Consider the following 57,671-nt stretch of genomic DNA (forward strand, 5'->3'; position numbering starts at 1 on the left):
CTGTTCCCAGTCGTGCAGACTCAGCTTCTGTTTCTTGATTTGCACATTGAGTGCCAGTTCAGACTGTCGTCTGAGAGACAGTTGCTGATTCATCCAGAAGAAAGTTCCCCCTTGTCCGACACTCAACAAAAATCCACCAAGAATAAGTCGTCCGTATAACAGATGCTTTCGTCGATATAACTGATTCTGACGCCAGTCCATGAGGTTCAGTTTATGCAGCATAACCGTTCTCCAGTGCGATCAATCCCCGTAAAGCACTTCCGGCAGCCAGTGGTATAACCCCCCAAAGATGATCAGCGACGGGGACAGACGTCTGAAAAACTGCAGCTGTTGTGAACCGTTCTATCGGCCCATCAAATAGTTTGCTCAACCCAGATGACAAAACCTGATAAACCCCAGAACTTCCTTTCACCCATATTCCGTTTGGCAAAGAAGATTGATGGAGAGAGAGAAAACGTTGCACTTCCTGTAGAATCCGTTCCAGAGTTGGATCTGATTTCTGGCCGGGAAACGGAAACTGGCGATAAAAATTCAGCTCAGTGGAGATAAAACCTACCACGACCATCTCCTCACCGACATCCAGTAATAACCATTCCCGTCGTTGAAAATGGCTCATAGCTTCCAGCAAAAATTGAAGAAATGCCTGTTTCTCCGTATCAACAAGTACCGGCTTTAAGCCAGCCTGACGAATCGCCTGTAAACGGCTTTCAATCACCTCCCGTTTCGCTGCATAGACCTGATAACCCTCATCGAGCACTACATAATCCAGACATACGGATTCTCTGGATAATGAGGTTTTCTCGCTAAAGGCCTGATAAACGAGCCAGGATTCCAGACTTTTATCATGATCGTGCAGAGATAACCGGAGTGTTCTTGTCATGACTGCCAGTTCAGGAACTGAAATCGCAGCCCGATGCTGAAAGAAAGGCAATCTCTTTCTGACTCCGGCAAGTTTATTGACAATTTTCTGATAACTGATGACCTCATTTTCGGAGAAAATATCATCAGTAACAGCAATAGATTCACAATTGAGCAGTGACAGTATGTTATGTTGACGTTTTAGCGTAACGGCAGTAACACGGTGACGACGAATATCGATTCCCGTAACGATGAATTTTCTCATACAGACTCCAGTCGTTCAGCACTGTTCAAATTGCTGATTGGTAGTACAATAAGCGCTCATTTCGGGATGACGTAAAAACTGAATAAAAAATTGAAATCATGCAGATGAATAAAAGTTTCTGAGCTCAAACGTTTCTGAGACCGGACGTTTGCGACATAAACTTTTCACTGCATATATTTTTGTGTCATGTAGACTATTTTCAGTGTGCGTCTATCTTGAAATAAAGCGTTAAGCGATCAGTTTCTTAGAGAAAATAACGAAAAGCAGATCGGATGGCATGCGTCCAATCCGACCAAACAGGGATTATCCGGTGAAGTTCATAAAGCGATTATTTTTATTTTCATTGATTTGCATTGTTCTTGGGGTGAGTACAATTTTTGGATTCTACTATTATGTGAAACCAGAATTGCCAGATGTTGCAACTCTGAGAGATGTTCAGCTCCAGACACCAATGCAGGTATTCAGCCAGGATGGAAAACTGATTGCTCAATTTGGAGAAAAACGCCGCATCCCACTCAAACTGAGTGATATTCCCCCAGAGTTGATTCATGCATTTCTGGCGACAGAAGACAGCCGTTTTTATGAACATTACGGATTTGACCCGATCGGAATCACCCGTGCAGCACTTGCGGTGCTGATTTCCGGCAGTGCTTCTCAGGGAGCCAGTACCATCACCCAGCAGCTTGCCCGGAACTTTTTCCTTTCTAATGAAAAGAAAATCATGCGCAAAGTAAAAGAAATTTTTATCGCCGTGCATATTGAGCAGCTTCTGACCAAAGACGAAATTCTTGAGCTGTATCTGAATAAGATTTATCTGGGTTACCGTTCTTACGGTGTCGGTGCGGCCGCACAAGTCTACTTTGGTAAAAACGTGCAAGACCTGACCTTAAGTGAAATGGCGATGATTGCCGGGTTGCCGAAAGCACCATCGACCATGAACCCAATCTATTCACTGACACGGGCAATCAAGCGACGTAATGTTGTTCTGATGCGGATGCTGGATGAACACTACATTACTCAGGAACAATATGATACAGCGAGAGCTGAACCTCTCAAAGCCAAATACCATGTTGCCGAGATAGAAGTCAGAGCACCCTACGTCGCAGAACTCGCCCGGGCCTGGATGGTCGATCACTATGGAGAAGACGCCTATACCTCAGGTATGAGGGTCACAACAACAATTCGATCCGACCTGCAAGAAGCCGCCAATGAGGCCGCGATTAACAACCTGATCGCCTATGATGAGCGTCATGGCTACCGGGGAGCAGAAAAAGTTTTATGGAAAGAAGGCCAGCCAGATTTCACTCAGGACGAAATGGCTGAATACCTGAAGGAACAGCCGATCTATGGTGAAATGTATCCGGCGATTGTCATGGATGTTACCCAGCAGTCAGCCACCGTATGGGTCAAAGATCAGGGGATACAGATTATTTCCTGGGATGGTATGAAGTGGGCCCGCAGATTTATCACCGATGACCGCCAGGGAGACGCTCCGACAAATGCACATGAGATTATGGCCGCCGGAGAACAGATATGGGTCAGACAACTGACTCAGGAAGGTCAGGAGCAACCTATCTGGCACCTCAGTCAGGTTCCGAACGCTAACACAGCTTTTGTTGCGATGAATCCCGAAAATGGTGCAGTTCTGGCTATGGTTGGTGGTTTTAACTTTATCCATAACAAATTCAACCGGGTGACCCAATCGATTCGTCAGGTTGGTTCCGGTATTAAACCATTTATCTATTCATCGGCCATTGATGATGGCATGACTCTGGCGTCGCTGGTCAATGATGCCCCTATCAACAAATGGGATCAGAGTCAGGGCACGGCATGGCGTCCGAAAAACTCGCCACCGACTTATGGAGGGCCGACACGTTTGCGAATCGGTCTGGCACAATCGAAAAACGTCATGGCAATCCGGGTTCTCAGAGAAGTTGGTCTGGAAAGGGTCAGACACTATCTGACCCGGTTCGGTTTTGATCCGGATAACCTGCCTCATTCGGAAACCATTGCTCTTGGAGCTGGCAGTCTGAGCCCGTTGAAACTGGTACAGGGATATTCGGTATTCGCTAACGGCGGTTATAGTGTCGATGCGTATTACATCGATCGGGTCGAAGATCCTTTCGGCAGTCTGGAATTTCAGGCTGAGCCGAAAATTGTCTGCCACTCTCAGTGTGCCGGACAGAACAGCAGTGCTCTCAACACCCCGGATAGCGACACCAGCGAATACGCCGCTAATGGTCCATCAGACACTACTCAGTCAAATGCTTCAGAACAGGCTGTGGATGACCAGAGAATGAATGGAAACACGCTTAGTGAAGGTACTGACGGACATCGGTTTAACGAAAATGATTTCAATGAACATCCCGCAACAGAGCAGTATGCTCCACAGGTTATTTCGGAACAGAATGCGTTTCTGGTCAGGGAAATGATGTATAGCAACATCTGGGGTGGAGGAAACTGGCGTGAAGGTACCGGATGGAATGGCACCGGATGGCGGGCACAGAAACTCAAACGCCGGGATATCGGCGGTAAAACCGGTACAACCAACGATTCGAAAGATGCCTGGTACAACGGCTTTGCTCCGGGAATTGTTGCAACGGCCTGGGTTGGATTTGATGATCATAACCGGGATTTAGGTCGTACAACCAATAATCCGAATCTGGACGATGTACCGATTAGCGGCGGGGAATCAGGTGCGAAAACGGCTCAGCCAGCCTGGATCGACTTTATGAGTCATGCGCTGAACGATGTTCCGCAACATGATAAAGTGATCCCTGAACATATTGTTCAGGCAAGGATTGATCGGGATTCCGGGCTGCTGACCACCAAAACAGACGGCAGTGCGATGTTCGAATACTTTATTCAGGGAACGGAACCGAAAGAGTATGTCCAGGATACGGTGACTAATAGTCTGTATACTTCACCCAACGGTGGCGAAGAGCTGTTCTGATTCAAGTCAGCATGTTCTGTTCACAAAGAAAAGCGGAGATAACAACTCCGCTTTTTTCATACTTTATATTTAGCTTCAATCTTTATATTTAGCTTCAATGACGCAAAGAGCCTGTCGTTCAGCAGACTCCCAGTCGATCTAGTCCAGCGAATCTAACCGTTGGCGAATCACTGTCGCCAGTTGCTCAAACCGCTGTCTGAGCGGTGAACCCGGCCGGTAAACAAGAGCAAGAGTCCGGCTTGGGACCGGATTCACCGCTTTCAGATAGCAGACACCATCTTTTTCCCGGCAATCGGGTAAAGAGAGTTCAGGCAGTAATGTTATCCCCGCACCAGCAGCAACCATATTGCGTAATGTTTCCAGACTGGTTGCCTTAAAGCGTTCATCATCTTTGGCTCCAGCGGCGAAACAGAAACCCAGCGCCTGATCCCGTAAGCAGTGACCGTCTCCCAGCATCAGCACTGTTTTTCCCTTGAGCTTAGACATATCCAGTTGCTCATTTTTAGCCCATGGATGATCAGCAGGTACAGCAAGGCTCATCGGCTCATTGTAGATTTCTATTTCTTTAAATGGCTTGGTTTCCTCTACGGATGCCAGAACCAGACAATCCAGTTTGCCCTCTTCCAGCTGACGGACCAATTGACTGGTCTGTGCTTCATGCAGATACAGTTCCAGATCGGGGAAATGGGTTTTCAGTGCAGGAACAATACGTGGCAACAGATAAGGACCGACAGTCGGAATAAAACCGATATGCATGGGACCACTCATATCTTCTCCCTGTCCGCTTGCCATATCTTTGAATGTTTTGATCTCTTTCAGGATATGTTTTGCCTGTTCGACTAACTGCAATCCGGCATCTGTAAATAATACCCGCCGACTGCTTCGTTCCAGTAACACTGTTCCCAGTTCATCTTCCAGCTTACGGATTTGCCCACTCAATGTCGGCTGACTGACAAAGCACGCTTCGGCAGCTTTACGAAAATGCCGGTGTTCCGCCAGAGATACCAAATATTCAAAATCACGGATATTCATTACATTTCCTAATAGAGTACATCTATCAAAACCATAGCATTAAACGATTAGAACTATCAAAGATTTTTTTGAATAATAGACTCATCAAAACAAAACAAGTGCCTGACACTTGACTATAACTCCCGAAAAAGAAAAGGACACACATTATGTTTGCATCAAAAAAAGGCCAGCAGGTTCCACAAGTCACCTTCCCGACACGTCAGGGAGATCAGTGGGTTAATGTCACGACCGACGAATTATTCAAAGATAAAACGGTTATCGTGTTTAGTCTTCCCGGTGCATTTACCCCCACATGTTCATCAAGCCATTTGCCCCGCTACAATGAGCTGTTCCCAGTCTTTCAGGAACATGGTGTCGATGACATCCTGTGTGTATCCGTCAACGATACGTTCGTCATGAATGCATGGAAAAACGATCAAGAAGCAGAAAATATTACTTTCATCCCGGACGGTAATGGTGAATTTACCGCAGGTATGGGAATGCTGGTTGATAAAAATGATCTGGGTTTTGGTCAACGCTCATGGCGTTACAGCATGCTGGTGAAAAATGGCATTGTTGAAGAAATGTTCATTGAACCCAATGAACCGGGCGACCCGTTCAAAGTTTCCGATGCCGATACCATGCTGAAATATATCTCACCGGGATATCAGATTCAGGAATCAATCACTGTCTTTACCAAACCCGGTTGTCCATTCTGTGCCAAAGCGAAACAGACACTGATTGACCGTGGTCTGCAATACGAAGAAGTTGTGTTAGGTAAAGATGCAACTACCGTGAGCCTGCGTGCTATTACCGGCCGTTCAACTGTGCCTCAGATTTATATCGGTGGAAAACATATTGGTGGCAGCGAAGAACTGGATATTCACTTCAGCTAATCACTTATAAAACAGAAATTTAAGTCTCCGGAAATCCGGAGGCTTCAAACAATTCAGTCTGCCTGAATTTCAGTATCTACTGTCCCCTGCTTCGGGAGTTGAGTCAGTGTTACCGTCCATCACATTGACTCTGTTTCGGTGAGTTTCTGCCTTCCGCTTGGCAGCGGCTTATTTATCCGGCCCTGGTTCTCTTTCCACCCTAGAAAAAGAACCAGGGAATTTTTTCTTGATTCCACCAACAGCCTCACCTACGCTTCCACTTCTTTAATCGATCAATAAACAAAACTAATGGCTTGCAAAGATTGTGAACAGGGCTGGTTCTGGAAAAAAATCGGTCGCTGTCAGCGCTGTATCCGCCAACTGACTGTTCTTTGTGTTTTGTTCTGGTGCGGGTGGATTTTCTGGGGATATCATCATGCCAAAACGGTAGAGGGTGTTGCACTGCTCTGTTTTGGTGTTGCATTTCACCTGTTACTAGGGCTTCACCTGTGGATGAAGTTTATTGTCCTGCCATTGAGAAAAGAGCATCACTGAATCCGGTATCTTGATGTCACCTGGGGGATCTCATGTTTCTTTTCCAAAAAGAAAAAGCCCCAAGACCAAATTCAGTCTCGGGGCCTCTTAGATTCATCTAAGAAAAAGCAGTGGTATTTTTATAGACCCTGCCTTTTTCAATTGGTTCAAAAAAAATCGATCTTTTTTTGATCATTTTTTCTGGCTTTAAAGCCGCTTTACTTTCAACACATTACACATAAAACGTCTTTGCAGCACAGCCGTAAAGCAACAAAAGACTCAATACAACTGCAACTTCGGCAAAGAATATATTAGTCTTTGTTATCCAGACGCTGCTGTGCCTGTTCAACTGCATGAGACACCTGAGCCGGTGAAACTCCGCCCAGAGCACAACGTTGTTTAAGGCACGACTCAATCGTCAGAACTTCATACACATCTTCGTCAATGACTGCGGAAAATTCGCGCAATTCATCAAGCGACAGCTCTTCCAGAGCACAGCCTTTTGCAATAGCGCCGACAACTGCAACACCAACAATATGGTGCGCTTCACGGAATGGAATTCCTTTAGCAACCAGATAATCGGCCAGTTCGGTCGCGTTCGCATACCCTTGTTTTGCCGCTTCCAGAGTCCGCTCACCATTAATTTGAATGCCTTCAAAGCAAAGTGCAGTCATCTCGATACAGTCATACCAGGTATCCAACGCATCAAACAGACCTTCTTTGTCTTCCTGCATATCTTTGTTATATGCCAGAGGCAATGCTTTCACAGTCATCATCATTCCGGCCAGAGCACCATAAACCCGGCCGGTTTTGCCCCGGATCAGCTCCAGAGCATCCGGGTTTTTCTTCTGTGGCATCAGAGAAGAGCCGGACGTCACGGTGTCGGCCAGTTCGATAAATCCGGCTTCACCTGAGTTATAGAAGATAAGATCTTCCGCCAGACGAGACAAATGCAGCATAGAGATCGATGCGACAGACATCAGCTCCATGACATGATCCCGATCGGAAACTGAATCCAGCGAGTTCCGGGTTGCACGACCGAAATCCAGAGACTGAGCCAGTTGTTCACGATCAATCGGATAAGCCGTTCCAGCCAAAGCTCCGGAGCCTAATGGACAGGTATTCAAACGCTGCAAAGCGTCTTTCAGGCGCGATTCATCCCGCTCGAACATTTCCAGATAAGCCAGACACCAGTGTGCAAATGTGACTGGCTGAGCACGTTGCAGATGCGTATATCCCGGCAGGACCGTCGCCTGATTTTCCCGTGCGACATCGACCATTTTATTCTGCAAACGCAACAACGCATCAAGCAGGAGTTCGCCCTGAGCCCGGCACCAGAGTTTTAAATCTGTCGCAACCTGATCATTTCTCGAACGTCCGGTATGCAGCTTTTTCCCCAAGTCGCCAACACGATTGATCAACTGCTGTTCAACCCATGAGTGGATATCTTCAGCATCTGAACTTAAGATCTGTTCCGGATCAGCAACCACTGATTCTTTAAGTTCGTTCAGTGCCGCTTCCAGATTCTGCTGTTCTTCTTTTGTCAGAACATTGACCGATAGCAATGCTTTCGACCAGGCAATCGACCCAACGATATCCTGTTCGGCCAGACGGTAGTCAAAACGAAGAGAATCGTTAAAGTCTTTAAATCTTGTATCTGCTGCCTGAGTAAACCGACCACCCCATAATGCCATTGTATCTCTCCTGCCATTTACATCTTTATCAAAGAGAAAAGGGATCCGGACCAAAGCCCGGATCCTCATCTTTATTGCACGCCAACGTTGCTAGTTATTTTTGATTCGCTTTATTCAACGATCTGATGCGACTTGACAGAGAGTATAGACGGATAAAGCCGCCAGCATGGCTCTGATCATAAACATCATCAGCACCAAACGTTGCAAACTCTTCTGAATACAGACTGTTCGGAGAACGTTTCTGAATCGCGGTTGCGTGACCTTTGTAAAGCTCGATCACCACTTCGCCGTTCACATCTTTTGCCAGAGATTCTGCGGCAGCAAAGACCGACTCACGCAATGGAGTAAACCAGCGGCCATCATAAATCAGATGTGATGCTTTGATACCGATCTCTTCACGGAATTCAAACGCAGTTTTGTCCAGAACCAGTTGCTCTACAGCACGCAGAGCTTCCATCATAATGGTGCCTCCCGGAGTTTCATAACAACCGCGGGATTTCATACCAACCAGACGGTTTTCGACGATATCGATCCGGCCAACACCATGTTTCACCCCTTTCTCGTTCAGGCAAATCAGAACTTCATAAGGAGACATCGCCTGACCATCAACCGCTACAACTTCGCCGTTTTCAATCTTCAGCGTAACGGTTTCAGCTTCATCAGGTGCTTTCTTCGGATCAACGGTCCATGCCCAGCAATCATCATTCGGAGCATTCCAGGTACTTTCCAGTACACCGCCTTCAGTAGAGATATGCCATGCATTTGCGTCACGAGAATAGATTTTTGTCAGGGATGCAGCACAAGGAATGTTACGCTCGGCCAGATAATCCAGACACTCTTCACGGCTTTCCAGATCCCATTCACGCCATGGCGCAATCACATGCAGATCCGGAGCCAGTGCAGAGAAAGCACCTTCAAAACGAACCTGATCATTCCCTTTCCCGGTACAACCGTGTGCCAGAGCATCAGCGCCGACTTTACGGGCAACTTCAACCTGTGCTTTGGCAATCACCGGACGGGCCATTGATGTACCCAGCAGGTACTTCCCTTCATAGTAAGCACCGGTTTTCAGGCTTGGGTAAATATAGTCGGCAACAAATTCGTCTTTCAGATCAACCACGTGGCATTCAGAAGCACCGGAAGCAATTGCTTTCTCTTCAATACCAACCAGTTCATCTGCGCCCTGACCAACATCGGCAACAAATGCGACAACTTCACAGCCATAGTTTTCTTTCAACCATGGAATAATCACTGACGTATCCAGACCGCCAGAGTATGCAACAACAACTTTGTTTACTTGAACCTTACTCATTTTCTATTCTCCAATGTCCCGGCTCTGCGGTCAGCGCCAAGAATTTTCTCTACTTAAGCAAAAAATCTATTGAAACAAAACAGTCTGTTAAATGAAACTATTTTGTTGTGGGATAAAAACCTGTTCCGATACTGTGTTCATCCCCGGCAAATACATGAGCCAGAAGTTCCGGCGTTCTCCAGCCAGCCACAATGATTGCCCGACCTAAATCATCTGCCGCTTCCAGCGCTGCTTTGACTTTAACAATCATGCCATCGGTAATCACGCCATCAGCAATCAGTTGATTTGCCTTTTCTTCGTTCAGTTCAGGAATCAACTGCTTGTTCTCATCCAGAACACCACTGACATCGGAAAGCAGTACTAACTCAGCATTCAGTGTCTTAGCGACAGCCACTGCGGCATCATCCGCATTCACATTCATCATCTGTCCGTCATCGGTCAGACCAATGGAACTGATGATCGGAAGACCACCAGCCTGCATAATCGCATTCACTACAGTCGGATCTCCTGCTGACGGGCGGCCGACAGCCCCCAGCTCAGGATCCAGCTCTTCAACATGACAGAGACCGGCATCCCCTAAACATAGTCCGACCGCTTTCAAACCGTTTTTGATCCCTTCTCCTTGCAACAGCTTATTTGCTGTGCCCGCCAGAGCTCCGGCAATGAAAGGAATCTGATCATAAGGTGTCACCCGAAGACCATGCTTCTTGACGGTATCAAACTGAAGTTTGCTCATCAGTTCATCTACAAGGTATCCGCCACCATGAACAATCGCAATCGGACGACTCGACTGATACTGCGCAATTGTCTGAAAAAGCGTTGCCAGTGTTTCAGTACTGCTGAGTACCGCACCGCCAAGTTTAATCACAACCGGATGAGAAGACTGTTCCATTATATGCCTCAAAAATGTCTTAGATTAAAGCGGTCAGCTCTGGGTAGCCATAATGAATATTCAGGCACTGCATGGCCTGACTGGAAGCGCCTTTCAGTAAATTATCGATTGCCGAAACAACGATAACGTGCTCACCCTGAACCTTCCAGCCAATATCACAAAACGGTGTATGAACGACATTTTGCAAACGGGGAAGCTCCTCTCCGGATAAACGGACCGCCGGTTTTCCGTGATATGCCTGAGTAAATGCTTCCGTGACTTCAGTTGCTGTCACACCCGGTTTCAGCTTCATAGTGATTGTCGCCAGAATGCCACGCTTAAAATTCCCCAGATGCGGTGTAAAAATAACATCGCATCCCAGATGAGCTACGATTTCAGGCTGATGCCGGTGAGTGAATACGCCATAAGCCTGCAAACTGACTTCACAAAAACTATTGGTCATCGTTGCTTTTCTGCCGGCACCGGAGACACCACTGGTTGCATTAATCACCGGCCACTGCTGAGTGTCAATCAAATCAGAAACCAGCAGCGGTTTAATTCCTAACTGAGCAGCCGTCGTATAACATCCGGCCACAGCAATCAGTTGGCTGGACTGTATCGCTTCCCCATTCCATTCCGCCAGACCATATACAGCCTGATCCAGATAGTTCTGGTGCTGATGCTCAAAACCATAAAAATCGGTATAAAATGATGGGCTGTTCACACGGTATGCGCCTGACAAATCAAAAACCTGGCACTGATGTGCTAAAAAAACAGGGGCAAGGTCATGACTGACTTCATGTGCAGTCGCCAGAAAGATGACATCGGATTCCCGGGCAACCTGCTCCGGATCAACCAACGGCTGAACCGGCATGTCAATGAGACCAGCCAGTTGTCCGTGCAACTGAGCAATAGACTTTCCTGCATCAACACTATTGGCGGAAACATACAAACCTGATAGCGTAAGTTCTGGATGTTTATGCACCATCAGGGCAAGTTCTGCACCTGTGTAGCCACTGGCTCCGATAATGGTTGTTTTTAACATATCCCTGCACCCGATTTTTTGGCTATATTTTTTGATTAAGTATTAGACGAAAAATTGATTATTAATATTCATTTTTTCGTCTGTTTGTGGTTTTTTATTCAAAAAAAATGATTTAATATGCTTTTTACCTTCTCAGCCTAACTCTGTCAATAGCAGGAGCAAAGATTCTATGCAATTCCCTAAATTTAAGGAGGTTTATCAAGACCTCATTTCAACCTCTTCCATCAGCTCGACAGAACCTAGCTGGGATGAAGGAAATGAAGCCGTGATAGCCAAACTTTCAGACTGGCTGACTTCATTAGGTTTCACGGTTCAGATCGATACCGTTGCTCCCGGAAAACACAACCTGATCGCAAAAAAAGGAGAAGGTGAAGGCGGCCTGCTTCTCTCCGGCCACAGCGATACTGTCCCTTTCGATGAAGGCCAGTGGAACTTCAATCCGCATGCTCTGACTGAATCCAATCAGCGTTTTTACGGTCTGGGAACGGCTGACATGAAGGGATTCTTTGCTTTCATTATAGAGGCAATCAAAAAAGTCGACTGGCAGAAACAGAGTAAACCACTTTACGTGCTTGCGACCTGTGATGAAGAAACTACCATGATCGGAGCCCGCCACTTTACCGAGAACTCTCCGTTTAAGCCTGACTACTGTATTATCGGCGAGCCGACGAGCCTCATTCCGGTCTATGCCCATAAAGGCCATGTTGCCAATGCAATCCGGGTGACCGGGAAATCAGGACATTCATCCAATCCGGCACTAGGTGTTAATGCAATTGAAATCATGCATGAGGTTCTGTTTACCCTGATGCAGGTTCGTGAACGACTAATCAAAACTTATCGCCATCCGGGATTTGAAGTCCCGACACCAACGCTCAATCTGGGACATATTCATGGCGGAGACAGCGCCAACCGGATCTGTGGCTGCTGTGAGCTACACTATGATGTAAGGCCGCTCCCGGGCATGAGCCTCGAAGGTCTGGATCAACTGTTGCGGGAGTCGCTTCAGGAACTGGAAGCCAAATGGCCGGGGCGTATTGAAATGAAGCCATTACATGATTCCGTTCCGGGATATGAGTGCCAAAAAGATCATCCGTTTGTCGAACAGATTCACCAGCTCAGCGGGCGCGAAGCAGAAACTGTCAATTATTGTACAGAAGCACCTTACCTGCAGCAGCTCTGTCCGACACTGGTTATGGGGCCAGGCTCAATTGATCAGGCGCATCAGCCGGATGAGTTTCTCGCTTTCGAGTATATCGATCCAACCATTGATCTACTCACCAAAGCCATTTATAAATACTGTTTTATATAACTTTGAAGCACATGAATGGCTTGGGACAGGATTGACTACGCAAGCCATTCTGAAAGAAACTTTCATAAAATCACTCTAAAATTCCAGTTATTATTTAATCTATTCGTATAGACAACAAACAGAATATTGTTAATCTATATCAGGCTTAACCGGATAAAATCCGTGACATAGCCAAATCTAACAAAAACATTGGATGTAGTTTTTTTTCAAGGCAGGACGACAATGAACGAAAAATATGCAGCGCTCAAGAGTAACGTAAGCATGCTCGGAAGATTGCTCGGTAAGACAATCCTCGATGCAGATGGCAGCGTTATTTTAGAGAAGGTAGAAACGATTCGGAAACTATCTAAATCCCTTAAAGACGGCAATCAGTCGGATCGGGATGCTCTCGTCGAGGAGATCAAAAATCTCTCCGATGATCAGATTACTCCGGTAGCCAGAGCTTTTAACCAGTTTCTTAACTTAACCAACATTGCCGAGCAGTATCACACGATCTCTCGTCATTGTGATGCGCATATTTGTACCCCTGATGCAATTAATGAGCTGTTTGACAAACTCACACAAAACAAAGTCAGCCGTCTCGATACCGCTCAGGCAATTCGTGATTTAAATATCGAACTGGTTCTGACAGCCCACCCGACAGAAATTACCCGTCGGACAATGATCAACAAACTGGTGAAAATCAATCAGTGTCTGTCCAGCCTGGAACTCAGCGAGCTGGCTCCTAAAGAAAGACACAAAGCAGAACGCCGTCTTGAACAGCTGATCGCTCAGTTCTGGCACTCAGATGTCATTCGTAAACAACGTCCAACTCCGATGGATGAAGCAAAGTGGGGCTTTGCTGTTGTTGAAAATTCACTCTGGGAAGCCGTTCCTGAATTTCTGCGTGATTTCGACGAGCGTCTGAAAAACTATCTGGGTGAAGGACTGCCGATCGATGCCCGTCCGGTGCACTTCTCTTCCTGGATGGGCGGCGACCGGGACGGAAACCCATTTGTCACTCACAAAATCACTCGTGAAGTACTATTGCTTTCCCGCTGGAAAGCAGCCGATTTATATCTGCGTGATATCAATGAACTCATCAGCGAACTGTCCATGACGAAATGTAATGAGCAGGTTCGTAGCCTTGCCGGTGAAGATGAGCACGAACCCTATCGTGCAATTCTGAAAGATATTCGCCAGTTACTGACTGAAACCATCGATATTCTCGGTGAGAAAATCCAGGGCCAGCAACTCTTAGTGAAAGCCCCGCTGAAAGATATCAGTCAGCTTTGGGAACCACTTTATGCCTGCTATCAGTCACTGCATGAATGTGGCATGGGCTCAATCGCTGATGGTTCACTGCTTGATACACTGCGCCGTATCAAAGCTTTTGGTGTCCATCTGGTTCGTCTGGATATCCGTCAGGAAAGTACCCGCCATTCCGATGTTTTGTCTGAGCTGACCCGTTATCTGGGACTGGGAGACTACGACCAGTGGAGCGAACAGGATAAAATCGCATTTCTGACTAATGAGTTAAGCTCTAAACGTCCGTTGATTCCACGCGACTGGGCACCTTCGGAAGCAGTTCAGGAAGTACTGGATACTTGCCGGATTATTGCTGCCAACCCGAAAGATGCATTTGGCGCTTATGTCATTTCTATGGCCAGAACAGCTTCTGATGTACTGGCGGTTCACTTACTGCTTCAGGAAGCAGGATGCCCTTACCGCATGGATGTCTGCCCGTTATTCGAAACACTGGACGACCTGAACCGCTCCGAGTCGGTGATGCGCCAGTTAATGGGAATCGATATCTATCGCGGCTTTATCCAGAATCATCAGATGATCATGATCGGCTACTCAGATTCGGCAAAAGATGCCGGTGTTATGGCGGCTGGCTGGGCACAGTATAGTGCGATGGAATCATTGGTTCAGGTGAGCGAAGACGAAGGATTTGAGCTCACGTTGTTCCACGGTCGTGGCGGAACATTAGGACGCGGCGGTGCTCCGGCACATGCTGCGTTGCTATCGCAACCCCCGAAAAGTCTGAAAGGCGGACTGCGGGTTACCGAACAAGGCGAAATGATTCGCTTCAAGCTTGGTCTGCCTGAGGTCGCTATCAATAGCTTCAACCTTTACGCCAGTGCAATCCTGGAGGCAAATCTGCTGCCACCACCGGAGCCAAAGCAGGAATGGCGGGATTTGATGGAAGTCTTATCAGAAGTATCATGTGAAGCTTACCGTAAAGTTGTCCGGGGCGAACCCGATTTCGTGCCTTATTTCCGTCAGGCAACTCCGGAGCTGGAACTGGGTAAACTTCCTCTGGGTTCCCGTCCGGCAAAACGCAACCCGAATGGCGGAGTGGAAAGTTTACGGGCAATCCCATGGATTTTCTCATGGAGTCAGAACCGTCTTGTTCTTCCGGCCTGGCTCGGAGCCGGAGAAGCCATCCAGTATTCTATCGATAAAGGTCATCAGGCTCTGCTGGAAGAGATGTGTCGTGAATGGCCGTTCTTCTCTACTCGTCTGGGTATGCTGGAAATGGTGTATTCAAAATGTAATCTGGAAATTGCCCAGTATTATGATGAACGGCTTGTTGATGAACCGTTGAGAAAACTGGGACAGAAATTGCGGAGCCAACTCCAGCAGGACATTCAGACCGTACTGAATGTGGAGAACAACGAAAACCTGATGCAAAGCGATCCGTGGGGACAGGAATCCATCCGTCTGAGAAACATTTATGTGGAACCACTAAATATGCTACAGGCCGAATTACTGTACCGGACTCGTCAATATGAAGAATCACCGGCAGAGCTTGAAGAGGCATTAATGGTGACAATTGCGGGAATAGCAGCAGGTATGCGTAATACCGGTTAAAGCGGCAGAATATTAATCTAAAATAGAATCAAAAGGTCGCAATGTTGCGGCCTTTTATTCTGACAAATTTGTTAATTGAGAATTTTATCAGTTTTTTGCATTTTTCCACACCTTTATTCTACTCCTTGCTTATTATTTAGATATACTACTCAACCGCTGCAACATTCTCACAAAATAACGAAGTTGCAGTCAGTAAGTTGCATTAACTTACTATAATAACACTTAGGTGATGAACGGCTTTTAAGGTGACATATCCGGCAACTATTTTTAGGCCGGTAGTGTTTGGATGATTTTAAGATTGAGCCAAAGAAAGCTCGGCAATATCCAGACCCATTGTGTTTATTAACCATTTGGATTGAAGACATGTCATTACCACACGTTATTCTTACTGTTTTAAGTACACGCGACGCTACGGGATACGATATTACAAAAGAGTTCTCTTCAAGCATCGGTTACTTTTGGAAAGCAAGTCACCAACAAGTTTATCGCGAATTGAATAAAATGGGGCAGCAAGGTCTTGTGACCTGTGTGCTGGAACCTCAGGAAGGCAAACCAGACCGTAAAGTCTATTCGATTACGGATTCGGGACGCCAGGCTCTGAGTGAATGGTTTGACCAACCAACAGCCCATCCAACTGTTCGTGATGAATTCAGTGCAAAACTGATGGCTTGTTCTGTTCAGGCAGCGAAACCTTACCGTGATCAACTGGTTGAGCTAATTGAGGAGTCGAAAAAGTTTGTTGCGCATTATCAGGAAGTCGAAGCTGCTTATTATGCAAATCCGGCCTCTTTAGATAAGCAACAGAAACTGGAACGTTTAACACTTCGCCGTAACCTTCTGGCTCGTCAGGCATGGCTTGACTGGGCAGAAGAAACACTGGAAACATTAAACGATATCGTTTAATTGACAGTGACAAGGGATGCCAATGGCATCCCTTGTTGGTTTCTACGTCAGATTCAGCAGAACAGTATTCGTCTAAATACCGTCACCGCCGACAAACATCTGTGAATGGCCGTTAAACTGTTGGTCCATATCCAGAGAAGGTTTATCACTTTGCGGACGTCCGACAATTTTAGCCGGTACACCGGCAACCGTGGTATGAGGCGGAACAGCTTGCAAAACAACCGAGCCTGAGCCAATTTTAGCCCCTTCTCCAATCTCAATGTTTCCTAAAACTTTAGCGCCGGCGCCAATCATCACTCCTTCACGAATTTTCGGATGACGATCGCCGCACTCTTTCCCGGTTCCGCCCAGAGTAACATCCTGCAAAATGGAGACATCATTTTCAATGACTGCGGTTTCACCCACGACGATTCCGGTGGCATGGTCCAGCATGATTGCCCGCCCAATCCGGGCTGCGGGATGGATATCAACCTGACAGGTCACTGAAATCTGATTCTGTAAATAACTGGCAAGTGTTGTCCGGCCCTGCTTCCATAACCAGTTTGCTACCCGGTAGCCCTGCAATGCGTGGAAACCTTTCAGGTACAACAATGGGATAGAATATTTATCAACTGCCGGGTCACGGGTAACCGTTGCACAAATATCACAGGCAGCCGATTCGGTAATGCCGGGGTCAGACTGAAATGCTTCTTCAACAACTTCTCTGACTGCCATTGCCGGCATAGAAACGGTGTGCAGCTTATTCGCAAGGATATAGCTCAGCGCAGCAGAGAGACTATCATGCTTAATAATGGTCGCATGATAGAAACTGGCTAGCATCGGTTCCTGCTCTGTCAGCTCCCGGGCTTCCCGGACGATGGTTTGCCACACAACGTTATGTTTTGCACATTGCTTCATGATTTGAGCTCTCTGTTCCATGTTCATTCTATATCAGAACGTCTGCCTGCTCTGATTAATGCTCGGCCTTCTTATCTCTGGCTAATAAATCTTTTGCTGCAATCCGGGCATCTTTATCCTGATAAAGTACTTGGTATATCTGATCGACAATCGGCATCTCAACACCCATACGATTGGCCAGTAACCAGACTTCCTTGGTATTTCTGTACCCTTCAACAACCTGACCAATCTCATTCTGAGCAACATCAACGGCTTTTCCCTGCCCGAGCGCCAGACCAAAACGCCGGTTTCTCGACTGGTTATCTGTGCAGGTTAACACTAAATCCCCTAAACCTGCCATTCCCATAAAAGTTTCAGGAGCAGCACCCAGCGTGACACCCAAGCGGCTCATCTCCGCCAGTCCCCGGGTAATTAATGCTGTTCTGGCATTCGCACCAAAACCCATACCATCTGAAATTCCGGCACCAATAGCAATGACGTTTTTCACGGCACCACCCAACTGTAAACCGATAAAATCAGAATTCGCATAAACCCGGAATGTCTTACTACAGTGAATCTTGTCCTGTAAATCAGCGACAAACTGACTATCGGCAGATGCAACCGAAATCGCCGTCGGCATTCCCATAGCAAGTTCTTTCGCAAATGTCGGTCCGGATATCACAGCTAAAGCATGCTGATCACCGACAATATCATGAGCAACATCCTGTAGCAGACGTCCGGTTTCCGGCTCCAGACCTTTGGTTGCCCAACAGATACGGCTATCGGATCTGAGATAAGGCTGGATACGCTGTAAAACTTCACCAAACACATGGCTGGGAACAACAATCAGTAAATCACGGGAAGCCTGAACTGCGGCTTTTAAATCCGCAGTCATAATCAATGTTTCAGGGAAAGGAATGTCCGGTAAGAACTCCCGGTTCTCCCGATCAGATTCCAGACGCTGCATGTGTTCGGGATCATGGCCCCACAGTAATATATGTGCACCATTACGAGCCAGAGATATCGCAAGAGATGTTCCGTAAGAACCCGCCCCGATGACCGTCATCGCAATCGAGTTCCCGGTAATCAAATCGGTATGAGAATTCACAATACTTTGTCCATTCAGTTCAACATGCACTATTGATGTCTATGTTATACAAGAGATACAAAAAATGCACATAACATCATTGCTCGCTGATGTCGTGTGCATTTTTATTCTGATATTTTCACAAATACCGTTAACTGTCAGCCAGTATGCTTATGATGCACTTTCTTCCTGAGCTTCCTGAGATGCCTGCTGCTGAAGATAATTCATAAACAGCGCATCAAAGTTAACAGGAGCCAGATTCAGTTGTGGGAATGTTCCTTTTACAACCAGGCTAGAAATCGTTTCACGAGCATAAGGGAAAAGAATATTCGGGCAGAATGCACCTAAACAGTGAGCCAGTTGACCAGCTTCCATTTTCTCCGCCGAGAAGATACCTGCTTGCTGAACTTCACACAAAAATGCAGTTTCATCTTCATTTTTTACGGTAACGGTTAACCGTAAAATCACTTCATAGATACCGTCACCCAACTCCCGGTTTTGAGTATCCAGATCCAGATTTACATTAGGATTCCAGTCTTTCTGAAAAATAACCGGAGAACTGGGAGCTTCAAAAGAGACATCTTTCAAATAGATACGCTGAATTGCAAAGTTCTGCTGAGGTTCTTGCTGTTGCGCTGCTTCAGACATGATATTTTCCTTATTGGTTCCAGCCCGCTAAAAACATACGTTCTTTGGGGCTTATACTATTTTTTTCCACGAACAAGAGGAAGATTGGCTTCATTCCAGGCAACAAGACCATTTTTCAATAGACTGACCTTTTCAAAACCAGCTTTGGCCAACAAATTGGCACTCTCCTGTGCTGTTTGTCCTGATTTACATACGACAATGATGGGGGTGGATTTCTGATTTTCAAGGGAACCATAAGATCCGGATTTAATTTCAGAAGGTAGCAAGTTCACAGAATCCGTAATGTGCCCCTGTCTGAACTCATCTTTAGAGCGAATATCAAGCACAATACCGTTTTCTTTATTGACCAGATAAGTTAACTCATTGACCGAGATACTCTGGTATTTAGCCGTGGATGATTTAAAAATATTCAGGATAAGTGCACCTAAGATACCTACCCAAGCCAGCGAAAGAATCATATTCTGCTGGAAAAATTCAATATATTCCTGCATGTCCTGTACTCTTGTATTGCAGTTCAAAAACAGAGAGGGAGTATAACGAGGTTATTCCGAAGACGCGAGTGATTCACATCATAAACCGAAGGGCCGGTGAATATTCGTCATGTGTTTTTGCTCAATAAGCAACATATTTTCACCATATGACTGCCCAAATCACACCAGCACTGCCACAAACACTTACGCATTCGGAAAAGGAAATGTAATCACATCCTGAATATGAGTTTGCTTTAATGCCAGCATCACCAGCCGGTCAATCCCCAGAGCAACACCGGCACAATGAGGCAAACCAGCCTGAAGTGCCTGAATCAGATGGTAATCAATCGGCTGAGGTTCCAGCCCCATCTCTGACCTTTTGACATTATCCGCTTCAAAGCGGCGCAGTTGCTCGGTCGGATCATCCAGCTCATGGAAGCCATTCGCCAGCTCTATTCCTTTGAAATACACCTCAAATCGCTCGGCAACACGCTCATCGTCAGCACTGACTCTTGCTAGCGCGGCCTGACTCGCCGGAAAGTTGTAGACAAATGCCGGTGCAGTCTGACCGATATCTGGCTCAACGACCATGCTGAACAATAGCTGCAACAGGGTATCCCGATCCTGTTCCTGTGCTGCAATATCGGCAAAGCCGAATCGCTGTGCGGCTGCCCGTAGCTCATCCATGTCACAAGAAAGCGGACATACACCTATACTGTGTAAAAAAGCCTGCTGATAAGTCATTCGCTGAGCAGGCGGGCATGACAGCACCAACTGAAGTAAATCATCCATTTCGTCCATCAGTTGGTGATGATCAAAACCGATTCTGTACCATTCCAGCAGGGTGAACTCGGGATTGTGATAACGACCACTCTCTTCATTGCGGAATGCTTTACAGAGTTGAAAGATGGAACCGGAACCTGCGGCAAGCAATCGCTTCATATGAAATTCAGGACTGGTCATCAGATATACAGAGCAGCCGGAGGCAAAATCAGGTCCGAAAAACTGACTTTTAAACGTCTGTAAGTGAATATCCGTCACTGTCGCCTGGCTCATAGAAGGCGTTTCAACTTCCAGAACATCTCTTTCGGTCAGAAAGTGTCGGACGGAAGCAATCAAACGGGCACGTTCACGTAGATGGAACATTGAAATCGTGGGTTTCCAGGCAAGGTGACTTGGCATGAATAATTTGACCTCTTACAAAATAAAATGCCCATTATATGTGACATCAATTTTAAAACGTGAAAGCAATCACACATGGAATAATTATCTCCATAACAGGGCATGATATTCGATTAAAAACCTAACGAAATCAATTTTTTCAGCATATGACTTCAATTAGACTGAAACAAACCTAAAAGCATTAAGCTTTTTAGATAATAAGCGGGAATTCCCGCACATCACTCACTGGAGGATAACTGTGCAAACACTTACCACAGATATCGCGGTCATCGGCGCTGGTGGTGCCGGTTTACGTACTGCGATTGCTGCAGCAGAAGCAAATCCTGATTTACAGGTCGCTCTGATCTCTAAAGTATATCCTATGCGCTCACATACGGTTGCCGCAGAAGGAGGCTCCGCAGCAGTTATCAAGGATGAGGATAGCTTAGATAACCACTTCAACGACACTGTCGGTGGTGGGGACTGGCTTTGTGAACAGGATGTTGTAGAGTACTTTGTCGAAAATTCAACCCGGGAAATGATCCAGATGGAGCAATGGGGCTGCCCCTGGAGCCGGAAAGAAAACGGTGAAGTTAACGTCCGTCGTTTCGGCGGTATGAAAGTTGAAAGAACCTGGTTTGCTGCAGACAAAACCGGTTTTCACATGCTGCATACCCTCTTCCAGACGTCGATAAAGTATCCGCAGATCAAACGTTTTGATGAGTATTTCGTCGTTGATTTGCTGGTCGATGACGGCGTCGTCCAGGGACTGATTGCCATTCACATGTCTGAAGGTGAACTGGTCACTATTAAAGCAAAATCCGTCGTTCTGGCGACCGGTGGCGCTGGCCGGGTTTACCAATGTAATACCAACGGTGGCATTGTGACCGGAGACGGTATGGGTATGGCTTATCGCCATGGTGTTCCGCTCCGGGATATGGAGTTTGTTCAGTATCACCCGACCGGCCTGCCCGGCACCGGTATTCTGATGACCGAAGGCTGTCGTGGTGAAGGCGGTATTATCGTCAATAAAAACGGCTACCGTTATCTTCAGGACTACGGTATGGGACCGGAAACACCGGTCGGTCAGCCGAAGAACAAATATATGGAGCTTGGTCCGCGCGATAAAGTCTCTCAGGCATTCTGGCACGAGCAGCAGAAAGGCAACACCATCAAACATCCGTTGGGTGATGTCGTTCATCTGGATCTGCGCCATCTGGGTGCTGAATATCTGCATGAACGTCTGCCGTTTATCTGTGAGCTGGCCAAAGCCTATGTCAACGTCGATCCGGTCAAAGAGCCAATCCCAATCCGTCCAACGGTTCACTACACCATGGGTGGTATCGAAACCAATGCGCAGTGTGAAACCCGGATTCAAGGTCTGTTTGCCGTCGGTGAATGCTCTTCCGTTGGTCTGCACGGGGCCAACCGCCTCGGTTCCAACTCACTGGCAGAACTGGTGGTATTCGGACGGGTTGCCGGCGAACAGGCCGTGAAACGCGTTGAAGACTTCAAAGGCTGGAACGATGCAGCAATCGACTCTCAGGTGAAAGCCGTTGAAGAACGCATTCAATCCCTGCTGAATCAGGAAGGAGATGAAAACTGGGCGGACATCCGGACCGATATGGGCAATGCGATGGAAGCCGGTTGCGGTATCTACCGTCAGGAAGATCTGATGCAGCAAACCATTGATACACTGGCTGAGCTGAAAGAACGCTATAAGAAAATCAGCATCAAAGATAAAGGCAAAGTATTCAATACCGACCTGCTGTATGCCATTGAAATCGGTCACAGTCTGGAAGTTGCGGAAGCGATGGTTCACTCAGCTATTCTGCGGAAAGAATCCCGCGGCGCTCACCAGCGTCTCGATAAAGGCTGTACCGAGCGTGACGATGTGAACTACCTCAAGCACTCACTGGCATTCTACCAGAAAGATGCTGCCCCACGGATTGACTACAGTGATGTCACTATCACCAAGTCACAGCCGAAAGCACGTCTTTACGGAGCCGCAGCTGAGCAGGCTGCCGCTGAAGAAGCACAACAGCGCGGAGAGGAGAATTAATCATGGCAACCCAACGCATCCAAAAGGTTGAAATTCTGCGCTATGACCCAGAAAAAGATGCCGAGCCTTACCTACAGACATTTGAGGTGCCTTTCAATGAAACCATGTCGATCCTCGACACGATTTCTTATGTGAAAGACTATCTGGACAAAAATCTGTCTTATCGCTGGTCCTGCCGGATGGCGATCTGCGGATCCTGTGGCGTAATGGTCAACGGTGTTCCTAAACTGGCCTGTAAAAGCTTCCTGCGGGATTATCCGGACGGCGTGAAAATCGAACCACTGGCTAACTTCCCGATTGAGAAAGACCTGATTGTGGACATGACCCCGTTCATCGAACGGCTGGAAGCGATCAAGCCTTATATCATCGGCAACGACCGCAAACCGGAAGATGGCACCAACCTGCAAACCCCGGAGCAAATGGCAAAATACAAACAGTTTGCCGGATGCATCAACTGTGGTTTGTGCTATGCCGCCTGTCCGCAGTTTGGCCTGAATCCGGAGTTTATCGGTCCGGCTGCACTGACACTGGCACACCGCTACAACCTCGACAGCCGGGACAACGGTAAAGCCGAACGGATGAAGCTGATCAACGGTGAAAACGGCGCCTGGGGTTGTACCTTCGTCGGTTACTGCTCTGAAGTTTGTCCGAAAAGTGTCGATCCGGCAGCCGCGGTGAACCAGGGCAAACTGGAATCGTCTATGGACTTTGTCATCGCGATGCTGAAACCTCAGGAGGCCTAAGAAATGAGTAATCGTAAGCCCTATATCAGGGAAATAAAACGGACCTGGTGGAAAAACAATCCGTTTTATCGTTTCTACATGATCCGTGAGGCAACGGTTCTTCCTTTAATCTTCTTCATCCTGTTTCTGACCTTCGGTCTGGGATGTCTGGTGAAAGGACCTGAAGCATGGCAGTCATGGCTCAATTTCATGGCAAATCCTGTAGTGGTGGCAATTAATATCGTCGCGCTGGTAGCCAGTCTGTTTCATGCCCACACTTTCTTCGGCATGATGCCTCAGGTCATTCCAATGCGACTGAAAGGGAAGCTGATCGATAAGAAAATTATCGTTCTGAGCCAATGGGTTGCTGTTGCCGTTATTTCTGTCATTGTTCTCATCATTGTATAAGGAGGCGATTGTGATTAACCAAAATCCAAAACGTTCAGACGAACCAGTATGGTGGGGACTTTTCGGCGCCGGAGGTACATGGTTTGCTATGTTTACTCCAGTAACAATTTTAGTGCTGGGAATCATGGGTCCACTGGGAATTCTGGACGCAGAAGCGTTAAGCTATGAACGGGCGGCCGATTTTGCAACCAACATTATCGGTGCATTATTTGTTATCGCAACCATTGCACTCCCAATGTGGCATGCAATGCACCGTATCTATCATGGAATGCATGACCTGAAAATTCACACCGGTGTGGTCGGTAAGATTGCCTGTTATGGCTTTGCTGCAATTATTTCCGCCTTATCAGTTGTGTTCATTTTCATGATCTAAACATTGGTAAAACTGCCAGTTAAAAAGGGCTGCCGATACCGGCAGCCCTTTTCTATATCGTTTTTTCTGTCAGAGAAAAGACTTATTTCACCCGGCTTACGTATTCCGCTGTGCGAGTGTCAACTTTGATCACTTCACCAATCTGAATGAACAGAGGAACACGGACAACAGCACCGGTAGACAATGTTGCCGGTTTACCACCCGTTCCCTGAGTATCGCCTTTCAGGCCAGGATCGGTTTCAGTCACTTCCAGTTCAACAAAATTTGGTGGTGTTACTGCAATTGGGTTACCGTTCCACAGAGTCAGCATACAGGCATTGTTTTCTACCAGCCATTTTGCATTGTCACCAACAGCTTTAGCATCCGCAGCAACTTGTTCGAATGTTTCACTATTCATAAAGTGATAGAATTCGCCGTCGGTATAAAGATAATCGAGATCGATATCCATGACGTCTGCGACTTCTGCGGAATCACCGGACTTAAAGGTTTTTTCCAACACTTTGCCGGAAAGCAGTTTACGGATTTTAACGCGGTTGAACGCCTGACCTTTGCCTGGTTTTACATACTCGTTTTCGAGAATGACACAAGGCTCGTTATCGATCATAATCTTCAGACCGCCTTTAAATTCATTCGTGCTAACAGTAGCCATTTTTTCCTCTTACTTATACTTCGAGTTAAATTCAATGCCGCACATAATAACCCGAAAAATCGAATCTGTTGAGCAAAACTGGCTCAAACAACTTGCGAATGCGATCTCAGACCCAGAGCAGCTTCTGAGATATCTGGAAATTGATCCAACGCCCTGGCAACAGGGTTTTAAAGCCAGAAAACTTTTCGCACAGCGAGTTCCTCTTAGTTTTGTATCACGTATGGAAAAAGGAAATCCTTTCGACCCATTGCTACGTCAGGTTTTGCCGCTCAGTCAGGAGTTCGAGGCTTACCCCGGTTTTTCGACCGATCCGCTGGAAGAGCAAAATAATCCACATCCGGGGTTATTACACAAATATCAGAACCGGGTGCTGCTGATTTTAAAAGGCTCCTGTGCCATCAACTGCCGCTACTGCTTCAGAAGACATTTTCCCTATCAGGAAAATAAAGGCAGTAAGTCAGTATGGGAAGACAGCCTGAATTACATCGCTCAGCATACTGAGCTGAATGAAGTCATCCTGTCCGGTGGTGATCCTCTGATGGCAAAAGATCATGAGCTCATCTGGCTAATTGACCGGATTGCCCTGATTCCACATATCCGGACGTTACGCATACACTCCCGACTGCCGGTTGTCATTCCTGAACGAATCACCGATCAACTGATTTCCTCATTCGCCCGAACCCGTCTGAATGTTGTTCTCGTTTCACATATTAATCACGCGAATGAAATTGACGATGTGCTATCACATTCTTTTTCTTCTCTGCGTCAGGCTGGCGTCACTCTGTTAAATCAGGCCGTACTGCTGAAAGGCGTCAATGATTCTGTGGAAACCCAGGTCAGACTCAGTGAAGCGCTGTTTCAGGCTGGTGTTCTGCCCTACTATCTCCATGTTCTGGATAAAGTTCAGGGTGCAGCACACTTCTTTGTCTCAGATGAAGAAGCAAGAGCGATCATGGCTGGGGTTATCGAGCGCGTCTCCGGCTATCTGGTACCCAGACTGACCCGGGAAGTCGCAGGGCGCAGCAGCAAGACACCGCTGGACCTGTATCTGGAATAGTTCCTTTCTAAAAAGATGACAATAATCCGGAGGTGATTACTGCTCCTCCGTGATACAAACCCGGTAGCCGCCATTCGGATCAGCGACAAAATCAACATAATTATGAATCGCAGACAGACGATCTTCTTCATAGTGCGAGACATACAATAACTGCGTCATATTCGCTTCAGCCAGACGATTCAGCACTGTCATCACCAGACGTCGATTCAGATAGTCCAGTCCTTGGTACGGTTCATCCAGAATCAGTAAAACCGGATGTTTGATTAAAGCCCGGACGATCAGCAATAACCGCTGCTGTCCGTAATCCAGTTGCCTGAAACCATGCTGCTCATACTGACTCATTTCCAGCGCATTCAACCAATCCCGGGCAATATGTAACTGCTTTGCAGACGGCTTTTCATAAAGACCTATCGAATCAAAAAAACCTGATAACAGCACATCCAGAACGGTACAACTAACCCGGTATTGCAGATGCAGGGATGAAGAAACAATACCGATATGACGTTTGATATCCCAGATACTCTCACCACTGCCCCGGCGCATCCCCAGTACCGTGATATCGTTACAATAACACTGCGGATGATCCCCCAGAATCAGACCAAGTAAGGTACTTTTTCCACATCCGTTCGGGCCACGGATTTGCCAATGCTGATTTGCTTTAATCTCCCAGCAAAGATCCCGAAAAATCAGTCCATCGGTATATTCAACCTTCACCTGATTCATGGTGACTCTTGGATCGGGTACTGACATACCTGTCTCATACTGCCGACTCAACGCCAGCCATACCTCTTGCTTTGTATCCGTCAATGCTGTCAGCTGCTCCAGAATCGGATGCTGGCGCCATTCTGTAATCGTAATCGTCTGGCTTAGCTGTCTTTCATCAAACAATGCAATATGAGTCAGGCATGCCGGTAATTCATCTTCCCGAGATGTAATAACCACTAACTGTATTTGCTCAGCCAGATCATTTAAACATGTGGTTAGCCTTTGACGGTGTTCAACATCCAGCCCCGAATAGGGTTCATGCAACACCAGCAACTCAGGGTGAGTTGCCAAAGCCCGGGCGAGCATTAAACGACGGGTTTCACCGGTAGAGAGCTGCCGAAATCCTCTGGTTCTCAAGCCCGTCAAATCTGTCAGTTCAAGCAACTCTTGCAGTTCATGTACAGAGCATCCGGCTTCCAGTAACAGGTTTTCGACGCTGGATCCATAATCGATATGATCCTGAAAATCCGTCTCATCCCTGGCGATTTCATACTCTAACAATCGCTGCTGTTCAGATAAAGAAACAATACCGACAACATCAGGCTTTTCTGTAACAGCATCATGGCCTCCCGTGAGTGCCCCAGAAAAAATACGTACCAATAGTTCACTACTATGTGCATGTGCAATAAAAACGCCCCAATGCTCAGAGGGCCGAAGCTCCCAGTGAGAGATCTCCAGCTGTTCCGATGCATGTTCATACTTCAATCCCTGAATCAACATAGGCATATCACCAATTTATCAAACGAGAAAAACAGAAAAGGGCGAGGAAAGCCTCACCCTTTTTGATTATCAGACAGAAGATGAAAAATTACATCATTCCTGGCATACCGCCCATGCCACCCATATCAGGCATACCCGCGCCATCATTCTTAGGCACTTCAGTCACCATCGCTTCAGTTGTAATCATCAGACCGGCAATCGATGCTGCAAACTGTAGTGCGCTACGTGTAACTTTTGTTGGGTCAAGAATACCCATCGCAATCATATCACCGTAGTCACCGCTTGCTGCGTTATAACCATAGTTACCTTCGCCTGCTTTTACGTTATTGGCAACAACAGACTCTTCATCACCAGCATTCGCTGCAATTTGACGAATTGGCGCTTCCATTGCACGAAGTGCAACACGGATACCGACATTCTGTTCTTCATTATCGCCTTGCAGATCAGTCAGCTGAGAAGCAGCACGGATCAGCGCAACGCCACCACCGGCAACAACGCCTTCTTCAACCGCTGCACGAGTTGCATGAAGTGCATCTTCCACGCGATCTTTCTTCTCTTTCATTTCGACTTCAGTTGCTGCACCAACTTTAATGACGGCAACACCACCGGCCAGTTTTGCAACGCGCTCCTGAAGCTTCTCTTTATCGTAATCAGAAGTTGCTTCTTCGATTTGCTGACGGATCTGAGTCACACGACCTTCAATCGCAGCCACTTCACCGGCACCATCAATCACAGTGGTATTTTCTTTTGTGATTGTGACACGTTTGGCCTGACCCAGATCTTCCAGAGTTGCTTTATCCAACTCCAGACCAATCTCTTCAGAAATAACCGTACCACCAGTCAGAATCGCGATGTCTTGCAACATTGCTTTACGACGATCACCGAAACCAGGAGCTTTCACTGCTGCAACTTTCACGATACCACGCATGTTGTTCACAACCAGTGTGGCCAGAGCTTCACCTTCTACATCTTCAGCAATGATCAGCAGAGGACGGGATGCTTTGGCAACAGATTCAAGAACTGGCAGCAGTTCACGAATGTTAGATACTTTTTTGTCAACCAGAAGGATAAACGGATTTTCCAGATCTACAGAACCTGATTCCTGATTGTTGATAAAGTAAGGAGACAGGTAACCACGGTCAAACTGCATACCTTCAACAACATCCAGCTCATCCTGCAGAGCCTGACCTTCTTCAACTGTGATGACACCATCACGGCCTACTTTTTCCATTGCTTCAGCAATGATGTTACCAACACTCTCATCAGAGTTGGCAGAGATAGTACCAACCTGTGCAATCGCTTTTGTATCAGCACATGGTACAGAAAGTCCTTTCAGCGCTTCCACAGCAGCAACAACTGCTTTATCGATACCACGCTTCAGATCCATTGGGTTCATGCCCGCAGCAACAGCTTTCAGGCCTTCATTGACGATTGACTGAGCCAGAACGGTTGCAGTCGTTGTTCCGTCACCTGCCGCATCATTTGCCTGAGATGCAACTTCTTTTACCATTTGTGCGCCCATGTTCTGGAACTTATCTTCCAGCTCAATCTCACGAGCAACAGAAACACCATCTTTTGTAATAGTTGGTGCGCCAAATGATTTATCCAGAACAACGTTACGGCCTTTAGGGCCCAGTGTAACTTTCACTGCATCTGCCAGAACGTTCACACCTTCCAGCATTTTTACTCGAGCATCATTTCCAAACTTAACGTCTTTAGCAGCCATCTTTTATTCCCTATTTCTTAATTCGGTTTTCGTCAATTGTTTTTGAATAAGAGCAAAAATTACTCAACGCTTACTTTTATTCGACAATCGCCAGAATGTCGTTCTCAGCAAGGATCAATACTTCTTTGCCATCGATTTTTTCCGACTTTGTGCCGTAACCTTCAGCAAAAATAACAGTATCACCAACTTTGACGTCCAACGGCTGAACCGTGCCGTTCTCAAGAACCCGGCCGTTGCCGACAGCAAGCACTTTTCCACGTGTTGATTTTTCCGCCGCAGAACCAGTTAAAACGATTCCACCAGCAGATTTGGATTCAACTTCTTGGCGTTCAACGATAACTCGGTCATGTAATGGACGAATATTCATCGGTCGTCTCTCCTGATTTAATTTCCGTGTAGTTTATGAAAGCGCTGTTTACCAGCTTGTGCTTTCTATGTGGGGGAAGAAAACAAATATCCCAAGGGGAGACAGGCAAAAAAATGTGATTCAGATAACAAAATGTTAATCATTTTTAACTTTTATCCTTCATCTACTTCTAATTCCCACTAAATAGTCAATTGTTTACTTTATTAACTGAAGTCTGAATAATAGGAGAAAGCCAAGAGGACACCGATGAAAACAGCCGACAAAATACTACACACGCTCAAACGGGAAGGCGCTGTGACAGCCAAACAGCTTTCAGAACGTTTTGGAATGACAACAATGGGAGCCCGCCAACATCTTCAGACACTTGAAGAAGATGGACTGGTCCGCTTTTATGATGTGAAAGTCAAAGTCGGCCGTCCGACACGCCACTGGACTCTTACCGCTAATGGTCATGCTTATTTCGCCGATCGGCATGGAGAATTAACACTTCAGGTCATTGATGCTGTCGAACAGGTGTATGGTTCCGAAGGGATTGCAAAAATTGCCGCCACCCGGGAAGCTCAGACACTAGCACAGTACCATGCCGAAATGCAGTCTTGTATGACACTTGAAGAAAAACTGGAAATGCTCGTTGTCCTGCGGGAAAGAGAAGGCTATATGGTTGAGCTGGAGACATCCTCTGACGGCTACCGTCTCATCGAAAACCACTGCCCAATCTGCAAAGCAGCAACCCGGTGCCAGAGCTTTTGTCAGTCAGAGCTTAATATTTTTCAGTCTTTGCTTGAGGGGCTGTGTTCAGTCGAGCGTCAGGAGCATATCGTCTCAGGTCATCGGCGCTGCAGTTATATCATCAAAAGACTCAATTAAATTCTTATCCTTGAGAAGATCTCACATTAAGTTCACAATTCAATCAATTTTGGTTTATTATTGAGAAGTATTCTAATTAAAACATATTTGATTTGAGTCGTAGGCTAGAATAGGAAGAATCTGAGGTGATATATGACTGCACCAAGTTCTTATACCGAGCTCCCCCCATTTGACGAGCTGGTAGCACTGGCTAAACATAATCCAGAAGCGTTCGCAATGTTCAAACGTGACATCTGTGAAGAGATGATCCTCTCTGCATCCAGAAAGATGCAGGATCGACTTTGGGCTCAACAAAGCCACATAGACAGAGTTGTCCGTTCATGCAAAAACGCGGATCACGCCAATGTAAAACTAATGAGAGAATTGAGTGCTCAGATGGTTAAGTTTCAAAATGCCTTAGCCAGTAACTCAACGGATGAAACGCCAAGCACTGCTGACGTTATTCCGTTTAATCGATACAGGCCACATGCTTAAATCATAAGCACCGATATTCTTCCTCAAAGAAGAATATCTACAGGTGCCAGCCTGGGCACTCCGTTTTGTAATCCTGTCGTTAAAATTTTCAGACTTCGGGAATAGCTAGCTACGGCTTCGGATACAGGTCTGCTCAGCAATTCTCAGATAGACTGAGAGATTCTCCACTTTTTCTGCTTCCTGCTCGAGTACATCTGCCAGCATTCCGGAAACAGACTGCCCAATTTCGGCTGCGTCATTCTGAGGGATTTCCAGTATCAGTTGAATGAAATCCACCGAATCAAGCTGCTCACCGATAAACCACTGATGTATCCGGACCGCACTACTTTTTACCGGGATTCTCATTCGCTGTAGCCTCTCATCATCCAGCAATACCTGATGAAGATCTTCCAGTAAACGGGAAACATTCATTCGCTCATCCACAGGCGCTGAGTACTCCATCCGGAGATTGATCATATGATTCATCCTTGTCATAACATGTCCCGAAGGATTTCCGGGCATCTTCAGCACAGGTAAAATAAAGCCAAACGGAAAGCATCTCAAATGCTCTAACCAAGAAAGTCATGATTCGCATCATGATCTACTCGATTTTATCTGTTATATTCTGTCGAAATCACATTTTTATATTCACTGAATTTGGAGATATTCCTATGCGTCGTCCTGTTGTTATGGGTAACTGGAAACTAAACGGAAGTAAAACCATGGTCACAGAACTACTCTCTGGCCTGAATACTGAACTCGAAGGTGTTACCGGCGTCGATGTTGCGGTCGCACCACCAGCTCTTTATCTGGATCTTGCCGAGCGTTTAATTAAGGAAGGCGGTAGCAAAATCATTCTGGGTGCACAAAACACTGATGTAAACAATAGCGGTGCCTACACTGGTGATATGTCTCCTGAAATGTTGAAAGATTTTGGTGCGACACACATCATTATCGGTCACTCAGAACGTCGTGAATACCATAATGAATCCGATGAATTCGTTGCGCAGAAGTTTGCTTTCCTGAAGGAAAACGGTCTGACACCAGTTCTGTGTATCGGTGAATCAGAAGCTCAGAATGAAGCAGGTGAAACACTTGCTGTTTGTGCACGTCAAATTGATGCCGTCATCAAAACTCAGGGCGTTGAAGCACTGAACGGCGCAATCATTGCTTATGAACCAATCTGGGCAATTGGTACAGGTAAAGCTGCAACTGCTGAACAGGCGCAGTCCATTCATGCTTCTATCCGTGCTCACATTGCTAAAGAAAGCGAAGAAGTAGCGAAAAACGTTATCATTCAGTACGGCGGTTCTGTTAAAGCAGACAACGCTGCTGAGCTGTTCTCACAACCAGACATTGATGGCGCATTGGTTGGTGGTGCATCTCTGGATGCTAAAGGCTTTGCTGCGATCGCTAAAGCAGCTGCGGCAGCTAAAGCTTAATCACTTAAAAGCGATTCATATATTTCTCAGGCCAGCACATGCTGGCCTTTTTTATACCCAAACACTGAATATATCACTGTAATGTGCGGTTCTGGCTGTTCCGGGCAGAATCGAGTATGCTGTGGTCCCGGTTCACCGATATATATCCTTCTCTTTTATGCATGATAAATACGGGCTGCTCTCGGCGCCAATTCCAGTCGTACTCCGCCGGATGACGATCCCGATGACCTTCGGCATGATATCGGTGCTGATGTTTAACTTAGTCGACACCTATTTCATCTCTCTGTTGGGAACACAGGCATTAGCTGCCGTCAGCTATACTTTTCCTGTCACTTTTGCGGTGAACTGCATCACGATGGGAATTGGCGTCGGTCTATCGACCAGTATCGCACATCTGCTTGGTCAGAAAGCCATGCATAGTGCAGCCCGCCTTACAGTTCATGGTCTTCTGCTGGCCGTATTTCTGGTCATCTTCGCTTCCGGGCTGGGACTTTTAACCATTGAACCACTCTTTACTTTGCTCGGAGCCCAAAAAACATTACTTCCCATGATCCAGCAATATATGTCCATCTGGTATATTGCGGTTCCGTTTCTGGTCATTCCTATGGCTGGTAATAGTGCCATCCGGGCAACTGGTGATACAAAAACACCAGCCCAACTTATGATTTTATCCGGTATCGCCAATGGGATTCTCGACCCCTTACTTATTTTCGGCTATGGTCCCTTCCCCGAACTTGGAATCCAGGGAGCAGCCATTGCCAGCGGCATTAGTTGGATCGCTGCGTTAATTGGTTCTTTGTATATTCTGTTTTTCCGGGATCGTCTGGGCACATTTCCGCATTTACCGTCGCTATGGCAAGACTGGAAACAGATTTTACGTATCGGAACTCCGGCGGCACTTTCCAATGCCATGAATCCAATTTCTGGCGCATTGCTGATGATCCTGCTGTCCCAACATGGAACTGTAGCGGTAGCAGCTTACGGTGCAGCACAACGAGTTGAGTCGATTCTGATTCTGGTTTTGGTGTCGCTGACGTCTGCTCTTACACCGTTCATGGCCCAGAATTTTGGGGCTGATAATCCTCGGCGGGGATTTGCCGGATTATTTCTGAGTATGCGTTTTTCTCTCGTTTTTCAAATCATCATTTTCATGATGATGGTCCCGCTAAGTGTCCCGATATCCGCACTCTTTTCTCAGGAAACTCAGGTCCGGGAACTGCTCTGGCATTATTTACTGGTCGTTCCGTTCAGTTATGGGTTTCAGGGCGTTGTCATGATGATCGTTTCAGCATTGAATGCACTGCGTCGTCCTCTGCGTGCATTTAGCTGGAGTTTTATGCGACTCTTTATTTTCACGCTACCTTCCGCCTGGATTGGTTCACTGTTCTGGCAGATTGACGGGTTATTTGCAGGAATTGCCATTGGCAACATTCTGGGGGGAATTTGCGGATACTTGCAGGCTCTGTCGTTACGCCGCCAGAGCCTGTTAGCCGATTCAGAGAATAATCACTATCGCTAAAAACGAAAAGTTCGATACCTCATAATTTGCAGTATGATGATCTGGTTACAGATCATCAGATCCGCTCATCAGCATCTTCTTCAATCAGATCATCGTCGAGTTCTTCATCATCGAGCTCTTCATCCAGTTCTTCCTCATCCAACTCAGCATCCTCGATATCAGTATTTAAAGGTTCCTGAGAAAGAATGATACCGGTGCTGTCTGCATAAAGATAATCTTCAGGCAAGAAAGTGACACCACCGAAATTGACCGGAATATCGACTTCACCAATATTTTGAGCCACAGCCCCAACCGGGATAGAAGCCATCGCCTGAATACCGATATTCATTTCTTCCAGTTCGTCAACTTCGCGGACACAACCGTAAACAACCAGCCCTTCCCACTCATTTTCCTCGGCAAGTGCCGCCAGCTCCGCATCAACCAAAGCACGGCGTAGAGAGCCACCGCCATCGATCAATAACACCCGCCCCAAACCGTCTTGTTCAAGCACTTCACGGAGCAAACCATTATCTTCGAAACATTTGACCGTCGTTATCTGACCGGCAAAAGAAGCCCGCCCACCAAAATTACTGAACATCGGTTCTACAACATCAACCTGATCGAAGTAAATATCACAAAGTGCAGATGTATTGTATTCCATAGCAACCATTCTCACAGCGAAAGTATCTTAAAGGAGTATATCGGCTATGTAAGCCATTGCAATGACGAAGCTCAATTAACTGATCAGAGTTTGAGCAACGACAACACCGACAAACAGCAGGTTTGTCACGATAGAGCATCTTACGACAACAGGTAACATCGGTGCGATTTGTACCGGTCGCTCTGCTTCCCAGACAGCAATGGCATGTTTCACCACAGCGATCAAACTCAGCAGGAAAGGAAGCGCCAGCCATAACGGATCAGTTTGTAGCCATAGATACAAACTAAAGGCCAAAACAGCTCCAGCCAACAGAATGAAATGGTATTTTTTGGCCAGAACCGGACCTAAACGCACGGCAATGGTCCGCTTACCGCAAATCTCATCATTTTCGATATCCCGCATATTGTTTATATTCAGCACGGCAACGGCCAGCAAACCACAGGCAATCGACGGGAGCAACAAACTAGTCTGCAACTGCCCGGTATAAAGAAAATAAGTACCGGAGACTCCCAGCAGCCCGAAAAAGATAAAAACAGAGACATCACCAAGCCCGACATAACCATAGGGTTTATTACCGACTGTATAAGCAACAGCGGCAATCATGGCCATCACGCCAAGGCCGATAAAAACCAGTATATTCTCAAGCGAATCCAATGCATACAGAATCAAAGCCATACCGGCAACGATAGTGAGCAGCACATTGATCATCATGGCATATTTCATGTCTTTCAATGACACAGCCCCTGACTGAATCGCTCGTAGCGGTCCCAGCCGTGCTTCATTATCCGTCCCTTTCACTGCATCCCCATAATCATTGGCAAGATTAGACAAGATTTGCAATAAAGTGGCGGTGGCCAGAGCCAGCAAAGCAATTGGCCATGAAAAATGCTTTTCTGAAAAAGCTAATGCACTTCCTGTGAGGATCGAAATCAATGCCAGAGGTAAAGTTTTCGGTCTAGCCGCATCCAACCAAATCGAAATAGAGTTCATCATGATTACAGCCTAGTGGACGTCAAGGGCTCTAGTATACGACGAAATCACTCATAATAAAAAGCCCGCATAAGAAAGCGGGCTTTTATATCCAAATGACCTCAAGATACCATTTCAGAAAAAGCCATCAGATGCGATAACTGAAACTCACCTGGGTGACTGATTCGATGACACTTACAAAATAAAGCGACTGAGATCTTCATCGTCGACTAACTCGTCTAAGCGCTCTTTCACATAATTGGCATCAATCATAAAAGATGAACCGGCTTTATCCGTCGCATCGAAAGAAATTTCATCCATCAAACGCTCCATCACCGTATGCAAACGACGGGCACCGATATTTTCAGTCGTTTCATTAACCTGCCATGCTGCATCAGCAATCTGAGCAATGCCATCTTCAGAAAACTCAATGGAAACTTCTTCTGTTGCCATTAATGCCTGATATTGCTCAGTTAACGATGCTTTCGGTTCTGTCAGAATTCGTTTGAAATCATCACTGCTCAGCGCTTCCAGCTCAACCCGGATTGGCAAACGTCCCTGTAATTCAGGGATTAGATCCGATGGTTTTGCAACCTGGAAAGCACCGGAAGCAATAAACAAAATATGATCAGTTCTGACCATGCCATGTTTTGTCGATACCGTACTTCCTTCGATCAAAGGCAACAAATCACGCTGAACGCCTTCACGAGACACATCCGGACCAGAAACTTCTCCCCGCTTACAGATTTTGTCGATCTCATCGATAAATACGATACCGTGGTTTTCAACATTAAAAATAGCCTGCTCTTTTAACTCATCCTGATTGACCAGTTTAGCGGCTTCTTCTTCGGTCAGAGCTTTAAACGCATCTTTAATTTTCAGTTTACGTTTCTTTTTAGAGTCTCCAGCCAAATTCTGGAACATCCCCTGCAACTGGTTCGTCATTTCTTCCATGCCCGGAGGTGCCATAATCTCCACCCCCATCTGAGGTACGGCAACATCGATTTCAATCTCTTTATCGTCCAGTTGTCCTTCCCGTAATTTTTTACGGAAAACCTGTCTGGTATGAGATGAATCGTCACTTCTCTCTTCTTGTCCCCAGGAGTCTCGCGGCGGAGGAAGTAATGCGTCAAGAATTCGCTCTTCTGCTAACTCTTCAGCCCGAAACTTCACCTTTTCCATCGCCTGTTGATGCGTCATCTTCACAGCGACATCCGTAAGATCCCGGATAATCGTTTCGACTTCTTTACCGACATAACCGACTTCAGTAAATTTTGTCGCTTCGACTTTAATAAACGGAGCATTGGCTAATTTAGCCAGACGACGGGCAATTTCGGTTTTACCCACCCCAGTCGGACCAATCATCAGGATATTTTTCGGAGTGACTTCAACACGCAGACTTTCTTCCAGCTGCATCCGGCGCCAGCGGTTACGCAAAGCAATAGCCACAGCCCTTTTAGCTTTATCCTGACCGATAATATGACGATTGAGTTCATGAACAATTTCACGAGGAGTCATTTCAGACATGCTTATTTCCTTTGTTCTGTATTGCAGGCTCTATCGAATCGTTTCTATGATTCACTCTGAGGGATTTCAAGTGCTTCGATAGTCTGAAAATGGTTAGTAAACACACAGATATCACCTGCAATTTTCAGTGCTTTTTCAGCAATTTCCTGAGCATCCAGATCTGTATTCTCCAACAAAGCCGTCGCCGCAGCCTGAGCATAGTTTCCACCGGAACCTATCGCAATTAAATCATTCTCCGGCTGCACAACATCACCATTACCGGTAATAATCAGTGAAGCGGTCTCATCTGCGACTGCAAGGATCGCTTCCAGGCGACGCAGAGCCCGATCGCTACGCCAGTCTTTGGCAAGCTCAACGGCTGCTTTCACCAAATGTCCCTGATGCATTTGCAGCTTACTTTCAAAACGTTCAAACAACGTAAATGCATCGGCAGTTCCTCCGGCAAAGCCAGCCAGCACTTTATCGTTATACAGGCGGCGAACCTTGCGGGCATTCCCTTTCATCACAGTATTACCCAGAGAAACTTGCCCATCTCCGGCAATAACAACTTTATTATCACGACGGACAGATACGATAGTAGTCACAAGAGGACCTCTTTCATTTTATAGAGTGTGTTAGAAAACTATATAAGGACAAGGGAGTTTGAATTCAAGTCAAAAGGCAGGATATGATTTTTATTTCCTCCGGAACTCTGTCGCCAGTTCCGGAGGATAATAAACGTTACAATATGTTACTGTCTTTCTTTCCAGATAGCACATGGTTCAATTTTGGCACGCTGAAGTTTGTGTCTGTCACGTTCGGCATCCCGCTTAAATTTATAAGGTCCGATCACAACACGATACCAACTGCTGTCTTCTTTCTTACGGATTTTACTTTTTATCCCCTGAAAGGCGATATCCAGCTTCCGTTTTTCAGCCTGAGCCATCGTTTTATAGGCACCACACTGCATGATGTAAGGTACATCTGAAACTTTCAACTCTTTTGGTGTCACCTCAATTTCACGCTTTGGCAGAATATCGACATAATCCCACTTTTCTGCCGGTGGCGGTGGAAGTGTCTTTTCATTCGATGACGTAGGTTGCTTTACCTCAGCCTTCTGAGGCACCAGAGCCTTATTTGCCGGAGGAGAAGGCTGCATACTCAGCGTATACAGACCATAGCCAAACACGGCAACCAGAACCACGGCAAGCGTACCACTAAACCAAGGGCGTCTCTTCGAGGGTTTCCGCACAGTTTTCTTTGTCGCGCTTCCCCGCTTCACATAGTCTTTATTAGCCACTAAATTATGCTTACCTTACAAACAATGACGATATGTTAAAGAAGACCACTCGGAAGCACAACTCTGAGGACGCTTCTCATCGGCATTCTCTTATAATCGCATTACGTCGCTCGCGGAGGCGCAACACTATCGCGAATCACAAGTTTTGTCTCCAGTAAACGAGAGCCAGCTCTGACATCATGTCCCCGTAGCACTTCCAGCATCATCAGCATTGCCTGACGGCCAATCTCATATCGGGGTTGAGAAACCGTGGTTAACGGAGGATCACAGTACTGAGCAAAATTAATATCATCAAAACCGACGACTGATAAATCCTGCGGAACACGGACACCCAGACGTTTTGCTTCCTGAATTGCACCGATAGCCATCATGTCATTGTGGCAGAATACAGCCCCCGGAGGATCCGACAGACCCAGTAATTGCCGGATCGCTTTTACACCAGCTTCAAAACTGAAGTCACCTTTGTAGTAATAGGCAGGGTTCATTGTAATGCCAGCACGTCTTAAAGCCTGCATGTATCCCTGATGGCGGAAATGGCACAAAGCGGCTGAGTCAGGACCAGCAATTTCACCAATCCGTTTGTGTCCCATCTGAGTCAGATAATTCACAATTTCAAAAGCAGACGTCAGGTTATCAATGTGAACTGTCGGCAATTCCAGCTCTGGTGCATATTCGCAGGCCATCACCATTGGTGGCAGATTCTTCTGTTCTGATTTACTGGCATCAAAAGGTAAATCAGTGCCGAGCAGCAGCATTCCGTCAGCCTGTTTAGTGAATACCAGATTAACGAAGGAGCTTTCCCGCTTCTTCTGCTGACCGCTATCACCCAGCAACACCAGATAGCCATGCTCTACCGCTGCGTCCTCAATTCCCCGAATGATTTCAGTAAAATAAGGATCACAAATATCAGGCACGATAGCGACAATCGTTTTTGATTCGTTACGTCTTAAATTGCGTGCCAGCGAATTCGGAGAATATCCCGCCTCAAGAACAGCATCTTCAACCCGTTTTCTTGTCGATGGCGACACTTTTTCGGGATTCATCAATGCCCTGGATACGGTCGCGGTTGACACTCCCGCTAATTGAGCAACATCCTTCATTGTCGCCATACGTTAACACCCTCTTTCAAAATAGTATTTGCTATAAAACCGATTCATTGCACATACTTTTTGATATATCTATCAACATGTTGATGCATGTGCTTCCATAGTGTAAGCATTTCCACAGATAAATTTACGGCCTATTTAACAGATCTTACATCATAAACGAGAAATAGATCACGATACATACGTTTAATTCTATGACAAAGGCATTAATAGACCGTGAACTCCCCCGAAATACCATAAATAGCAGCCTGACTATGACATGTCATGAGGCTCGATATCTAATGACCACCTGACTTTTCCGGCCAGGGGTAATAACTGGATCGCCGGTTTGGCACTCATCAGTAATTTCTGCATCGTCGGGCGACTCATCGTCTGCAACAGGAGCTGCCAACGGTATTTTCCCGCCCGTTTAGCCATCGGAGCCGGAGATGGCCCTAATACGGCACAGGTCGAATGATCAAACAGTGGATGAACTTCTAATGTCTGCCTGACCTGCCTGAGAAAATTCTCTCCTGTATCGGCATGATTTGATTCTGCTTTAAACAAGGTCAGATAGCTAAACGGAGGTAATAACGCAGTTTTCCGTTCATGCAGCGCTGTGATTGCAAAATGACGGTAATCTTTTTCCAGCAATGCCTGCAGCAAGCTATGCTCCGGATGATGGGTCTGAAGAATAACTTCTCCGGGCTGGCTTGCCCTTCCGGCCCGGCCAGCGACCTGAGTAAATAACTGCGCCAACCGTTCAGACGCACGGAAATCATTACTGTACAGCGCACTGTCGACATCCAGCAATGCGACCAGTGTAACCCGCGGGAAGTGATGTCCTTTTGCCAGCATCTGCGTACCGATCAGAATGTGGTATTCTCCCTGATGAACCGCATTTAACGCAGCCTCCAGAGTCCCTTTTCGCCGGGTGCTGTCCCGGTCAATCCTGATGGTTCGGTATTGCGGAAAGATCTGCGCCAATTGTGCTTCCAACTGTTCCGTTCCCACACCAACTGTCGTCATCTGTGTCGAGCCGCAACTATGGCACTGATGTAATACCGGACGCTGAGAACCACAATGATGACAACGAAGTTCCTGTGTAAACTGATGATAGGTATAACGGGCATCACAGCGCTGACAATTCGCAACCCAGCCGCACTCATGACACATCAGTACCGGCGCAAACCCCCGTCGGTTGAGAAAAAGCAACACCTGATTACCCGCCAGCAAATGTCTTCTCATTTCTGCAATCAGAGGCGCCGACAGTCCACCTTCGAGATAAAGACCTTTCACATCGAGAACCCGGTTCCGGGCCGGAACAGCATCCCCAGCCCGCTGTGTCAGTGTCAGATGATGATATTTACCGCTCAGGGCATTCTGTAATGTTTCCAGTGCTGGCGTCGCAGAGCCCAGAACGATAGGAATCTGTTCCAGGCTGGCCCGCATAACTGCAACATCCCGGGCGTGATAACGCAAACTATCCTGCTGCTTGTATGAGGCATCATGTTCCTCATCAACGATAATGATTCCCAAATCGGCAAAAGGAGCAAACAGCGCTGAACGGGTCCCGATGACAACACCGGCATGTCCGTCACGGGCTGACAGCCATGCATTAAGCCTTTCAGTCTCATTCAGTCCTGAATGCATGACCACCACCGGCACCATAAAACGGGAACGAAAACGCTGAATCGTTTGTGGTGTCAGCCCAATTTCAGGCACCAGAACCAAAGCCTGTTTTCCCTGCTTAAGTACCGGCGCAATCAGATTCAGATAAACTTCCGTTTTTCCGGAACCGGTCACTCCTTCCAGCAGGAAACAACCGAACTCGTGCTGACTGTTTACTGTAGCAATGGCAACGGACTGCTCCATATTCAGCTGAGGTTTTTCATCTTCATCTTCCAGCAACTCTGGCCACGGCTGGCGGGTTGGCCTTCTTTCAATCGCTTCAATCCAACCTTTTTCCTGCAGGTTATTTAATACCTGACTGCTGATCTCTTCGTCCAGTAATGACTGATGGCTTTTCATCCCATGTTCCAGCAAACGCAAGACTTTAGCCTGCTGAACAGCTCTGCCGAGCCCCTGCATCAGTTTGTCCCGGCCCGATTGTGTCAGACACCACTCGCGCAATGTCGCGAAATCGGCAGCTTTTCCTTTACGCAGTGCAGCAGGTAAAGCATTCGAAAGTGTATCGCCCAGTGGATACTGATAGTACTGACTACACCAGGTGAACAACCGGAACAAATCCGGAGACCAGACCGGCTGTTCATCCAGGACTGCACGAATCGGTTTCAGCAATTCCGGACTCATTTCCGAACTATTGCCAAGCGCAGTCACAATCCCGACAAGCGTCTGCCGGCCAAAAGGTACAGATACCCGACCGCCAACAACGGGATGACAGTGCTTCGGTACCAAATAGTCAAACTGCTTATCTAACGGTACAGGTAAAGCCACTCGGGCAATGGATGGATGCATATCAATGGATATCAGACGTAAAAATCATGGCAACAGTCTAATCGAAGCGATAATGAAATTCGAGACACCGATAAGAATGGTGAAAATAACAGCAAAACTAGTTGATCCCCGCGCATGGATTCTTTAATATAGCGCGCCTTGATGATACGGAAGACTGTATCACGACCATTATTTTATTAACTACGTGTGGTGTCCGGCAAAGACCCGGATAGCGACACGGCCCGATTTTGAGGTTCTCCCATGAAAACTGGTATCCATCCGGAATACAAAGTAGTGAAAGCAACTTGCTCTTGTGGTAACGCTTTCGAATTCAAATCTACACTGGACAAAGACTCACTGCACCTGGACGTTTGTGACAAATGTCACCCATTCTACACAGGTAAACAGCGTATCGTTGATACCGGTGGTCGTGTTGATCGCTTCAACAAGCGTTTCGGCGCACTTGCCAGTGGTAAGAAATAAGCTCTCTTCCGTGAGAATTCTGAAAGGACGCCTGATGGCGTCCTTTTTGTTTCCCGCTCTTTTATTCTACGGGGAATAGATAATACCCGATGGATTTTCCTTTTATCCTTCTCCCTCCCAGAAGTACTGACCTTCAGAAAGCCGAGTTATATCAGCATAAACTCCTCCAACCTCTGTATAGTTATGCAATTTTTCAATACATAATACCAAGATCGCCTAGGCAGATGCCCAGACATCCATTAAAATGAAGTTTCTTTCCCTATAAACATTACAACGAGACTCTACCCTTATGTCTGAAGACAATCGCCAAGATTTAACTCCCGAAGAAGAACTGCGTCAAAAAGCGCTGAACTATCATGCAGTTCCAACTGCAGGGAAAATCGCAATTACACTAACGAAACCTGCTGATACTGCAGCTGATCTGGCTCTGGCCTATAGCCCGGGTGTCGCAGAACCAGTACGGGAAATTGCACAAAACGTAGATAATATTTACAAATACACGGCGAAAGGAAACACCGTAGCAGTAATCTCTAACGGAACAGCCATCCTCGGATTAGGAAATCTGGGGCCAATGGCATCAAAGCCGGTCATGGAAGGAAAAGCCCTGCTATTTAAACGATTTGCAGGCCTGGATTCATTTGATATTCAGGTAAAACACCGCACAATTGATGAATTCGTGGATACAGTCGCAAATATTGCCGATACCTTCGGCGGCATCAATCTGGAAGATATTAAAGCACCGGATTGTTTTGAAATCGAACGTCGTCTGATCGAGCGTTGTGACGTACCGGTATTCCATGATGACCAGCATGGAACAGCTATCGTAACTGCCGCAGGTATGCTCAATGCAATTGAGCTACAGGGAAAGGACCTGAAGGAATGTACGATCGTCTGTCTGGGTGCTGGGGCTGCCGCTGTTGCATGTATGGAACTTCTGATCAAATGCGGCGCAATGCGTGAAAAAATCTACATGCTCGATCGTAAAGGCGTGATTCATACCCGCCGGGACGATCTGAATGAATACAAACAGCTGTTTGCCAACAATACCGACAAGAGAACTCTGGAAGATGTGATTAAGGATGCCGATCTGTTCCTTGGCGTTTCTGGCCCCAACCTCCTGCCACCGGAAGCATTGGGTCTGATGGCAGAAAAACCAGTCGTATTTGCCTGTTCAAACCCGGATCCGGAAATTAAACCGGAGCTGGCCTATAAGGTTCGCAATGATTTGATCATGGGGACCGGGCGTTCGGATTATCCGAATCAGGTCAACAATGTTCTGTGTTTCCCATTTATTTTCCGCGGTGCTCTGGATATTCGGGCCAGTGAAATTAACGATGAAATGAAGATTGCCGCAGTAGAAGCTATTCGCCAGTTGGCAAAAGAAGAGGTTCCGGCTGAAGTGCTAAAAGCAGCCAGCGTTGATAGCCTGTCATTCGGACCGGAATACATCATTCCTAAGCCGATGGACCCACGGTTACTGCCTCGGGTAGCCAGAGCCGTCGCACAGGCAGCCGTAGATTCAGGTGTTGCCCGGATTCCAATGCCTGAAGGCTATATGGAAGATTGATAACATCATGTTCTGAATGAAAAAGAGGATACATCGTTGATGTATCCTCTTTGCTTTGTTTGACGGGGATTCAGGCAGGTATTTTTTGCATTGCTTGCTGATAGCTATCCAGTTGCGTGGCCTGTGCTATATAACGTCGAATATTCGGATATGGAGAAAGATCAGCCCGCGTATCCGCCATCAGCAATATTACAATCATCTGAAAATCTGCACCGCTGAGCTGTTCTCCGGCAAACCACATATGCTGACCGAGAAAATCATCGATATAGCGGAAGAAGGTTGTCAGACGGGGCTCAATTACCAGTTTATCCACCTTATCAAGAAAAGAACGAATCAAAGGCCGCAACAGGAATGGTACTTTTTCCCCCGATTTAATGAAAATCAGCCGCATCACCAGCCACATCATGAACGAACCTTCCGCTGCATGTAACCAGTAACGGTAATCAAGCAATGCCTGTCCCGACTCTGGTCTGAAACGTCGCTCATGGTCATAAGTATCAATCAGATATTCAATAATCGCACCCGATTCAGTGACCGTCTGCTCTCCATCGACAATTATCGGTGATTTACCCAAAGGATGAATCGCAGTCAGAGAGGACGGAGCGCCCCAGGTTTTCGGATCTCTGGCATAGTGAATCACTTCGTACTCAAGTTTGAGAGCCTCTAATAACCATATGACGCGCAATGCCCGGGACTGCTCAAGATAGTGAACATAAATCATCTCTGACCTTCTTTATTTCAGGTAAAAGTAACACTTGTCTTTCAGTGTTATTTTTAACGTAAGCGCGACCAGACTGATACTCACCTGGGCTTTAAGCGGCTTCATTCAGCCAACCAGTATTGGGAAATCAGTCTTGTCTGGTGTACCGAACAGGAAAAGCGCCAGCATTACTCGTCATAAGACTCAAATTCGATGCCCATCGCAGTCATTATCGCTTTCGCTTCTGTTGGTATGTCATCCGGACGATCTTTACGCAAATCTTCGTCCGTCGGCAGAGGCTGACCGGTATAGGCATGTAAAAATGCTTCACATAAGAGCTCACTGTTTGTTGCATGACGTAAATTATTAATCTGACGTCTTGTCCGTTCATCTGTCAAAACTTTAAGTACTTTCAACGGGATAGAAACCGTAATTTTCTTGACCTGCTCGTTTTTCTTACCATGCTCTGCATAAGGACTTATGTATTCACCATTCCAATCAGCCATTGCTTCCCCTTATTGCGCGGAATCGTCATTATTATGCCCAAACAACCTCAATATGCGGGATTCTGGGTCATTTGGATATATAAAAAAGTAGGCACTAATTTTAGCTTTATTTACTGCTATAAGCAAAGACATATAGACGTCTAGAAGTATTGACGTCCCACAAAATTATCAGTAAAGTGAGTAGCCATATTCAATCGGTTCTGATTGAGATTTTCAGCGACAGCCCCCACTAATTAATGACATCAGTATGTCAACAGGAAGGAATCAGATATGAGCGCTCGCAAACCTGCAACCATCGCCGTTCGAACAGGTATTGAGTCAGACACGCAGTACCATGCTGTTGTTCCCCCGATTTATCTCTCAACGAATTATGGATTTCCGGCATTCGGGGAAGTTCCTCAATATGATTATACCCGCTCCGGTAATCCGAATCGCGGACTTCTGGAACAGGCACTTTCTGAACTGGAAGGTGGTCAGGGAGCCGTTATCACCAATTGTGGAACATCAGCACTCAACTTATGGATTTCTGCGTTTATTGGGCCGGAAGATCTGATTATTGCGCCCAATGACTGTTATGGTGGCACTTATCGTCTATTTAATACCCGAGCCAACAAAGGTGATTTTCGCGTACTGTTTGTCGATCAGTGCGATGACGATGCCATGGCGGAAGCTCTGGCACAGCAGCCTAAACTCATTCTGTTGGAAACACCGTCCAACCCGCTTGTTCGGGTGGTCGATATTGAAAAAATCTGTCAGCAGGCGAAACAGGCTGGTGCATTGGTTGCCGTCGATAATACCTTTCTGACCCCGGTCTACCAGCAACCATTATCTCTTGGAGCAGACTTTGTCGTCCATTCAACGACCAAATATATCAATGGTCACTCCGATGTAATTGGTGGCGTGATTATCAGTAAAAGCAAAAAACATGCAGAAGATCTGGCCTGGTGGGCTAACTGTATCGGCGCTTCCGGTACACCATTCGATAGTTATATGACACTCAGAGGGCTTAGAACGCTGGGTGCAAGGATGCGGTGCCACGAAGAGAGTTCACAAAAAATTCTTGCTTATCTGCAATCTCATGAACTTATCGGAGCCATCTATCACCCGAGCCTGCCCTCACATCCGGGACACGAAATTGCGAAAAAACAGCAACGTGGATTCGGTTCAATGCTCAGTTTTGAATTTGCCGGCAGTTATGAAGAACTTCAGCAATTTGTCAGCCAACTCAAGCTATTTTCACTGGCGGAATCATTGGGTGGCGTAGAAAGTCTGATTTGCCACCCGGCAACAATGACACACCGGGCAATGGGCGAAGAGGCTCTGAAAAAAGCTGGCGTGTCCCTGCAACTGCTGCGTTTGTCTGTCGGTCTGGAAGATGCTGAAGATCTAATTGCAGATTTGGATCAGGCTCTGGCTCAGGTAAAGGAGACCCGTTGATGACAACCGTACGCCATCTCCATAAATTTGGAGGAAGTAGTCTGGCAGATCCGGCGTGTTATCGCCGCGTTGCTCAAATTCTGAAAGAGTATTCACAAAGTCATGATCTGGTTGTCGTCTCAGCCGCAGGCAAAACAACCAATCAGCTCATTGCTTTTACTGAACATCTCGCTGTTGCACCAGAACAGGCACAGGAGATTTTAAAACATGTTCAACAATTTCAGACCCAGTTAATTGACGAATTACTCGAAGGTGAAGCTGCTCAGGCACTGACAACGCGACTGACAAACGAACTCACACAACTGGCCGAATTGAGTGCACCTCTAACAGCGCCACAACAGGCATCAGTGCTGGCGCATGGTGAAATCTGGTCATCCCGTTTAATGGCAGCTTTGCTCAATCAACAGGGCTTGGTGGCAATTGCACAGGATGCCAGAGCATTTTTACGGGCTCAGCGGGAAACTCAGCCAGAAGTAGATCGGGCAAAATCCTACCCGTTACTGAAAGAAATTCTGGCTCAGCATGCTCACCAGAGAATTATTATTACGGGTTTTATCGCTCAGGACGATGCCGGAGAAACAGTACTGCTCGGGCGCAATGGTTCTGATTATTCGGCAACGATCATCGGCGCACTGGCAGAAGTTGAACGGGTCACGATCTGGAGCGATGTCGCCGGCGTCTATAGTGCCGATCCAAGAGTCGTCGCCGATGCTTGCCTGCTGCCGCTGCTCCGTCTGGACGAAGCCAGTGAACTTGCACGTCTTGCGGCTCCGGTTCTGCATAGCAGGACATTACAGCCAGTGGCACAGAGTGCCATTGATCTCCATCTGCGGTGCAGTTATGACCCCGAATCCGGCTCAACCCATATCGAACGGGTTCTGGCTTCAGGACGTGGAGCTAAAATTATCACCTCGCTGGATGAAGTCCTGTTGATTGAGCTTACTTTTGCACGCGGACACGATTTCCAGCGTATGCAAAATCAGGTTATCGAACAACTGAAACGGGCTCAGCTCACACCACTCGCCTACGACATACAAGACGATCAGTACCGTTTACAAGTGGCTTACACGGCTGAGATTGCTTCCGGAGCGCTGTCCTACTTACAGGATGCAGCAATTGAAGCAGAAATTCGTCTCAAAGAAGGTTATTCGCTGGTCGCGGCTGTCGGTGCAGGAGTAACGAATAATGCCAATCACTGTTTCGGATTTTACCAGCAACTCAAACAAGCTCCGATTGAGTTTATCTTTGAATCAGAATCAGAGCTGAGTCTGGTCGCCATTCTTCGCCAGACGGCGGTAGAAACCTTTGTGAACAAACTGCATACCCAGCTCTTTCAGGCACAAAAGCGTATCGCTCTCGCGCTCTGTGGCAAGGGCAATATCGGTTCCAGCTGGCTCAGACTGTTTGCCGAACAGAAAGCAGAACTGGAAAAGCGCCGGGGAATGAATTTTGAACTGGTTGCAATCGTCGATAGTCAAACCTACTGGTTTGATGATAAAGGGATTGATCCAGCCAGCGTCGAACAGCGTTTTCATGAAGAATCGATTCCGAATGACGGACAGGAATGGCTCCTGAATCTGGGAACAATCCGGGGTTATGATGATGTCATTGTTCTGGATGTGACGGCCAGTGCTGAACTTGCATCTCAGTATATCCAGATTGCCGAACAAGGAATGCATCTCATCTCAGCCAACAAAGTGGCTGGCTCTTCGAGTAGTGAGTACTACTATCAGGTCAAAGACTCTTTCTCAAAAATCAGTCGTCACTGGTTTTACAACGCGACCGTCGGTGCCGGTCTGCCGATAAACCACACTGTTCGGGATCTTCGGGAAAGTGGTGATGAGATCGTTGCTCTTTCCGGGATCTTCTCCGGAACACTGTCCTGGCTTTTTCAGCAATACGATGGCACTGTTCCGTTTAGTGAACTGGTTGATCTGGCCTGGCAACAAGGTTTAACAGAACCCGATCCGAGAAACGATCTGGATGGCTCCGATGTAATGAGAAAACTGGTCATTCTGGCACGTGAATCAGGACTGGATATTGAACCGGATCAGGTCACAGTTGAGTCTCTGGTGCCGGATGAGCTGAAGTCGCTTTCACTGGATGATTTTCTTGATCAGGGCGCACTACTCGATACACAGCTTGCTGAACGTCTGGCCAAAGCGCAGAGAGAAGACAAAGTCCTGCGTTACGTTGCCCGTCTGGAAAAGTCAGGCAAGGCTTCTGTTGGTGTAGAAGCATTACATCGGGAACATCCATTAGCAAATCTGTTGCCATGCGATAATATCTTTGCGATTGAAAGCAAATGGTATAAAGATAACCCGTTGGTCATTCGTGGACCCGGCGCTGGGCGTGATGTCACTGCCGGAGCGATTCAGTCGGATATCAACCTGCTCTCCAGCTTGCTATAACAAGTCTACACGCTGATCACAAATTACAGAGATAAGGAGCCTGCTGGCTCCTTATTTGTTTCTAAACTAAATAATGTGAAAAGCACTCATATAAACATGAATATAATTCATGTTTATAATGTTGACATGAAAAAGAATTCAAGAGAATATCTAGCCATATAGACGTCTAAACGTCAAATCACTATCCGATAAGCCATCATTCACGGGAGAGAGAAGATGGGATACTCATATGCTGGCCATATTGATGCTCTGAACCAAAACATTAGTGAACTATCCGGAACCCTCAACGTTTCTTTTGAATTTTTTCCACCCAGTACACCTCAGATGGAAGAGACTCTCTGGAACTCGGTTCACCGGTTGAAAACTCTTCAGCCCAAATTCGTTTCCGTCACTTATGGCGCCAATTCTGGAGAACGGGACAGAACCCATTCGATTATTAAAGAAATTAAATCACAGACAGGTTTAATTGCAGCGCCACACCTGACCTGCATTGATGCCACTCGTGAAGAGCTCATTCAGATTGCCGATGACTATTGGGACAATGGCATTCAGAATATTGTGGCACTCCGTGGCGATATTCCTCCAGGCGGCGGTAAACCGGATATGTATGCTTCTGATCTGGTGACTTTGCTGAAGTCTCGCCATGATTTTGATATCTCAGTCGCAGCGTTTCCAGAAGTACATCCTGAAGCCAAAAGTGCTCAGGCGGACTTACTCAACCTGAAGCGCAAAGTTGATGCCGGTGCAAACCGGGCAATTACTCAATTCTTCTTCGATGTCGAGTGTTATCTGCGATTCAGAGATCGTTGTGTCAGCGCAGGGATCGATGTCGAAATCGTACCGGGAATTCTGCCGGTTTCCAACTTCAGACAGGCAGCCCGTTTTGCCGCTCAGAACAATGTCAAGGTTCCGGGCTGGATGAGTAAACAATTCGACGGGTTAGATGATGACCCAACCACACGTCAGCTTGTCGGTGCCAGTCAGGCAATCGATATGGTCCGGATACTCTGCCGGGAAGGGGTAAAAGATTTTCACTTCTATACCCTGAACCGGGCAGAAATGACCTATGCTTTGTGTCATACACTGGGTATCAGACCACAAAATTAAGCTTTACTTCAGGCTCTCTCCGACAAAAAAATGCCGACATCATGTCGGCATTTTTATGGAATACTCTTTTAACTTCGTAACAAATACGACGCCTTATTCTACATCTTCCATCTTTCCAAGCAGGTTACGGATACGTTCCTGCCATGCAGCCTGTTCTTGTTGGATATCCTGTACACGCTGTTCCAGTTCGTCCCGACTGCTTTTCAACTGATTCGCTTCGTCGATCAACTTTTGTTTCTCTTCTTTCAGTTCTTCGACTTCCATCTGAAGCAGAGTGATTGTATCAACGGCAGTCTGAATTTTGGCTTCTAGTTTCTCTAACACTTCAAAAGACATGCTTAAATATCCTTTACGATTCGGCGTTTGCAATTATGATTTTACGATATACCCATTCTACTCAGGCATGACCGGAGAAACACGCGCTATATTGAATATTTTCACCATTCGATTAAAAAAGCGGCGTGAATTGACATGATTCTTACTTTCGCAACTACCCCGGCTTTCTGAATTATCATTTACCGGAAGAAATAGTCATGAAGATCTAATGACGCTTTGATCGAGTGCAATAATCCCCGATGAATTCTGGCAAACGTTTTCGTCGGAATATGCTAAAATTCGACGCAAATTTCTCAGTTTTCCGTCAAGATGGAGTTCACATGAAACGTGATTTAGCAATGGCCTTTTCCCGGGTTACTGAAGGGGCGGCCTTAGCAGGATATAAATGGCTTGGACGCGGTGATAAAAATGCTGCGGATGGAGCAGCAGTCGAAGTCATGCGCAGTCTGTTAAATAAAACAGAGATCAACGGAGAGATTGTGATTGGTGAAGGGGAAATCGATGATGCCCCGATGCTTTATATTGGCGAAAAAGTGGGTCAGGGTGGTGACGAAGTCGATATCGCCGTGGATCCGATAGAAGGCACCCGCATGACTGCAATGGGTCAGTCCAATGCACTATCGGTGCTGGCTGCCGGAGAAAAAGGCAGCTTTTTAAAAGCACCGGATATGTACATGGAAAAACTGGTCGTCGGTCCGGGCGCAAAAGGATGTATCAACCTGAATCAGCCACTTAAGGAAAATCTGGAACATATTGCTCAGGCATTAGGGAAAACACTGGACAATCTGGTGGTCATTACGCTGGCAAAACCTCGTCATGAACAGACAATTGCCGACATGCAGCAATGGGGCGTTCGTGTATTTGCTGTCCCCGACGGTGATGTGGCAGCCTCAATTTTAACCTGTATGCCGAATAGTGAAGTCGATGTCATGTATTGCATCGGTGGCGCTCCGGAAGGGGTTGTCTCTGCCGCCGTTATCCGGGCTCTGGATGGTGACATGCATGGCCGTTTACTGCCTCGCCATGAAGTCAAAGGCGATACTGAAGAAAACCGGCAGATCGGCCATCAGGAAATTCAACGCTGTCAGGAAATGGGTGTCGAAGCCGGAAAAGTGCTGAGAATGGAAGATATGGTCCGTAGTGATAATGTTATCTTTTCAGCAACCGGTATCACGAAAGGTGACCTGCTTGATGGAGTAAGCCGTCAGGGTGATATAGCAGTAACGGAAACCCTTCTGATCCGGGGAAAATGCCGGACGATCCGTCGGATTCAGTCAACTCACTATCTGAACAGAAAAGATCCGGAAGAACGGACAGTTATTCTCTGAACAGAAGTCGCCTGACAAGACTTCATTAAGTTCACTTAATGTCTGTTACAAAAAAAGACCGCCAGAAGCGGTCTTTTTAATACGTGTAGCAAAAAAACTTAAAACAACTCTTCAGCAACTTTGTACAGATCGTTACGTACCGGCCGTTTCATGTTCTCAATTGCATCAACAATGTCATGGTGAACCAGATCTTCCTTCTGAATACCGACACAACGACCGCCGTAGCCATCCAGAAGCAGATGGACTGCATAGTTGCCCATCCGTGAAGCCAGAACCCGGTCAAATGCTGTCGGACGACCGCCACGCTGAATATGACCCAGAACCGTTGCCCGGGTTTCACGCCCGGTAGCTTCTTCAATTTTCTTCGCCAGAACATTGGCATCCATCATCAGTTCTGTCAGTGCAATAATGGCGTGTTTTTTCCCTTTCGAAATGCCGTCTTGCAAATTGGCAATCAGTTCGTCCATGTTCATCCCCGTTTCAGGAGTAATGATATACTCACATCCACCGGCAATCGCTGACATCAGGGTTAAATCACCACAATGACGTCCCATGATCTCCACAATAGAGATCCGTTGGTGAGACGAAGATGTATCACGCAGACGGTCAATGGCATCAATGACAGTATTCAGAGCAGTCAGATAACCAATCGTATAGTCGGTTCCGGCAATATCATTATCGATTGTTCCCGGCAGACCGATACATGGATATCCCATCTCAGTCAGCTTCTTCGCCCCCATGTAGGAACCGTCACCACCAATAACAACCAAGGCTTCGATACCATGTTTTTTGAGGTTTTCAATCGCTTTTTCACGAATATGAACCTCTTTAAATTCAGGGAAACGTGCAGAACCCAGGAATGTTCCACCCCGGTTGATCACATCAGAGACACTGGAACGGTCTAACTGAACAATCCGGTCTTCATAAAGCCCCAGATAGCCATCATAGATACCGAAAACTTCCAAACCAGATCCTAATGCAGTGCGCACTACGCCACGAATCGCAGCGTTCATCCCTGGAGCATCACCGCCACTTGTTAATATCCCGATCTTTTTAATCATGCTCACCCTCTAAAATATTGGGAACGTCATTCTAATAAATATAGGTTGTATCTGATTGTTCATGTCAACAAACAGATATTCTCAGTGCATGATGTCACTTTTTTTACAAAGTTACCCGATCTTTTTTTGCACCGAAGATTAAGTGTTCTCATTGTGGATGAGTATTGCAATTTTGTCATTATTCTTTGTTGATTCATATCAGGGTATAGTTTTTTTTTTATGCAAATCAATAAAAGCTGAACCATGGATTGTTACAAAAATTGTCTGAAAAAATGTAGTTCTCTGCCTATTCAAACGATTCGATTTATCAAAGCCCTTCACCTAGCGACAACTTACAAAAAAACAAACAATATAGATAGTTATTAACATTATTATGCTAACTGTTGTTTACATTATGATTATGAATTAATTTGCATCTATTCATCCCTAAATATGTTCTGTTTTGCTAGTTTAACGCTTCTGACTTTTAAGCCTTATTTACAATTCAGAACAAGTTTATTACTCAGAACAAGAACCTATGATAGGGAGATCATGACAATGAAATATACCAAAACCAGTCTGGCAGTGATGCTGACACTGGTAAGTACATCGCTCTTTGCTGCAGAGAACGTTACAGCAGAAAATGCCCCTTCAGACAACAGTAAAGTCTGGATATCCATTGGTGCAGACGCCAAAAGTACGCTACTGGAATCCGTAACTCAACCGATTCAGACACAATCAGTCGTCGACAATCCTCTGGTTTGGGTTGGTCAGGTTGACAAACAGGATCTGGCTGAACTGTCATATAACATGCATCAGGAACATAACCGCTGCGGAGGCTACATTGTCCACCCATCGGAACAGAGCGCAATCGCAGCCAGCCGGATGCCGTTAACCAGTAGCATATTTGCCGGTGTGGGAATCAATCAGCAACAAATAGTGAAACCACTGCTACCACTGATCAGCGCCGATCAGATTACCGGAACGATCACCAGCTTATCGGACTTCACCAACCGCTTCTATACAACACTCACCGGTACACAGGCATCTAACTGGGTTGCCAGTGAATGGCGGGATCTGGCATCGGCATGGAGCAACGCCTCCGTTCAGCAGTTCAGCCACTCAGGTTATCAGCAGAAGTCCGTTATTCTGACAATCCGGGGAACAGAAAAACCGGACGAAATTGTCGTAATTGGTGGTCATCTGGATTCAACCATTGGTTCCAGAACCAATGCTCAGAGTATTGCACCTGGGGCAGATGACGATGCATCCGGCGTTGCCAGCGTCACCGAAATTATCCGGGTTCTGGCAGAAAATAACTTTAAACCCAAACGTACGGTTGCATTCATGGCCTATGCAGCAGAAGAAGTGGGTTTACGAGGATCTCAGGATATCGCCAACCAGTATAAGGATGACGGAAAAAACGTTCTTTCTGCACTGCAACTGGATATGACAAACTATCCCGGTTCTTCTGAAGATATTGTTTTCATGACCGATTATACCGACAGCAACCTGAACTCATTTCTGGCGACTCTGCTAGATGAATATCTGCCGGAGCTGAAATACGGTTTCGATCAGTGTGGTTACGGCTGTTCGGATCATGCATCATGGCATGGCGCAGGCTACCCAGCATCGATGCCTTTTGAATCAAGATTCGATGATTACAACCCAAACATTCACACACCACGGGATACACTTTCCAATTCTGACCGCGAAGGAAAACATGCCCAGAAATTTGCCAGACTGGGGCTAGCTTATGTGGTGGAAATGGCAAACTCAGAAGTGAAAGATCAGCAGGATCCGGTCCTGAAAGTCGGCACACCATTAACAGGATTGAGTGGTCAGGCATCTGATCAAAACTGGTATACATTCGAATTACCGGAAGCCAGCTCTTTTACGATCTCCATGTCAGGCGGACAAGGTGATGCAGACCTGTATGTGAAATACGGAACCAAAGCAAGTACCAGTTCTTATGACTGCCGCCCTTACAAAGCTGGCAATAACGAGTCATGTTCCTTTAATAATGCTTCAGCCGGAACTTACTCAATCATGTTGCGGGGTTACTCAGCCTATTCGGGTGTAAGACTGGAAGCAAGCTACTAGCACAATCTTCTCATATTAATTCAAGAGATTACGTGTTCGGATAGATATATTTGAATAGATACACTTTGAATGGATATGTTTTGAATATTATATAGTAACCTGTGAGACAAGGGCCCGAAAGCCCTTGTCTGAACTCAAACATAGCGGATAATCTTCATCCCTTCGGGTTATCCGTTTTTCAGTCTCTGCTCCCCACAGACGGCTATAACCAATCTGCCAGTTTCTGTTCTTCTTCAGATTCCAGAGCAACAGAGTAAGGATCCTGATGAACCAGCACATCAGAACCGGGAAAGTGTTCAAGTAACAAAGCTTCGACCTGATCGGAGATTTCATGTGCACGGATCAACGGAAGATTATCATCCAGTTCCAGATGAAGTTGAATAAAACGAACCGGGCCAGACATACGGGTACGCAAACCGTGAATCCCTAAAACCCCCTCAACAGACAGGCTGATTTGACGGATGTGAATGATTTCTTCATCCGGCAATTTGCGATCCAACAAGGTCTGAATGGCTTCATGGATGATCTGAAATGCGCTGTATAAAATATAAATCCCAATACCAATGGCAAAAACGGCGTCAGCCTGAGTGATCCCTTTCCAGCTCATGGCCAGCGCAATCATAATCGCGATATTCATCCATAAATCTGATTGATAATGTAATGAATCGGCGGCAATTGCCTGACTACCGGTTTTACGAATCACATATTTCTGGTACCGAACCAGAATAAAAGTCAGAACAATGGCAAATGCACTGACATAGATCCCAAGCTCCGGAGCCTGTAATGGCTGAGGGCGAAAGAAGCGGTCAATCCCGTTCAGGATCAGAAAGCAGGCCGAACCGGAAATAAACATGGCCTGTGCCAATGCTGCCAGAGACTCTGCTTTCCCGTGACCAAAAGCATGCTCGCGATCAGCCGGTTGAAGCGCATAGCGGACAACCCAAAGATTCACAACGGAAGCAGCAATATCCAGTAAAGAGTCAATCAGCGAAGCCAATAAGCTGACTGAACCGGTATGCCACCAGGCAAACATTTTGATCACCAATAGCGTTACCGCGACAATCGTCGCACTCCATGCTGCCAGTTTGACCAGTCGAATATAATCTGAGTGCATCAAAAAACTCTGAATGAATGTAATCACTGACTGTTAACTATATAACGAAATCCATTTCATTGCAGAGAAAATTTCGCACAGAACAATCCGTAATTCACTGATTTTTAAGATGATAGTGAGAATAATTATTGGTATTAATCACAAGAAAGAGGCGTGTACATCCAGCCTCTTTCTTCACACTCATAAACGACCTTGCATCAGAAACTTCAGATTTCTGTCTGAAACAATTTATTCATCATCCATGAATCCCGGGCCATTGCCCTTGCCATGCCCTTTTCCGTATCCGGCATGACCACGTTCATCCAGACAAGGCGTACGTTTTTCCTGAGACATTTTATGCCATTGTGTTTTCTGTTCAGGAGTCAGAATACTCAGCATTTCATGTCGCTGACGCATCATTGCGACTCTTCTGTCAACCTGATCATTGACCATTTTCTGAGCCAGAGCCTGAGCGGCTTTATCATCAAAGTTTTTTGCCAGCAGAAGTTTATCCATTTCCTGACGGAACCCCTGCATCCGGGCTTGTCTCTGGGCTCGTTGTCCCTGACGAAGCGCTCTGAGCTTATTCTGCTGATCCGACGTTAAATTCAATGAACGAAACATGCCTCGTTCATCATGACGCTGACACATAGGGCGCTGTTCGTCCCGATTCTGACCTTTTTGATTTCCAGCGAAAGCATTCATGCTTCCCAGAGCAACCGGGAGAACAACCGCAGCCAGTACAACCTTTGTTAAGACTCTCATATCTGTTTCCTCTTCATGAACAGGCTGACTAAACATCAGCTTTCGTTTGTTGATATGTTCAGCTTACATACTGCTGGGTCAAGTGGTGTATAGCGTAGGTAAAGGCAGGTAAAAGACTGTAAATGGGATGGGAAACAGTCTTTATAATAGGATTTTAAAGGTAAACTATTTGTAGATCATAAAGCCCTGCGGAGAGCAATTGATGTCCCATATCCTAATCATCGACGACGATACAGAGTTAACAGCCCTGCTCAAGGAAGTCCTGAGCCTTGAAGATTTCAGTGTTTCAGAAGCCAATGATGGTGAAGCCGGGCTCCAGATGCTTGATGAGCAGACTGATTTAGTTTTGCTCGATGTGATGATGCCAAAACTGAACGGGATGGAAACACTGAAAAGAATACGGGCTTCCTCTCAGGTTCCGGTTCTGATGCTGACGGCGAAAGGAGAAGAAATTGATCGGGTAATCGGTCTGGAACTCGGAGCCGATGACTACCTGCCCAAACCATTCAGTGACCGGGAACTACTGGCCCGAATCCGGGCAATCCTCCGCCGGACTCAGCAAACACTGGTCAGTAAACCGCATGATATGATCGAATGTCAGGACTTGCGCCTGTTCCCCAAAAAGCAAGAAGCATACTGTAAAGATCAACTGCTCGATCTGACCACCACAGAATTTGCTCTGCTCACTCACTTTGTTCAGCATCCGGGAGTCACACTGACCAAAGAAACCCTGAGTCTGGACGTGCTCGGAAAGCGTCTGGCTGCATTTGACCGTGCAATTGACATGCATGTGTCAAATCTGAGGAAAAAACTGCCTGAAAGAGCAGATGGCAAAGCCCGGATCAAAACGCTTCGGGGACGTGGCTATCTAATGATTGAGGAGGGCTAATGAATCTTCCCAAGTTCAATAGTCTCTATGGCCGGATCTTTGCCATCTTCTGGTTCACCATGCTGCTCATCCTGATAGTGGTACTTTCACT

The 57,671-nt window shown here is 46.5% G+C and carries 53 protein-coding genes and 1 pseudogene (2 of these 54 cut by a window edge); 24 read left to right on the top strand and 30 right to left on the bottom strand.

What is annotated here, in order from left to right; all coding sequences use genetic code 11:
* Both OCU74_RS14655 and pilM read right to left on the bottom strand, forming a co-directional pair.
* Positions 1–222 carry the 5' end (the start) of a PilN domain-containing protein gene (locus tag OCU74_RS14655; protein ID WP_087482256.1) on the bottom strand. Its footprint begins 369 nt before the window's first position, so only the first 222 of its 591 coding nucleotides appear in the window; its start codon is at positions 220–222; its stop codon lies off the left edge, out of view.
* Entirely contained in the window at positions 212–1,123 is a 912-nt protein-coding gene (gene pilM, locus OCU74_RS14660; RefSeq protein WP_087482255.1) for a pilus assembly protein PilM, read from the bottom strand. Before pilM ends, OCU74_RS14655 begins: the two co-directional genes overlap by 11 nt.
* Before the next feature lie 310 nt (positions 1,124–1,433).
* Here pilM and OCU74_RS14665 point away from each other — a divergent pair, with 310 nt between their 5' ends.
* Positions 1,434–4,076, top strand: a complete 2,643-nt coding sequence (locus OCU74_RS14665) for a penicillin-binding protein 1A (protein ID WP_200807775.1) — start codon at positions 1,434–1,436, stop codon at positions 4,074–4,076.
* Between the two features lie 138 nt (positions 4,077–4,214).
* On the opposite strand, the gene oxyR is transcribed toward OCU74_RS14665, so the two are convergent.
* Positions 4,215–5,108 carry a DNA-binding transcriptional regulator OxyR gene (oxyR, locus tag OCU74_RS14670; RefSeq protein WP_087482253.1) on the bottom strand — a complete coding sequence of 298 codons (894 nt, stop codon included), beginning with the start codon at positions 5,106–5,108 and terminating at the stop codon, positions 4,215–4,217.
* A 146-nt stretch (positions 5,109–5,254) separates the two neighbouring features.
* Between oxyR and OCU74_RS14675 the strand changes: the two genes are divergently transcribed.
* Positions 5,255–5,983 (top strand): glutathione peroxidase, encoded by a 729-nt coding sequence (locus OCU74_RS14675; protein ID WP_087482252.1) that lies wholly within the window; start codon positions 5,255–5,257, stop codon positions 5,981–5,983.
* Positions 5,984–6,271: 288 nt separating this feature from the next.
* Positions 6,272–6,517 (top strand): DUF3624 domain-containing protein, encoded by a 246-nt coding sequence (locus OCU74_RS14680; RefSeq protein ID WP_087482251.1) that lies wholly within the window; start codon positions 6,272–6,274, stop codon positions 6,515–6,517.
* Between the two features lie 293 nt (positions 6,518–6,810).
* Here OCU74_RS14680 and argH read toward each other — a convergent pair.
* From argH to argC, 4 genes and pseudogenes are all read right to left on the bottom strand, one after another.
* Positions 6,811–8,190: pseudogene (gene argH / locus OCU74_RS14685) on the bottom strand (argininosuccinate lyase); the annotation flags it as partial.
* Between the two features lie 94 nt (positions 8,191–8,284).
* Positions 8,285–9,502 carry an argininosuccinate synthase gene (locus OCU74_RS14690; protein ID WP_087482249.1) on the bottom strand — a complete coding sequence of 406 codons (1,218 nt, stop codon included), beginning with the start codon at positions 9,500–9,502 and terminating at the stop codon, positions 8,285–8,287.
* Between the two features lie 97 nt (positions 9,503–9,599).
* Entirely contained in the window at positions 9,600–10,394 is a 795-nt protein-coding gene (gene argB / locus OCU74_RS14695; protein WP_087482248.1) for an acetylglutamate kinase, read from the bottom strand.
* A 19-nt stretch (positions 10,395–10,413) separates the two neighbouring features.
* A complete protein-coding gene (argC, locus tag OCU74_RS14700; protein WP_087482247.1) occupies positions 10,414–11,418 on the bottom strand; it encodes an N-acetyl-gamma-glutamyl-phosphate reductase in 1,005 nt (334 codons plus the stop codon).
* 169 nt (positions 11,419–11,587) lie between these two features.
* On the opposite strand from argC, the gene argE reads away from it, so the two are divergent.
* The 3 genes from argE to OCU74_RS14715 all read left to right on the top strand — a co-directional run bounded on the left by argE (position 11,588) and on the right by OCU74_RS14715 (position 16,486).
* Positions 11,588–12,727: an acetylornithine deacetylase gene (argE, locus tag OCU74_RS14705; protein WP_087482246.1), complete on the top strand. Its 1,140-nt coding sequence runs from the start codon at positions 11,588–11,590 to the stop codon at positions 12,725–12,727.
* Positions 12,728–12,949: 222 nt separating this feature from the next.
* The gene (gene ppc, locus OCU74_RS14710; protein WP_087482245.1) at positions 12,950–15,583 is read left to right on the top strand and encodes a phosphoenolpyruvate carboxylase; all 2,634 of its coding nucleotides are present in this window, start codon (positions 12,950–12,952) and stop codon (positions 15,581–15,583) included.
* A 363-nt stretch (positions 15,584–15,946) separates the two neighbouring features.
* Positions 15,947–16,486 (top strand): PadR family transcriptional regulator, encoded by a 540-nt coding sequence (locus tag OCU74_RS14715; protein WP_087482244.1) that lies wholly within the window; start codon positions 15,947–15,949, stop codon positions 16,484–16,486.
* A 72-nt stretch (positions 16,487–16,558) separates the two neighbouring features.
* Here OCU74_RS14715 and cysE read toward each other — a convergent pair whose 3' ends face one another.
* The 5 genes from cysE to epmA form a co-directional block, all read right to left on the bottom strand.
* Positions 16,559–17,383 (bottom strand): serine O-acetyltransferase, encoded by an 825-nt coding sequence (cysE, locus tag OCU74_RS14720; protein ID WP_087482413.1) that lies wholly within the window; start codon positions 17,381–17,383, stop codon positions 16,559–16,561.
* Between the two features lie 55 nt (positions 17,384–17,438).
* Positions 17,439–18,428, bottom strand: a complete 990-nt coding sequence (gene gpsA / locus OCU74_RS14725) for an NAD(P)H-dependent glycerol-3-phosphate dehydrogenase (RefSeq protein ID WP_087482412.1) — start codon at positions 18,426–18,428, stop codon at positions 17,439–17,441.
* 192 nt (positions 18,429–18,620) lie between these two features.
* On the bottom strand, positions 18,621–19,097 hold the full coding sequence (secB, locus tag OCU74_RS14730; protein ID WP_087482243.1) for a protein-export chaperone SecB: 477 nt from the start codon (positions 19,095–19,097) through the stop codon (positions 18,621–18,623).
* Between the two features lie 56 nt (positions 19,098–19,153).
* Complete coding sequence (locus OCU74_RS14735) at positions 19,154–19,588, bottom strand: rhodanese-like domain-containing protein (RefSeq protein WP_087482242.1); 435 nt, start codon at positions 19,586–19,588, stop codon at positions 19,154–19,156.
* 183 nt (positions 19,589–19,771) lie between these two features.
* The gene (epmA, locus tag OCU74_RS14740; protein WP_087482241.1) at positions 19,772–20,749 is read right to left on the bottom strand and encodes an elongation factor P--(R)-beta-lysine ligase; all 978 of its coding nucleotides are present in this window, start codon (positions 20,747–20,749) and stop codon (positions 19,772–19,774) included.
* A 238-nt stretch (positions 20,750–20,987) separates the two neighbouring features.
* Here epmA and frdA point away from each other — a divergent pair, with 238 nt between their 5' ends.
* From frdA to frdD, 4 genes are read left to right on the top strand one after another with little or no spacing between them, the layout of a single operon-like run.
* A complete protein-coding gene (gene frdA / locus OCU74_RS14745; RefSeq protein WP_261856147.1) occupies positions 20,988–22,790 on the top strand; it encodes a fumarate reductase (quinol) flavoprotein subunit in 1,803 nt (600 codons plus the stop codon).
* 2 nt (positions 22,791–22,792) lie between these two features.
* Entirely contained in the window at positions 22,793–23,533 is a 741-nt protein-coding gene (locus OCU74_RS14750) for a succinate dehydrogenase/fumarate reductase iron-sulfur subunit (RefSeq protein WP_261856148.1), read from the top strand.
* Between the two features lie 3 nt (positions 23,534–23,536).
* Complete coding sequence (frdC, locus tag OCU74_RS14755; RefSeq protein WP_087482877.1) at positions 23,537–23,920, top strand: fumarate reductase subunit FrdC; 384 nt, start codon at positions 23,537–23,539, stop codon at positions 23,918–23,920.
* 10 nt (positions 23,921–23,930) lie between these two features.
* The gene (gene frdD / locus OCU74_RS14760) at positions 23,931–24,293 is read left to right on the top strand and encodes a fumarate reductase subunit FrdD (protein WP_087482876.1); all 363 of its coding nucleotides are present in this window, start codon (positions 23,931–23,933) and stop codon (positions 24,291–24,293) included.
* A gap of 82 nt (positions 24,294–24,375) precedes the next feature.
* Here frdD and efp read toward each other — a convergent pair whose 3' ends face one another.
* Complete coding sequence (gene efp, locus OCU74_RS14765) at positions 24,376–24,942, bottom strand: elongation factor P (protein WP_038178704.1); 567 nt, start codon at positions 24,940–24,942, stop codon at positions 24,376–24,378.
* A 34-nt stretch (positions 24,943–24,976) separates the two neighbouring features.
* Here efp and epmB point away from each other — a divergent pair, with 34 nt between their 5' ends.
* Positions 24,977–25,999, top strand: a complete 1,023-nt coding sequence (gene epmB / locus OCU74_RS14770; RefSeq protein ID WP_087482875.1) for an EF-P beta-lysylation protein EpmB — start codon at positions 24,977–24,979, stop codon at positions 25,997–25,999.
* A gap of 36 nt (positions 26,000–26,035) precedes the next feature.
* Here epmB and OCU74_RS14775 read toward each other — a convergent pair whose 3' ends face one another.
* The 3 genes from OCU74_RS14775 to OCU74_RS14785 all read right to left on the bottom strand — a co-directional run bounded on the left by OCU74_RS14775 (position 26,036) and on the right by OCU74_RS14785 (position 29,577).
* Entirely contained in the window at positions 26,036–27,484 is a 1,449-nt protein-coding gene (locus OCU74_RS14775) for an ATP-binding cassette domain-containing protein (RefSeq protein WP_087482874.1), read from the bottom strand.
* An 88-nt stretch (positions 27,485–27,572) separates the two neighbouring features.
* Positions 27,573–29,210, bottom strand: coding sequence for a chaperonin GroEL (gene groL / locus OCU74_RS14780; RefSeq protein WP_087482873.1), 1,638 nt, complete (start codon positions 29,208–29,210; stop codon positions 27,573–27,575).
* Positions 29,211–29,286: 76 nt separating this feature from the next.
* Positions 29,287–29,577: a co-chaperone GroES gene (locus OCU74_RS14785; RefSeq protein WP_059119701.1), complete on the bottom strand. Its 291-nt coding sequence runs from the start codon at positions 29,575–29,577 to the stop codon at positions 29,287–29,289.
* A 246-nt stretch (positions 29,578–29,823) separates the two neighbouring features.
* On the opposite strand from OCU74_RS14785, the gene OCU74_RS14790 reads away from it, so the two are divergent.
* Both OCU74_RS14790 and OCU74_RS14795 read left to right on the top strand, forming a co-directional pair.
* Positions 29,824–30,444: a helix-turn-helix transcriptional regulator gene (locus OCU74_RS14790; protein ID WP_087482872.1), complete on the top strand. Its 621-nt coding sequence runs from the start codon at positions 29,824–29,826 to the stop codon at positions 30,442–30,444.
* 132 nt (positions 30,445–30,576) lie between these two features.
* Positions 30,577–30,918, top strand: a complete 342-nt coding sequence (locus OCU74_RS14795; RefSeq protein WP_087482871.1) for a DUF3135 domain-containing protein — start codon at positions 30,577–30,579, stop codon at positions 30,916–30,918.
* 105 nt (positions 30,919–31,023) lie between these two features.
* Here the strand turns inward: OCU74_RS14795 and OCU74_RS14800 are convergent, their stop codons facing one another.
* Positions 31,024–31,374, bottom strand: a complete 351-nt coding sequence (locus OCU74_RS14800) for a tautomerase family protein (RefSeq protein WP_087482870.1) — start codon at positions 31,372–31,374, stop codon at positions 31,024–31,026.
* A gap of 194 nt (positions 31,375–31,568) precedes the next feature.
* On the opposite strand from OCU74_RS14800, the gene tpiA reads away from it, so the two are divergent.
* Both tpiA and OCU74_RS14810 read left to right on the top strand, forming a co-directional pair.
* Entirely contained in the window at positions 31,569–32,339 is a 771-nt protein-coding gene (gene tpiA, locus OCU74_RS14805; RefSeq protein ID WP_087482869.1) for a triose-phosphate isomerase, read from the top strand.
* Positions 32,340–32,496: 157 nt separating this feature from the next.
* Positions 32,497–33,858 (top strand): MATE family efflux transporter, encoded by a 1,362-nt coding sequence (locus tag OCU74_RS14810; protein WP_087482868.1) that lies wholly within the window; start codon positions 32,497–32,499, stop codon positions 33,856–33,858.
* Positions 33,859–33,913: 55 nt separating this feature from the next.
* Here the strand turns inward: OCU74_RS14810 and rraA are convergent, their stop codons facing one another.
* From rraA to priA, 7 genes are all read right to left on the bottom strand, one after another.
* Positions 33,914–34,498 carry a ribonuclease E activity regulator RraA gene (gene rraA / locus OCU74_RS14815; RefSeq protein WP_087482867.1) on the bottom strand — a complete coding sequence of 195 codons (585 nt, stop codon included), beginning with the start codon at positions 34,496–34,498 and terminating at the stop codon, positions 33,914–33,916.
* Between the two features lie 75 nt (positions 34,499–34,573).
* Positions 34,574–35,491, bottom strand: a complete 918-nt coding sequence (locus OCU74_RS14820; protein ID WP_087482866.1) for a 1,4-dihydroxy-2-naphthoate polyprenyltransferase — start codon at positions 35,489–35,491, stop codon at positions 34,574–34,576.
* A gap of 171 nt (positions 35,492–35,662) precedes the next feature.
* On the bottom strand, positions 35,663–36,994 hold the full coding sequence (gene hslU, locus OCU74_RS14825) for an HslU--HslV peptidase ATPase subunit (RefSeq protein WP_087482865.1): 1,332 nt from the start codon (positions 36,992–36,994) through the stop codon (positions 35,663–35,665).
* Positions 36,995–37,038: 44 nt separating this feature from the next.
* On the bottom strand, positions 37,039–37,578 hold the full coding sequence (gene hslV / locus OCU74_RS14830) for an ATP-dependent protease subunit HslV (RefSeq protein ID WP_087482864.1): 540 nt from the start codon (positions 37,576–37,578) through the stop codon (positions 37,039–37,041).
* A 146-nt stretch (positions 37,579–37,724) separates the two neighbouring features.
* The gene (ftsN, locus tag OCU74_RS14835) at positions 37,725–38,273 is read right to left on the bottom strand and encodes a cell division protein FtsN (protein ID WP_087482863.1); all 549 of its coding nucleotides are present in this window, start codon (positions 38,271–38,273) and stop codon (positions 37,725–37,727) included.
* 101 nt (positions 38,274–38,374) lie between these two features.
* Positions 38,375–39,382 (bottom strand): DNA-binding transcriptional regulator CytR, encoded by a 1,008-nt coding sequence (gene cytR, locus OCU74_RS14840; protein WP_087482862.1) that lies wholly within the window; start codon positions 39,380–39,382, stop codon positions 38,375–38,377.
* 249 nt (positions 39,383–39,631) lie between these two features.
* Positions 39,632–41,836: a primosomal protein N' gene (gene priA, locus OCU74_RS14845; RefSeq protein ID WP_087482861.1), complete on the bottom strand. Its 2,205-nt coding sequence runs from the start codon at positions 41,834–41,836 to the stop codon at positions 39,632–39,634.
* A 240-nt stretch (positions 41,837–42,076) separates the two neighbouring features.
* On the opposite strand from priA, the gene rpmE reads away from it, so the two are divergent.
* Complete coding sequence (gene rpmE, locus OCU74_RS14850; RefSeq protein ID WP_087482860.1) at positions 42,077–42,298, top strand: 50S ribosomal protein L31; 222 nt, start codon at positions 42,077–42,079, stop codon at positions 42,296–42,298.
* Positions 42,299–42,587: 289 nt separating this feature from the next.
* Positions 42,588–43,865, top strand: a complete 1,278-nt coding sequence (locus tag OCU74_RS14855; RefSeq protein WP_087482859.1) for a malic enzyme-like NAD(P)-binding protein — start codon at positions 42,588–42,590, stop codon at positions 43,863–43,865.
* A gap of 70 nt (positions 43,866–43,935) precedes the next feature.
* Here OCU74_RS14855 and OCU74_RS14860 read toward each other — a convergent pair whose 3' ends face one another.
* Together OCU74_RS14860 and metJ are read right to left on the bottom strand one after the other, a co-directional pair.
* Positions 43,936–44,586, bottom strand: coding sequence for a glutathione S-transferase family protein (locus OCU74_RS14860; protein ID WP_087482858.1), 651 nt, complete (start codon positions 44,584–44,586; stop codon positions 43,936–43,938).
* Positions 44,587–44,753: 167 nt separating this feature from the next.
* Positions 44,754–45,071 (bottom strand): met regulon transcriptional regulator MetJ, encoded by a 318-nt coding sequence (metJ, locus tag OCU74_RS14865; RefSeq protein WP_077336266.1) that lies wholly within the window; start codon positions 45,069–45,071, stop codon positions 44,754–44,756.
* A gap of 270 nt (positions 45,072–45,341) precedes the next feature.
* Between metJ and OCU74_RS14870 the strand changes: the two genes are divergently transcribed.
* The 3 genes from OCU74_RS14870 to metF all read left to right on the top strand — a co-directional run bounded on the left by OCU74_RS14870 (position 45,342) and on the right by metF (position 50,026).
* Entirely contained in the window at positions 45,342–46,508 is a 1,167-nt protein-coding gene (locus OCU74_RS14870; RefSeq protein WP_087482857.1) for an O-succinylhomoserine (thiol)-lyase, read from the top strand.
* Positions 46,508–48,919 carry a bifunctional aspartate kinase/homoserine dehydrogenase II gene (locus OCU74_RS14875; RefSeq protein ID WP_087482856.1) on the top strand — a complete coding sequence of 804 codons (2,412 nt, stop codon included), beginning with the start codon at positions 46,508–46,510 and terminating at the stop codon, positions 48,917–48,919. Before OCU74_RS14870 ends, OCU74_RS14875 begins: the two co-directional genes overlap by 1 nt.
* Before the next feature lie 216 nt (positions 48,920–49,135).
* Positions 49,136–50,026: a methylenetetrahydrofolate reductase gene (metF, locus tag OCU74_RS14880; RefSeq protein ID WP_087482855.1), complete on the top strand. Its 891-nt coding sequence runs from the start codon at positions 49,136–49,138 to the stop codon at positions 50,024–50,026.
* Between the two features lie 93 nt (positions 50,027–50,119).
* Here metF and zapB read toward each other — a convergent pair whose 3' ends face one another.
* On the bottom strand, positions 50,120–50,362 hold the full coding sequence (gene zapB, locus OCU74_RS14885; RefSeq protein ID WP_087482854.1) for a cell division protein ZapB: 243 nt from the start codon (positions 50,360–50,362) through the stop codon (positions 50,120–50,122).
* A gap of 320 nt (positions 50,363–50,682) precedes the next feature.
* Here zapB and glpX point away from each other — a divergent pair, with 320 nt between their 5' ends.
* Complete coding sequence (gene glpX / locus OCU74_RS14890; RefSeq protein ID WP_087482853.1) at positions 50,683–51,690, top strand: class II fructose-bisphosphatase; 1,008 nt, start codon at positions 50,683–50,685, stop codon at positions 51,688–51,690.
* A 98-nt stretch (positions 51,691–51,788) separates the two neighbouring features.
* Here the strand turns inward: glpX and pfkA are convergent, their stop codons facing one another.
* A complete protein-coding gene (pfkA, locus tag OCU74_RS14895) occupies positions 51,789–52,751 on the bottom strand; it encodes a 6-phosphofructokinase (RefSeq protein ID WP_087482852.1) in 963 nt (320 codons plus the stop codon).
* 537 nt (positions 52,752–53,288) lie between these two features.
* Between pfkA and OCU74_RS14900 the strand changes: the two genes are divergently transcribed.
* Positions 53,289–54,833 carry a M28 family metallopeptidase gene (locus OCU74_RS14900; RefSeq protein ID WP_087482851.1) on the top strand — a complete coding sequence of 515 codons (1,545 nt, stop codon included), beginning with the start codon at positions 53,289–53,291 and terminating at the stop codon, positions 54,831–54,833.
* Positions 54,834–55,035: 202 nt separating this feature from the next.
* On the opposite strand, the gene fieF is transcribed toward OCU74_RS14900, so the two are convergent.
* Positions 55,036–55,947 carry a CDF family cation-efflux transporter FieF gene (gene fieF / locus OCU74_RS14905; RefSeq protein ID WP_087482850.1) on the bottom strand — a complete coding sequence of 304 codons (912 nt, stop codon included), beginning with the start codon at positions 55,945–55,947 and terminating at the stop codon, positions 55,036–55,038.
* 228 nt (positions 55,948–56,175) lie between these two features.
* A complete protein-coding gene (locus OCU74_RS14910; protein WP_159457479.1) occupies positions 56,176–56,691 on the bottom strand; it encodes a Spy/CpxP family protein refolding chaperone in 516 nt (171 codons plus the stop codon).
* A gap of 202 nt (positions 56,692–56,893) precedes the next feature.
* Between OCU74_RS14910 and OCU74_RS14915 the strand changes: the two genes are divergently transcribed.
* Both OCU74_RS14915 and cpxA read left to right on the top strand, forming a co-directional pair.
* Entirely contained in the window at positions 56,894–57,580 is a 687-nt protein-coding gene (locus tag OCU74_RS14915; RefSeq protein ID WP_087482848.1) for a response regulator, read from the top strand.
* Positions 57,580–57,671 carry the 5' portion of an envelope stress sensor histidine kinase CpxA gene (gene cpxA / locus OCU74_RS14920; RefSeq protein WP_087482847.1) on the top strand. The gene runs 1,312 nt beyond the window's last position, so only the first 92 of its 1,404 coding nucleotides appear in the window; its start codon is at positions 57,580–57,582; the stop codon falls past the right edge of the window. The genes OCU74_RS14915 and cpxA overlap by 1 nt, the downstream gene beginning before the upstream one ends.

The organism is Vibrio mangrovi, assembly GCF_024346955.1.
Taxonomy (GTDB): Bacteria; Pseudomonadota; Gammaproteobacteria; order Enterobacterales; family Vibrionaceae; genus Vibrio; species Vibrio mangrovi.

Bases quoted from the DNA above. Each gene is read 5' to 3' on its own strand.
- OCU74_RS14875 (WP_087482856.1), top strand. From the start codon at position 46,508: ATGACAACCGTACGCCATCTCCATAAATTTGGAGGAAGTAGTCTGGCA.
- OCU74_RS14750 (WP_261856148.1), top strand. From the start codon at position 22,793: ATGGCAACCCAACGCATCCAAAAGGTTGAAATTCTGCGCTATGACCCA.
- OCU74_RS14795 (WP_087482871.1), top strand. From the start codon at position 30,577: ATGACTGCACCAAGTTCTTATACCGAGCTCCCCCCATTTGACGAGCTG.
- OCU74_RS14855 (WP_087482859.1), top strand. From the start codon at position 42,588: ATGTCTGAAGACAATCGCCAAGATTTAACTCCCGAAGAAGAACTGCGT.
- OCU74_RS14675 (WP_087482252.1), top strand. From the start codon at position 5,255: ATGTTTGCATCAAAAAAAGGCCAGCAGGTTCCACAAGTCACCTTCCCG.
- OCU74_RS14715 (WP_087482244.1), top strand. From the start codon at position 15,947: ATGTCATTACCACACGTTATTCTTACTGTTTTAAGTACACGCGACGCT.
- priA (WP_087482861.1), bottom strand. From the start codon at position 41,836: ATGCATCCATCCATTGCCCGAGTGGCTTTACCTGTACCGTTAGATAAG.
- OCU74_RS14860 (WP_087482858.1), bottom strand. From the start codon at position 44,586: ATGATTTATGTTCACTATCTTGAGCAGTCCCGGGCATTGCGCGTCATA.
- metF (WP_087482855.1), top strand. From the start codon at position 49,136: ATGGGATACTCATATGCTGGCCATATTGATGCTCTGAACCAAAACATT.
- OCU74_RS14790 (WP_087482872.1), top strand. From the start codon at position 29,824: ATGAAAACAGCCGACAAAATACTACACACGCTCAAACGGGAAGGCGCT.
- OCU74_RS14915 (WP_087482848.1), top strand. From the start codon at position 56,894: ATGTCCCATATCCTAATCATCGACGACGATACAGAGTTAACAGCCCTG.
- argC (WP_087482247.1), bottom strand. From the start codon at position 11,418: ATGTTAAAAACAACCATTATCGGAGCCAGTGGCTACACAGGTGCAGAA.
- groL (WP_087482873.1), bottom strand. From the start codon at position 29,210: ATGGCTGCTAAAGACGTTAAGTTTGGAAATGATGCTCGAGTAAAAATG.
- metJ (WP_077336266.1), bottom strand. From the start codon at position 45,071: ATGGCTGATTGGAATGGTGAATACATAAGTCCTTATGCAGAGCATGGT.
- fieF (WP_087482850.1), bottom strand. From the start codon at position 55,947: ATGCACTCAGATTATATTCGACTGGTCAAACTGGCAGCATGGAGTGCG.
- rraA (WP_087482867.1), bottom strand. From the start codon at position 34,498: ATGGAATACAATACATCTGCACTTTGTGATATTTACTTCGATCAGGTT.
- OCU74_RS14690 (WP_087482249.1), bottom strand. From the start codon at position 9,502: ATGAGTAAGGTTCAAGTAAACAAAGTTGTTGTTGCATACTCTGGCGGT.
- epmA (WP_087482241.1), bottom strand. From the start codon at position 20,749: ATGCCAAGTCACCTTGCCTGGAAACCCACGATTTCAATGTTCCATCTA.
- hslU (WP_087482865.1), bottom strand. From the start codon at position 36,994: ATGTCTGAAATGACTCCTCGTGAAATTGTTCATGAACTCAATCGTCAT.
- frdC (WP_087482877.1), top strand. From the start codon at position 23,537: ATGAGTAATCGTAAGCCCTATATCAGGGAAATAAAACGGACCTGGTGG.
- OCU74_RS14800 (WP_087482870.1), bottom strand. From the start codon at position 31,374: ATGATCAATCTCCGGATGGAGTACTCAGCGCCTGTGGATGAGCGAATG.
- OCU74_RS14910 (WP_159457479.1), bottom strand. From the start codon at position 56,691: ATGAGAGTCTTAACAAAGGTTGTACTGGCTGCGGTTGTTCTCCCGGTT.
- oxyR (WP_087482253.1), bottom strand. From the start codon at position 5,108: ATGAATATCCGTGATTTTGAATATTTGGTATCTCTGGCGGAACACCGG.
- rpmE (WP_087482860.1), top strand. From the start codon at position 42,077: ATGAAAACTGGTATCCATCCGGAATACAAAGTAGTGAAAGCAACTTGC.
- cytR (WP_087482862.1), bottom strand. From the start codon at position 39,382: ATGGCGACAATGAAGGATGTTGCTCAATTAGCGGGAGTGTCAACCGCG.
- OCU74_RS14820 (WP_087482866.1), bottom strand. From the start codon at position 35,491: ATGATGAACTCTATTTCGATTTGGTTGGATGCGGCTAGACCGAAAACT.
- OCU74_RS14810 (WP_087482868.1), top strand. From the start codon at position 32,497: ATGCATGATAAATACGGGCTGCTCTCGGCGCCAATTCCAGTCGTACTC.
- OCU74_RS14735 (WP_087482242.1), bottom strand. From the start codon at position 19,588: ATGCAGGAATATATTGAATTTTTCCAGCAGAATATGATTCTTTCGCTG.
- epmB (WP_087482875.1), top strand. From the start codon at position 24,977: ATGCCGCACATAATAACCCGAAAAATCGAATCTGTTGAGCAAAACTGG.
- gpsA (WP_087482412.1), bottom strand. From the start codon at position 18,428: ATGACGGTCATCGGGGCGGGTTCTTACGGAACATCTCTTGCGATATCT.
- OCU74_RS14870 (WP_087482857.1), top strand. From the start codon at position 45,342: ATGAGCGCTCGCAAACCTGCAACCATCGCCGTTCGAACAGGTATTGAG.
- cysE (WP_087482413.1), bottom strand. From the start codon at position 17,383: ATGAAGCAATGTGCAAAACATAACGTTGTGTGGCAAACCATCGTCCGG.
- OCU74_RS14785 (WP_059119701.1), bottom strand. From the start codon at position 29,577: ATGAATATTCGTCCATTACATGACCGAGTTATCGTTGAACGCCAAGAA.
- argE (WP_087482246.1), top strand. From the start codon at position 11,588: ATGCAATTCCCTAAATTTAAGGAGGTTTATCAAGACCTCATTTCAACC.
- OCU74_RS14680 (WP_087482251.1), top strand. From the start codon at position 6,272: ATGGCTTGCAAAGATTGTGAACAGGGCTGGTTCTGGAAAAAAATCGGT.
- OCU74_RS14775 (WP_087482874.1), bottom strand. From the start codon at position 27,484: ATGTTGATTCAGGGATTGAAGTATGAACATGCATCGGAACAGCTGGAG.
- pfkA (WP_087482852.1), bottom strand. From the start codon at position 52,751: ATGATTAAAAAGATCGGGATATTAACAAGTGGCGGTGATGCTCCAGGG.
- argB (WP_087482248.1), bottom strand. From the start codon at position 10,394: ATGGAACAGTCTTCTCATCCGGTTGTGATTAAACTTGGCGGTGCGGTA.
- pilM (WP_087482255.1), bottom strand. From the start codon at position 1,123: ATGAGAAAATTCATCGTTACGGGAATCGATATTCGTCGTCACCGTGTT.
- tpiA (WP_087482869.1), top strand. From the start codon at position 31,569: ATGCGTCGTCCTGTTGTTATGGGTAACTGGAAACTAAACGGAAGTAAA.
- glpX (WP_087482853.1), top strand. From the start codon at position 50,683: ATGAAACGTGATTTAGCAATGGCCTTTTCCCGGGTTACTGAAGGGGCG.
- secB (WP_087482243.1), bottom strand. From the start codon at position 19,097: ATGTCTGAAGCAGCGCAACAGCAAGAACCTCAGCAGAACTTTGCAATT.
- efp (WP_038178704.1), bottom strand. From the start codon at position 24,942: ATGGCTACTGTTAGCACGAATGAATTTAAAGGCGGTCTGAAGATTATG.
- zapB (WP_087482854.1), bottom strand. From the start codon at position 50,362: ATGTCTTTTGAAGTGTTAGAGAAACTAGAAGCCAAAATTCAGACTGCC.
- ppc (WP_087482245.1), top strand. From the start codon at position 12,950: ATGAACGAAAAATATGCAGCGCTCAAGAGTAACGTAAGCATGCTCGGA.
- OCU74_RS14900 (WP_087482851.1), top strand. From the start codon at position 53,289: ATGAAATATACCAAAACCAGTCTGGCAGTGATGCTGACACTGGTAAGT.